This is a genomic window from Enterobacter asburiae (assembly GCF_001521715.1).
Lineage (GTDB): Bacteria > Pseudomonadota > Gammaproteobacteria > Enterobacterales > Enterobacteriaceae > Enterobacter > Enterobacter asburiae.
Window position 1 is genome coordinate 1477143 of record NZ_CP011863.1, and the last position, 55983, is coordinate 1533125.

Sequence of the window (55983 nt, forward strand, 5' to 3'; positions counted from 1 at the left end):
CATCACCGTGCTCGGGCTGGCGCTGGGCGATCTGCTTTACGGCGCCGTGCTGACCGAAACCGTCTTTGCCTGGCCGGGCATGGGCGCCTGGGTGGTGACGTCCATTCAGGCGCTCGATTTCCCTGCCGTGATGGGCTTTGCCGTCGTCGTTTCGCTGGCCTACGTGCTGGTTAATCTGGTGGTCGATCTGCTTTACCTGTGGATTGACCCGCGAATCGGGCGCGGAGGTGCCGAATGATGTTAACGCAGGAAACGCCCGTCCCGGTTAAAACCGCCGGACAACGCATCAACTGGGCAAAGCTGTTCTGGATGCTGCGTCAAAGCCCGCTCACGATCGTTGGCGGCGTCATTATGATTGCGATGCTCTTTCTGATGGTGGCCTCACCGTGGATTGTGCCGCATGACCCGAACGCGCTGGATCTGACCGCACGCCTGCAGGCGCCTTCTGGGCAACACTGGTTTGGTACCGATGAGGTGGGACGCGACCTGTTCAGCCGCGTGCTGACGGGCAGCCAGCAGTCGATTACCGCCGGGCTGGCGGTCGTGGCGATTGCGGGCGGCATCGGCTCGCTGCTGGGCTGTTTTTCCGGCGTACTGGGCGGGCGCGGCGACGCTATCATCATGCGGGTGATGGACATTATGCTCTCCATTCCCTCCCTGGTGCTGACCATGGCGCTGGCCGCCGCGCTCGGTCCGAGCCTGTTTAACGCCATGCTGGCGATTGCGATTGTCCGCATCCCGTTTTACGTCCGCCTGGCGCGCGGGCAAACCCTGGTGGTGCGCCAGTTTACCTACGTTCAGGCCGCCCGCACGTTTGGCGCGTCCCGCTGGCATTTGATCCGCTGGCATATCCTGCGCAACGCCCTGCCGCCGCTGATTGTGCAGGCTTCGCTGGATATCGGCAGCGCTATTCTGATGGCCGCCACGCTGGGGTATATTGGCCTGGGCGCGCAGCAGCCCACCGCCGAATGGGGCGCGATGGTGGCCGTTGGCCGTAACTACGTCCTGGACCAGTGGTGGTACTGCGCCTTTCCCGGTGCGGCGATTTTGATTACCGCCGTGGGCTTTAACCTGTTTGGCGACGGTATCCGCGATCTGCTGGATCCGAAGTCGGGAGGAAAACAGTAATGACCGAACCGGTATTATGTATTGAGGACCTGCACCTGAGCTTCCCGATTTTTCGCGGTGAGGTCCACGCGCTGAACCACGTCTCGCTGGAGATCGGCAGGGGAGAAATCGTCGGCGTCGTGGGCGAGTCGGGATCGGGTAAATCCGTGACCGCCATGCTCGCCATGCGGCTGCTGCCGGAAGGGAGTTACCGCATTCATCATGGTCAGGTGAAGTTACTCGGCGAAAACGTCCTGACGGCGTCCGAGAAGCAGCTTCGCCAGTGGCGCGGTGCCCGAGTGGCGATGATTTTTCAGGAGCCGATGACAGCCCTCAACCCGACGCGGCGGATTGGCAAACAGATGGTGGAGGTGATCCGCCAGCATCAGCCGCTTTCGCGGCGCGAGGCGCAGCAGAAGGCGATTACCCTGCTGGAAGAGATGCAAATCCCGGACGCGAAGCAGGTCATGGAGCGTTATCCGTTTGAACTCTCCGGCGGCATGCGCCAGCGGGTGATGATCGCCCTTGCCTTCTCCTGTGAGCCGGAGCTGATCGTCGCCGACGAACCGACCACCGCGCTGGACGTTACCGTCCAGCTGCAGGTGCTGCGCCTGCTGAAGCATAAGGCGCGGGCCAGCGGGACCTCGGTGCTGTTTATCAGCCATGATATGGCCGTGGTGTCGCAGCTCTGCGACAGAACGTACGTGATGTATGCGGGCAGCGTGATTGAGAGCGGCGCCACGCAAACGCTGATAGACCGCCCTGTACACCCCTATTCCATCGGCCTGCTGCAGTGCGCCCCGGAAAACGGCCAGCCGCGCGACCTGCTTCCCGCCATCCCCGGCACGGTGCCCAACCTCAGCCAGCTTCCGCAGGGTTGCGCTTTTCGCGAGCGCTGCTTTGCCGCCGGAGCGAAATGCAGCGAAACGCCGCGCTTACAGCCCAATGGCGCAGAAGGCCAACAGGCTGCCTGCTGGTATCCACAACGGGAGAAACACCATGTCTGATGTACTGCTGGAACTGGATAGCGTGCACGTGAACTTTGCGGCGCGCAAAAACTGGCTGGGGCGCGTAACGGAACAGGTCCATGCCCTCAACGGGCTCGATCTTCAGATCCGTCGGGGGGAAACGCTGGGTATTGTCGGGGAATCCGGCTGCGGGAAAAGCACGCTGGCCCAGCTGCTGATGGGCATGCTTAAGCCCAGCATCGGCGCGTGCCAGCGGGCGCACCACGCGGGCGGCATGCAGATGGTGTTTCAGGATCCGCTCTCGTCGCTCGACCCGCGATTGCCGGTCTGGCGAATCATCACCGAGCCGGTGTGGGTGCAAAAACGCAGCAGCGAGCGCGAACGCCGTCAGCTGGCGGAGGATCTTGCGCTGCAGGTGGGCATCCGCCCGGAATACCTCGACAGGCTTCCGCACGCCTTCTCCGGCGGGCAGCGCCAGCGCATCGCCATTGCCCGTGCGCTCTCGTCCGACCCCGATATTATCGTACTTGATGAACCTACCAGCGCGCTGGATATCTCCGTGCAGGCGCAAATCCTCAACCTGCTGGTGACGCTGCAACAGCAGCGTAATCTGACCTATGTGTTAATTTCGCATAACGTATCGGTGGTCAGACACATGAGCGACCGGGTGGCGGTGATGTACCTCGGGCAGATTGTGGAGCTGGGCAGCGCCGCGCAGGTGCTTGGCGAGCCGCGCCATCCCTATACCCGTCTGCTGCTCGACTCGGTTCCCCGCACCGGTGAACCGCTGGATGAAAATCTGGCGTTACGCAAAACGGAGCTTCCCGGCAACCGTCATCTGCCCGAAGGCTGTTTTTTCCGCGACCGTTGTCCGATGGCAACGCAGGGGTGTGAGCGTCCCCAGCCGTTACAGCCCTCACGCGAGGGCCGTAACGTCCGCTGCTGGCGCAGTCTGGATTAGATTTGGGCCATCCCGCCGTCCACAAACAGCTCGATGGCGTTAATAAAGCTGGCCGCGTCGGAGGCCAGAAACGCCACCGCTTTACCCACCTCGCCCGGCGCGCCTAAACGCCCCAGCGGTACCTGCGCCGCCAGCGCGTCGTACAGCCCCTGACGGTGTTCTTCCGGCACCAGATCGCCAAGCCCAGGCGTTTTGATCGGGCCCGGGCTCACCACGTTGACGCGGATCCCGCGGCCCTGCAAATCCAGCGCCCAGGAGCGGGCAAAGTTGCGCACTGCGGCCTTGCTGGCGCTGTAGACGCTGAAGTTGGCCGTCCCTTTAATGGACACCGTCGAGCCGGTAAGAATAATCGACGATCCGGCGGAGAGCAGCGGCAGCGCCTTCTGCACCGTAAACAGCACCCCGCGAACGTTAGTGCCGAAAATCCGGTCAAACTGCTCTTCGGTGATCGCGCCCAGCGGCAGCATATCGCCGCCACCGGCATTGGCGAACAGGATATCAAGACGGCCTTCATCTTTTGCTATCCGGGCATAAACCTCATCCAGATCGGCAAGCTTTGAGACATCCGCGCGAATGCCCACTGCGTCAGAAGCAATCTCTGCTACCGCGGCGTCTAGTTCGGCCTGACGACGACCGGTGATGTACACCTTCGCGCCCTGCGCCGCCAGCTCCTGCGCCGTGGCAAGACCAATACCGGTGCTGCCGCCGGTGACCAGTGCGATTTTTCCTGAGAGAGTCGTGTTCATGTCATTTACCTTTTGTTGGGTTTGCGGTGCGCGCTTTCGCTCGCGTTGAACAAACTTTAGCCCTTGCGGCATTAGTGAAAAACAGGCAAAAATGAAAATGACTATTCATACACAGAAATAATCAGAGGTCATCATGGACCAGCTCATGGCGATGCGCGCCTTTACGCGGGTCGTGGAGTCAGGCAGTTTTACCCGCGCGGCGGACTCGCTGAATATGCCGATCGCCACGCTGAGCAAGCTGGTCAAATCGCTTGAGGCGCACCTGGAGATACGCCTTCTGCACCGCACCACTCGCCGGGTGGTCGCGACGCCTGAAGGGATGGAATACTATGAAAAAGCGCTCAGGGTGCTGATTGATATCGAAGATATCGACACCTCGTTTCGCGTTTCCCGCGCGACGCCAAAAGGGCATTTGCGGGTTGACGTGGGCGGCTCCACCGCCCGGGACGTGCTCATCCCCCTGCTTCCGGAATTCATGCTGCGCTACCCGGATATCCGCATCGACCTTGGCGTGGCCGACCGGCCGGTCGATCTCATCAGCGGTAACGTAGACTGCGTGATCCGCGGCGGTCCGCTGGACGACTCGACCCTCATCGCCCGTCATCTCGGTAACGCCGAGATGGTCACCTGCGCGACGCCGGGTTACCTGAAAAATCACGGCGTCCCGGCCTATCCGCAGGAGCTGTGCAACGGCCACAAGCTGATTAGCTATCTCTCGCCCGTCACCGGACGGCCGTTTCCGTTTCGCTTCCGGCTGAACGGCGAGGCGCTGGAGATCAACATTCCGCACTATCTCGGCGTCAATGAAAGTAATGCCCATCTGGCGGCTGCCGCGGCGGGGCTGGGGATCGTTCAAACGTTTGAGTATTCGGCAAAGGCGTATTTGCATGCGGGGGCGCTGACGGCGATTCTGGGCGACTGGCGTCCTGCCGCGTATCCGTTCCATGTGGTTTACCCGCAGAACCGACATTTAACGCACCGTCTTAAGGTATTTATTGCCTGGCTGGCGGAGGTGTTCCCCGCCGCGCTGAAGGGATAGCCGGGCGCGAACCCGGCTGCGGCTTAGTTGAGCTTATAGTCCAGAGTAATCTCGGCCTTCAGGAGCTGCGAAACCGGGCAGCCCGCTTTTGCTTTCTGAATAATGCCGTCGAACTGCTGCGGGGCAATGCCTGGAACGGTCACCTTACTTTTCAGGGCAACCTTAGTGATGGCAAAGCCGCCGTCGGTTTTATCCAGAGAGACATCCGCGGTGGTATCAATGGAATCGGCAGTATAGCCCGCTTCCCCGAGCATCAGCGACAGCGCCATTGAGAAGCAGGCCGCATGTGCCGCGCCAATCAGCTCTTCGGGGTTGGTCCCCTTTTCACCCTCAAAGCGGGTATTGAAACCATAAGGCTGTTGATTGAGAACGCCGCTCTCGGTGGAAACCGTTCCTTTTCCGCGCTTAATGTCGCCAGACCAGTGTGCCGAACCGTGCTTATGAATAGTCATTCTTGCTCTCCTTTTGGCTTACAAAGGGTTAAGTATAGACTACGCATCTGCCCCACCCTGGAACACAGACAATTCCAGGACTTTCACCTGCTGTACCAACAAAAAGGATAATGATATGGCGCTAAAAATCAGGATGGCCGTTGCCGTAACCACGCTGGCTCTGTCGCTGACTTCACTGGCAAAAACGCCGGAAAACTTTATCTATACCAGCTCGGGCGATCTCGACGCGGCGTTTCCGCTTGTTGCGCGAAGCGATATCGGCGGCGTGCAGATCGTTTACAACTGGCGCCTGCTGGAACCCGAGAAGGACAGCTATGACTTCTCGCGGATTGAACAGGATCTGGCGCGCGTTAAGGCCGCCCGAAAAAAGCTCTTTATTCAAATCCAGGATCGTTTCTTTGAGCCGGACGCCCGCTACGTGCCGGACTATCTGATGCACGATAAGCGATACGGTGGCGGGATTGCGCTGCAGTTCGATAACCCCGGCGAAGGCAAGCCCGTCGGTTCAGGATGGGTGGCGCGTCAGTGGGATCCCGCCGTGCGCGAGCGCTATCAGGCGCTGCTGGCCGCCCTCGCGAAACGCTTTGATGGCGAGGTGTACGGGGTAAACCTGCCCGAAACCGCCATTGATATCGACGAAAAAAATCCGCCCGCCGGATTTACCTGCGACAGCTATTTTGCGGGTGAAATGGAAAACCTGACCTTTGCGCGAAAGGCTTTTCAGAAATCACACGTTGTGCAGTACGTGAACTTCTGGCCGTGCGAATGGGATAATGACCACAACTACATGGGGCGTCTGTTTGCGTATGCCAGCGCCAACAACGTCGGTCTGGGCGGGCCGGACATTGTTCCCAACCGCAAGGCGCACATGAAGAATGCCTATCCCTTCTTCCATAAAAATAAACAGACGCTGCCGCTCATCGCCATGGCGGTTCAGGAACCGACCCTGACCTATAAGGATCCTCAGACCGGAAAACCGTTCACTAAAGCGGAATTTGTCCGCTTTGGTGAAAGTTATCTCGGTGCCGATATTATTTTCTGGAGCACGGCGTCACCCTGGCTAAAGGCGAAGTAATCCCTTCTTATGCCAGGTAGCGCGACAGTTCGTCAAGAAACACGCGCAGCGCGGCAGGCTGGTATTCCCGGGACTGATAAATGCCATGGATGGCAAGCGGTTTCGGCTCAAGCGCCTCCAGCACCGGCACCAGTAATCCCTGTTCCAGAGCGGCAGACGCTTCGCGCTCCGGCAGCATGGCGATACCGCAGTGCTTAATCGCCGCGTCCATCAGCAGCGAAGAGATGCTGGCGCTCAGGTTGCCGCTGACGGCCACGCTCAGGCTTTCCCCTTCCGGCGTCAGAAAGTGCCAGGACTGCCCGGCGAAAAAGCTGTAGTGCAGGCAGTTGTGCTGCGCTAATTCTTCGGGGCTGACGGGGGTACCGTGCTGTGCCAGATACGCCGGCGAGGCGCAGAGCACCGAGCGACATTCCCCCAGCCGGCGGGCAATCATGCCGGGTTCGGGGTTGTCGGTAATGCGCACGGCGACGTCAATGCGCTCTCCCACCAGGCTGACCGGGTGGTTATTCACGTCCAGCTCGATGCGCAGCTGCGGGTAACGCGAGAGCAGGCCGGGCAGGACCGGTGCAATCAGGTGCATGGCGGTAAAATGAGCGCAGGCCACCCGCAGCGTGCCGGACGGCAGATCTTTCTCCGACTGGCCCTCGATTTCCTGCGAAATCTGCGAGAGCGTCCGCGTTTTTTGCAGCACCTTTTCCCCTGCTGCGGTCAGCGTCAGCTTGCGCGTGGAGCGGTTTACCAGCCGCGTTCCCGCCCACTTCTCCATTTGTTCAAGGTAGCGGCTCACCATCGGTCGGGAAATGCCCAACGCGCGGGCCGCCGCGCTCAAACTGCCCAGTTCGCATATCCGGTTGTAGACCTGAGCGGCGATAACGCGATCCATATAAGCTCCATTTGCTCGATTTATGAAACTAAGCATGTCTTGTTTCAGGAATTCTGGCAAATGCGAATATCCGTACAATAGACACATTCCTGAACAACAGAGACAACAGCATGAAACTCACTCACCTTGCCCTCCTTTCCACCCTTTTCACTCCGGCGGTTTTTGCCGCGCCGTTGACCATCGATACCTATAACCCGCAGGAAAAAGGCATTTTCCCGGTCTCCTCTACGCTGGTTTCCGGCCCGAAGGAAGCTGTGCTGTTTGACGCGCAGTTCAGCGTGAAGGATGGCGAAGCGCTGGTAGAAAAAATCCGCCGCAGCGGTAAAACCCTGAATAAGATTGTGATCACCTCCGGCGATCCGGATTTCTATTTTGGCCTGCAGCCGCTGGTCAAAGCCTTCCCGAATGCCAAAGTGGTGGCCACGCAGCATGTGGTTGACCATATTAAAGCCACCAAAGACGCCAAGCTCGCCTTCTGGGGCCCGCAGATGAAGGACGGCGCGCCAACGGAGCTGGTCGTCCCGCAGGTACTTGCCTCCACCACGTTCATGGTTGACGGGGAAAAGGTCGACATCGAACAGCCAGACAGCTATGCGGCCTATGTGTGGATCCCGTCAGCAAAAACGATCCTCGGCGGCACCGGGGTAGCCTGGGGTATTCACGTCTGGACGGCAGACACCCAGACGCCGGAAAGCCGCAAGCAGTGGCAGGAAACGCTGGAGAAGATGGCCGCGCACAAACCAGAACGTGTGATCCCGGGCCACTATCTGGGCACCCCACCAGCGGGTACTGGCGCGATTGATTTTACCCGCGACTATCTGCAGCGCTTTGAAAAGGCTTTAGCCGCGCATAAAGATTCCGCAGGCGTCATCGGCACCCTGAAAAAACAGTATCCAGGCCTGGCTGACGAAAGCTCGCTGGAATTAAGCGCCAAAGTGAACACTGGCGAAATGAAGTGGTAATTTAAAAACGGCTCCTGCTATATTTCCGCGATAGCAGGAGCCCCGCCAAAATATCCCCGCCGTTCCCCGTCGATATAGCCACACTTTTTAAAAGCGCATAAAAGCATGCACTTAGGTTATTTTTATTTCTAAGATGAATCTGAACCACAACCGGGAAAATATTTGCCATTCTGTTTATTAATTAAATTTTTTGCGAGCCGTACCATTAAACAGACAACGACACGGAGGCAGCATGTTTACTTATTACCCGGCTAATACTGCAGCAGCACAACCTGAACTCGTTAACGCGATTGCGCAGGGTCTTCACGCCGAGCACGGTGCTGTGACTGAAGATGACATTTTGATGGAACTGACCAAATGGGTGGAATCCACGGATAATGACATCCTCAGTGACATCTACCAGCAGACTATTAACTACGTCGTCAGCGGGCAAAACGCACCCTTGTAAAAACCTGCTAAGCTGGATCTGCAACCTAAGGGGTTACATTTCGTTTGCGTAAGCAAACTGGTCCTTAAAACTATCAACAGGATTGAGGAGTTAACATGAAATCGAACCGTCAGGCACGCCATATTCTGGGACTGAACTACAAGCTTTCAAATCAGCGTAAGGTGGTGATTGAAGGCGACCACGAAACGCAGGTCACGCACGCCACCGGCAGAAAACGCCACGCAGGCAAGTAAGTTCCAGACTGAGATCCAGAACACCATCGGTAATCCCGGTGGTGTTTTTGTTTATGTGTTGCGGTAATTAATATTTAGCTCCTTTATAATACCGCCTGACCGCACCCCATCGCACAGGCCAGAAAGATGACAAACAGCAGTGTCAGGGACGGATCTTCATAAAAAGAGTGAGTGACATGGACAACAAACTGAAAAAACATCGTTCATTATACATCCCATACGCTGGACCGGTTTTACTCGAATTCCCCCTGCTCAACAAAGGCAGCGCCTTCAGCATGGAAGAGCGCAGCAGCTTTAACCTGCTGGGTTTACTGCCCGAAGTGGTTGAAACCATTGAAGAACAGGCGGAGCGCGCGTGGATCCAGTATCAGGGTTTCAAAACCGAAATCGACAAGCACATTTACCTGCGCAACATTCAGGACACCAATGAAACCCTCTTCTACCGCCTGGTGCAAAACCATCTCGAAGAGATGATGCCGGTGATCTACACCCCGACGGTGGGTGCGGCCTGCGAGCGTTTCTCAGAGATCTACCGTCGTTCACGCGGGGTATTCATCTCCTATCAGAACCGTCACAACATGGACGATATTCTGCAGAACGTGCCGAACCACAATATCAAAGTGATTGTGGTGACCGACGGCGAACGTATTCTCGGCCTCGGCGACCAGGGCATTGGCGGGATGGGGATCCCAATCGGTAAACTCTCTCTTTACACCGCCTGCGGCGGCATCAGCCCGGCGTATACCCTGCCGGTGGTGCTGGACGTCGGGACCAACAACCAGCAGTTGCTCAACGATCCGCTCTATATGGGCTGGCGCCATCCGCGCATCACCGACGACGAGTACTATCAGTTTGTCGACGACTTCATCCAGGCGGTGAAGCACCGCTGGCCGGACGTTCTGCTGCAGTTTGAAGACTTTGCGCAGAAAAACGCGATGCCGCTGTTGAACCGCTATCGCGATGAGATCTGCTCCTTTAACGACGATATCCAGGGCACCGCAGCCGTGACCGTAGGTACGCTTATCGCCGCCAGCCGCGCAGCCGGCAGCCAGCTGAGCTACCAGAAAATCGTCTTCCTGGGCGCAGGCTCTGCGGGCTGTGGTATCGCCGAGCAGATTATTGCCCAGACGCAGCGTGAAGGCTTAAGCGAAGAGCTGGCCCGCTCCCGCGTCTTTATGGTTGACCGTTTCGGCCTGCTGACCGACGGTATGCCGAACCTGCTGCCGTTCCAGACCAAGCTGGTGCAGAAGCGCGATAACCTGAAAAACTGGGATACCGACAACGAAGTCCTTTCCCTGCTGGACGTGGTGCGCAACGTGAAGCCGGATATTCTGATCGGCGTTTCCGGGCAAACCGGCCTCTTCACCGAAGAGATCATTCGCGAGATGCACAAGCACTGCGAACGCCCTATCGTGATGCCGCTTTCCAACCCGACCTCCCGCGTGGAAGCGACGCCGCAGGACATCATCGCCTGGACCGAAGGTAACGCGCTGGTCGCGACCGGCAGCCCGTTCGACCCGGTGGTGTGGAAGGATAAAACCTATCCGATCGCCCAGTGCAACAACTCTTACATCTTCCCGGGCATTGGTCTGGGCGTGATCGCGTCCGGCGCGTCCCGCATTACCGATGAGATGCTGATGTCGGCGAGCGAAACCCTCGCGGGCTACTCGCCGCTGGTCAACAACGGTGAAGGGCTGGTGCTGCCGGAGCTGAAAGACATTCACAAGGTGTCGCGCGCCATCGCGTTTGCGGTAGGTAAAATGGCTCAGCAGCAGGGCGTGGCGGTGAAAACCTCTGCCGACGCGCTGCAGCAGGCCATCGACGACAACTTCTGGAAGCCTGAATACCGCAGCTATCGCCGTACCTCGATTTAATCCGCTCCGACCGGTCCCTCTCCCAAAGGGAGAGGGAATTAGATTCGCCCCCCTAGCCAAACCCCTTTTCCCCCGCTACACTCCCTTCATCCATTAACCTACTGAATATATAAGGAGGCCAATTATGCTGTATCGTGAAATTTTCAATGTTTCACATACATTTGGTGATCGCACCAGCTCAAGCGTTATCGGTATCGTGCTGCGATAACTTCTGCTTGAGCGAAGACACCAACCCCTGAAATCCCTTCTCTCGGGCTTACTGAGTTATCGTCAGCGATGTTTGACGAGGCATAAACATGCCTGTAACTCTTGGGTAAGCAACAATGAGCACTTTACTCACTGCACAATCTTTACGCGTTGATACGGCGTTTGGCACGCTCTTCGACTCGCTCTCCATTACGCTGAAAAAAGGCGACCGCATTGGCCTGCTGGGCGACAACGGCTGCGGCAAAAGCACGCTGCTGAAGGTGCTGGACGGCACTGACTCCCCCGCCGCCGGAACGGTAGCGCTGGCCGGACACTGCCTGATGGCGCGCGTGGAGCAACATCTCCCGGACGCCATTTTCCCGCTGACCATGCTGGATGCCGTACTCGCACGGCTGCCTTTAGCCGAGCGCGATAGCCTGCGCTGGAAAGCCGAAACGCTGCTGGCGAGCATGGGCTTCACGCCGCAGGATATGGCGCTGCAATCCGCCACGCTGAGCGGCGGACAGCACACCCGCCTGCTGCTGGCGCGGGCGCTGATTCACGACCCGGATCTGCTCCTGCTCGATGAACCCAGCAACCACCTGGACCTGCCGACCATGCTCTGGCTGGAACACTTTCTGCAGAACTGGTCAGGCAGCTTCGTGCTGGTCTCCCATGACAGACAGCTGCTGGATGCCGTCACCAACGGCAGCTGGATCCTGCGCGATAAAACGCTGCACTACTTCGCCCTTCCCTGCACGGCCGCCCGCAAGGCGCTTGAAGCAAAGGATGAAAGCGACGCGCAGCGCCACAAGGCGGAGCAAAAGGAGATCGACCGCGTGACCGCCAGCGCGAAGCGGCTGGCGACCTGGGGCAAGGTTTACGACAACGAAGACCTGGCCCGCAAAGCCAAACAGATGGAAAAACAGGTCGAACGGCTGAAGGATAGCCAGACGGCGCTCACGGCAGGCAGCCAGTGGACGTTAACCCTGCGCGGCGACGCGCTGCGGGCAGACCGTCTGCTGGAGATGGAAAACCTCAGCGTCCCGCCTGCGCCCGGGCTACCGCCGCTGTTTAACATCGAAACGGCGCGGCTAAAAAGCGGCGATCGCGTGGCGATTGTCGGTCGTAACGGCTGCGGCAAATCGTCGCTGATGAGGCTTATCTGGCAACAGTTTGCCGATGAGCCCGCAGACAGCGGGTTGAAAATCCATCCGCGCGTGTCGCCAGGCTATTACGACCAGACGCTTCACCAGCTTGCGGACAACGCCACGCTGCTCGACGCGCTGGAGCCTTTCGCGCCGGATCCGCAGAACCGCAAAATGGCGCTGATAAGCGCGGGTTTCCCGTGGGCGCGTCACGGGCAAACGGTCAGCACTCTCAGCGGTGGCGAACGCTCGCGCCTGCTGTTCGTTGGCCTGACGCTTGCCCGCTATAGCCTGCTGATGCTGGATGAGCCGACCAACCACCTCGACATGGAAGGCAAAGAGGCGCTGGCGCAAACCCTCCAGCAGTTCGAAGGCGGCGTTCTGCTGGTCAGCCATGACCGTCAGCTAATTAGTCAAAGCTGCAACCGTTTCTGGCTGATTGAAGAGGGAAAGCTGAGCGAGTGGCACGATGCAGAAGCGGTGTTTGAGCGCCTGCGTGAAAGCGCGGGGCTGGTGACCACCGCCGCGCCCGTCATCGACGCTGCGACGGTTCAACCCTCGCCGTATGACGATCTGCTCGAACGGCTGGTCGCGCTGGAAACGCTGCTGGAAGACGATCTGGCGCGTAAGGCGAAGCATCAAAAGCCGCAGCTGCAGGCGCAATGGCGTAAAGAGATAGAGGAGATAGAGGCACAGCTGTAAGTCTGCGCCCGGCGAGTCTCTCTCGTCGGGCCAGTATTTTCCCCCTAAATTATTAGAGGAACGCCGTATTCTTATTCTGAAATCGGATTAAATGATGACATTATGTTGCCATTGCCTTGCATTACAGCCCCAAAGCACTAATCCTTGAGGAGTATTACACCTGCTATGCAGATACTCATCATGAACAAGGAGATACACATGAAGGCTGCTGTTGTCACTCAGGATCATCAGGTTAATGTCACCGAAAAAACCTTACGCCCGCTAAAGCACGGGGAGGCCCTGCTGAAGATGGAATGCTGTGGCGTATGCCATACCGATCTCCACGTGAAGAACGGTGATTTCGGCGATAAAACCGGGGTTATCCTGGGCCACGAAGGGATTGGTATCGTAAAAGAAGTCGGCCCAGGCGTGAAGTCGCTGAAAGTCGGCGATCGCGCAAGCGTGGCCTGGTTTTTCGAAGGCTGCGGCCACTGCGAATACTGTAATACCGGCAACGAAACCCTGTGCCGCGATGTGAAAAACGCCGGTTACTCCGTTGACGGCGGCATGGCGGAAGAGTGCATCGTTACCGCGGACTACGCCGTAAAAGTGCCGGACGGTCTGGAATCCGCTGCGGCCAGCAGCATCACCTGCGCCGGCGTTACTACCTACAAAGCGGTGAAGATCTCTGGCATCAAACCGGGCCAGTGGATCGCAATTTATGGTCTGGGCGGGCTGGGAAACCTTGCGCTGCAGTACGCCAAAAACGTCTTTAATGCCAAAGTCATCGCTCTCGACGTTAACGACGAACAGCTGAAGCTGGCTGCCAGCATGGGTGCCGATTTAACCATCAACTCCCGCAGCGAAGACGCCGCAAAAATTGTGCAGGAGAAAACCGGCGGCGCGCATGCCGCAGTCGTGACTGCCGTCGCAAAAGCCGCATTCAACTCAGCCGTTGACGCCGTGCGTGCCGGTGGCCGCGTGGTCGCGGTTGGCCTGCCGCCGGAAGCGATGAGCCTCGACATTCCGCGTCTGGTGCTGGACGGCATTCAGGTAGTGGGTTCGCTGGTCGGCACCCGTCAGGATCTGCAGGAAGCCTTCCAGTTCGCCGCTGAAGGTAAGGTGGTACCGAAAGTCACGATGCGTCCAATCGAGGACATCAACGCCATCTTTAAAGAGATGGAACAGGGCCAGATCCGCGGCCGTATGGTGATCGACTTACGTTCATAATCGTTCATCTTTCATTACCGCTCCTCGCTGGGGCGGTTTTTTTATAGCCATTTTCCGGCAATCCTTATCTTAATTCCTTGGTTCCCTTGTTTTCCCCCGCGCCCGATGATGAATCCGACGCTAACAAGAAGATAACAAAGGAATTCACCATGCAAACCCCATTTCGTCTGCCGCTGCTGACGGCGCTGATTCTGGCGACAACCGCAGCCTGGGCAGCAGATGCGCCCGTCAAAGGCGGTACGCTGATTTATCTGGAGCAACAGGCGCACACCAACCTCTATCCGCCTGCCGGTGGCTTTTACCCGAACGGCGGCATTCTGAATCAAATCACCGACAAACTGACGTGGCAGAACCCAAAGACGCTGCAGGTGGAACCCTGGGTCGCCGAAAGCTGGACCACCAACGCCGATAAAACCGAATACACCTTTAAGCTTCATCCCGGCATCACCTTCTCCGACGGCACACCGCTGGACGCTAACGCCGTAGCGAAAAATTTTGATACCTACGGTTTAGGCAATAAGGCGCAGCGCCTGCCGGTGTCAGAAGTGATCAATAACTACGATCGCAGCGAAGTCATCGACCCGCTGACCGTGAAGTTCTACTTCAAAAAACCGTCGCCGGGATTCCTGCAGGGCACCGCCACCATTGGCTCGGGTCTGGTCTCGCTCAGCACGCTGAAGCGCAACTTCGAGGAGCTGGGTGATGCCCGCCACATCATTGGTTCCGGCCCGTTTGTGGTGAAGGACGAGAAGCTGGGCCGTGAAGTGACGCTCGAAGCGCGCAAAGACTATCAGTGGGGACCGAAAAACCTGGCGCAACAGGGGCCAGCCAATCTCGATGGCATCAAGTTTATCGTCACTCAGGAAGACAGCGTGCGCGTGGGCGCCCTGCTGGCCGGTCAGGCCGACTTTATCCGCCAGGTGCAGGCATATGACGAAAAGCAGGCTACAGACCAGGGCTATAAGATCTACGCCGCCCCGACGCGCGGGGTGAACGACAGCATCAGCTTCCGCCCGGGCAACCCGCTGGTCTCCGATATTCGCGTACGCCAGGCGCTGCTGCATGCCACCAATGCAAAACAGGTGGTCGAAACCCTCTTCTCTGCCAACTATCCGCAGGCGAAGTCCGTGATTGCCGGTTCCGCCGCAGGCTTTGTCGACCTCAGCGACAAATTGACCTTTGACCCGGCAAAAGCCAACCAGCTGCTGGACGACGCGGGCTGGAAAGCAGGCGGCGACGGGATCCGCGCCAAAGACGGCCAACGTCTGGCGCTGACGGTGTATGAATCCCTGCCGCAGCCGCAAAACAAAGAGGTGCTGCAGCTGGTTGCCCAGCAGTGGCGACAGGTGGGCGTGGCGCTGAGCGTCAAAGCCGGTGACGCAGGCAGCCGCACGCTGGATAACCTTGACCCGCTGAAAACCCCGTTAACCGTCTCCGAAGTGGGCCGCGCCGATCCTGACGTGGTGAAAAGCATGTTCTACCCGGCTAACCGCGACGCGCTGCTGCAAAAAGGCGGATCCAGCGACAAGGTCAAAAACTTCCGTGACGACAGGCTGAATGAACTGCTGGTGAACATTTCTGCTGAGGTCGATCCGCAAAAACGCCTGCAGCTGGCGGGGGACGCACAGCGCTACCTGCTGGATAACGCCTACGTCATTCCGATTTTCGAGGAGCCGCAGGTCTTTGCCGGTGCGCCGTGGCTGAAAGGCGTCAATTTTGAAGCGGTAGGCCGCCCGTCGTTCTACGGCGCGTGGATTGAGAAACACTGAGGAGCTGACGATGCGCCACGCACTTCTTCAACGCTTTGGGCACGGGCTGCTGGTACTGTGGGCCGCCTTTACCCTCTCGTTCGTGTTGCTCCAGGTGCTGCCGGGCGACGCGGTGCTGATTAAATTTCAGAACCCGGACCTGGGCTTAAGCCCGGCGCAAATCGAGGAGATGCGCGTGGCCTACGGCGCGGACAGCCCGCTGTGGCAGCAATACGGCCACACGCTGCTGGCGATGCTGCGCGGGGATTTCGGCTATTCGCTACAGGCCGGCGTCCCGGTCAGCGAGCTGATTGCCAGCAATCTGCCGGATACCCTGAGCCTCGCCCTGCCCGCGTTTGTGCTTGCGGTCCTGCTGGCGTTTGCGCTGGCCTTTGCATCGCGTCTGCCGGGTCTGCGCTGGCTGAGCAATACTCTCCAGTCTCTGCCGGTCCTGTTTATCTCCCTACCCACGTTCTGGCTGGGGATTGCCCTCATCCAGCTCTTTTCTTTTCAGCTGCGGCTGATCCCGGTGATTAACCCGACGCCGCTCCAGGGGCTGATCCTGCCGATCGTGACCGTCGCGATCCCGATATCCGCCCCGCTGGCACAAATTCTGATGCGCAGTCTGGACCAGGTGGCGACGCAGCCGTTTGTCGCCGTGGCCCGTGCCAAAGGGCTGAGTGAAACCGCCGTCCTGTGGCGTCACGTTACCGGCAACGCCCTGCTGCCGGTCCTGAACATTGCCGGGCTGCTGCTGGGGGAGCTGATTGCCGGGGCGCTGATCACGGAAACCGTTTTTGGCCGCAGCGGGCTCGGACAGCTGACCCAGCAGGCGGTGAATAACCAGGATATCGCCGTACTTCAGGCGGTAGTGATGATTTCCGCCCTCGGTTTTGTCCTGATCAATCTGCTGGTGGATCTGCTGATGCCGCTGCTGGATCCCCGTCTGCAAACCGTTACCGGAGGTGCATCATGAGTCTGGTCGATTACGCTGCCGCCGCGCGAAAACGCGTTCCAGCCTGGCAGGCCGTGGAATGGCAGCCGGGACTGTGGCTGGCATGGGGGGTGATTATTCTCGCCGCTTTTGCCGCCGTGGCGCCCGGCCTGTTAACCCACTACAGCCCGATTGAGGGCATCGCCGGAGCACAGCGCCTGGCGCCGCAGGCGGGACACTGGCTCGGCACCGATCAGCTTGGCCGCGATGTTTACACGCGTATTGTCTACGGTGCATCACACTCCCTGAGCGCGGCGCTGGCCGCCGTGACGATGGGTCTGGTGGTCGGTACCGGCTTAGGGGTGATTGCCGGGGCGTTCGCCGGACGCGTCGAGTCTCTGCTGATGCGCTTCGTCGACGTGCTGCTGTCCATCCCGTCTCTGCTGCTCTCGCTAACGGTGATTATTCTGCTCGGATTTGGCACCGTTAACGCCGCGATTGCCGTCGGCGTGGCCTCCATTGCCAGCTTCGCCCGCCTCGCGCGCGGTGAAGTCGTGCGTATCCGCCATACGGATTATGTCGAAGCGGCGTTCGGCAGCGGCGGGACGTTTTTCGCCGTGCTGTGGCGACACATTCTGCCCAACGCGTTAACCGCCGTTCTGGCCTTTGCCACGCTGCAGTTTGGTCAGGCCATCCTGGCGCTCTCCACGCTGAGCTTTCTCGGCTACGGCACCCCGCCGCCGGTGCCGGAATGGGGCTTGCTGATTGCCGAAGGTCGTAACTATCTCTCTACCGCCTGGTGGCTCACCACCTTCCCCGGCGTCGTCGTCATCGCCGTGGTGCTGGCCACCAACCGTATCAGCCAACAGTTCAGCGGAGGTCGCTAATGACCGTGCTCTCAGTGGAAAATTTGACGATCAGCTACCGTACCGCGCGCCAGTGGCGAGAGGTGGTGCATAACGTCAGCTTCACGCTCGGGCGAGGGGAAATGCTGGCGTTTGTCGGCGAATCCGGATCCGGCAAAACGACCACGGCGCAGGCGATCATTGGCCTGCTGGCCGATAACGCCCGGCGCGATGCGGGAAAAATATCGCTCAACGGCGAGGAGATTAGCCGATGGTCCGCGAAGCGTCTCGATACCCTTCGCGGGGCGCGAATTAGCCTGGTGCCGCAGGATCCGGGTAATTCGCTCAACCCGGTGAAAACCATCGGTGCGCAGGTCGGAGAAATCATTCAGCTCCACCAGAAGGTGACCCGCGCCGAGCGCGACGAGCAGGTGCTCGCCCTGCTGACAAAGGTCGGCCTGAGCCACCCCGAACAGCGCATGACGCAGTATCCCCACCAGCTCTCCGGCGGGATGAAACAGCGCGTGTTGATTGCCATTGCCATTGCCCTGCGCCCGGACGTGATCGTTGCCGATGAGCCCACCAGCGCGCTGGATGTGACGGTGCAAAAACGCATTCTCGATCTGCTGGATATCCTGCGCCGGGAATCGGGTACCGCCGTTCTGTTTGTCACCCACGATCTGGCGCTGGCCGCACAGCGCGCGGACAGGCTGCTGGTTTTTCGCGATGGCGAGGTTCAGGAACAGGGCAACACCGCCGATATCGTCCGCACGCCGCAGCACGCCTACACCCGCCAGCTGTTGAGCGATCTCCAGGGCCAGCGCCTGACCATCGCCCAGGTAGCCGGTCGCCCGCTCGCGTCCCCGGCCATTCGCGCCCGCGCCATCAGCAAACAATTCTCCCTGGGCAAAGGTCATCAGCTTCAGGCGCTGGATCGGGTGACGTTTGACGTCAGGCGCGGTAGTACGCATGCGCTGGTCGGTGAATCCGGCTCCGGGAAAACCACCCTCGCCCGTATTTTGCTGGGTTTTGAACAGGCCGACAGCGGACAGGTCATCATTGATGATATTGATGCCACCGCGCTCAGCCGCGAGGCCCGCCGTCAGCTGCGCCATAAGATCCAGTTTGTCTACCAGAACCCGTTTGCCTCTCTCGACCCGCGTCAGACGCTGTTTGACATCATCGAGGAGCCCCTGAAGAACTTTTCTCGCCTCGGTAAGGCGCAGCGAAAGCTCCGGGTGGAGACAGTGGCGCAGCGGGTTGCCCTGCCCGTCGAACTCCTGACCCGCACCGCCCGGGAGCTTTCGGGCGGACAGCGGCAGCGCGTTGCCATCGCCCGGGCGCTGATCCTGGAGCCGACCATTCTGGTGCTGGACGAAGCCACCTCCGCGCTGGACGTCACCGTGCAGGCGCAGATTCTGGCTCTGCTTCAGCAGCTGCAGCAGCAGCTGGGACTGACCTACTTCTTTATCACGCACGATCTGTCTACCGTCCGCCGGATCGCCCACAGCGTCACGGTGCTGCGCGGCGGTCAGGTGGTCGAACAGGGCGACGTCGGAACCTTATTCGCGTCTCCGCAGAACGACTATACCCGCGAGCTGATTGACGCCATTCCCCATTTTTCACCCGCTACGGAGGAGTTCGCATGACGCGAAAACGCCTGGGATTTTTCACCCGCCTGCTTGACGACGCTTCGCCGAAGGAGCGCTATCGTCTGGCAACTGAACAGATCCGCCACGCCGAACGCCACGGTTTTGACAGCGCCTGGATTGCCCAGCACCACTTCCACGAAAGTGAAGGCGGCCTGCCATCGCCGCTGCTGTTTCTGGCGCACGTCGCCGCGCATACCGAAACCATCCGACTGGGCACGGCTATCATCACCCTGCCGATGGAAAACCCGCTGCGCGTCGCGGAAGATGCCGCCGTGCTCGATTTACTCGCCGATGGCCGTCTTGAGGTCGGTTTTGGTTCGGGCGGCACACCGACCTGCTTTCTGCCGTTCGGCCTGACGTTTGAGGAGCGCGGCGCGGCGTTTGCTGACCATTTACATGTGATCCAGAGCGCCTGGCGCGGGGATTCGCTGACCCATCCGGATAACCACCTTTACCCGCCTGCGCCACAGCTTGCCGACCGTATCTGGATTGCCACCTTCTCTGTTGACGGAGCCGTTCGCGCCGCGCGGGCCGGACACGGTTTAATGCTCTCCCGCACGCAGCCGCGCCCGGCAGATCGGCTGGATTTAACGCTCGACGAGATCCAGAACCCGATTGTGGATGCCTACCTCGATGCGCTGCCTCCGGGCATCGCACCGCGCATTCTGGCCTCCCGTACGGCGTTCGTCGCCGACAGCGACGACTATGCGCTCAGGGTCGCGACGCCGGGCCTCACGAAACAGGCCCAGCAGCATCGCGCTGCCGGGCACGTGGTTAAAGGTGACAATGTCACCGACTATCGCCGCCAGTTTGACGCGCATATTGGTTCGCCCGATACGGTGCTGCATTCTCTGAATGCTGATTCCATTCTCAGGCGCGCCACGGATATTTCATTCCAGGTCCATTCGGTCGAACCCACGCATCGCGACACGCTGCGGTCCATCGAACTGATCGCCGAACGTATTGCCCCCCACATCCTTTGAGGAGACACCTATGTCATTAAGTCAGGACATTCTCGCCGAGCTGGCGGAAATTAAACCCGGTTCCCCTCTGGCAGAGGCGCGCGCCACGCGTGATGCCGCCACGCGCCACGCGCAGGGCAGCTACGAAATCCTCTTTAGCCAGCAGGATGCTGATTTTGCACTCGACGAGCGCTTCGCCGTGGCGGCAAAAGTCGCCAGGTGGCACAGCGCGGAGGCGCTGGCCGCACACTATGCAGGGTTTGGCCTGGCCGATCCCACCTCAGAACGCCTGACCCCGGCGCTGAACTTCGCGCGCCTGCTGACGTTCTCACCCGTCGAAGCGACGCCAGCAGCGTTAAAGGCGCTGACCCAGGCGGGATGGAGCAAGGAAGGCATTGTTACCCTGGCGCAGCTCGTCGCGTTTGTGAGCTTCCAGAGCCGACTCATCACCGGGCTGCGGCTGCTGAACGACAGGCCCGTCGCCAAAAGCGATGCGCCGGTGGCGGCAGGCATCTGGCACACGACCGCAACAACGGTCACCGGGAAGGCGGCCCCCGTCGCGTTTACCCAGCAGGAGCTGGGATGGGAACCGTGGATAGCGGCCAAACCGCTGGCGGATTTCCGTGACGATGAGGTTGCCATTCTGGCTAAATTTGGCCATACCGATTCCGACTACTTCCGCCTGCTGGGGCGCAACCTGCCGGTGCTTGAACAGCGCACGTTAACGGATAAAGGAATTTTTTATACATCGGGGGGATTGCCGCGCGCCGAGCGCGAGCTGGCCGCAACGGTAGCCAGTAAAATCAACGGCTGCATTTACTGCGCATCTGTCCATGCGCGTAAAGCCAGCCAGCTGTCAAAGGTTGACGCGGCGGTGGAAGCCCTGCTGGCCGTGAGGCCGGGGCGGTCCCTGAGCGAGGGGCAATCCGCACGCTGGCAGGCGGAAATCGATTTTGCGGCAGCGCTGTCGGTCACGCCGCCTGCCGCCACGCCGCTGCACCTTGCCGCGCTGGAAAAAGAGGGGCTGGATACCTTAGCGCAGCTTGATCTGGTGCAGTCCGCCGCGTTCTTCGCCTGGGCCAACCGTCTGATGCTGACCCTGGGTGAGCCCTGGCTTGCCTGAAATCTGTCAGGCTAGCGCGCGAGCGTTAGCCTGAGCCCGTCTGGCCCGCAGGTGGCCGTAGATCAGCAGTGCACTCATGGCCGAGAACGAAAGTATTGCCGCCGGCAGCGTGACGTAACGCCAGCTAAAGCCGAGGACAATCATCATCCCGCCAAAGTACGCGCCAATTGCACTGCCGAGATTAAACGCCATCTGTCCCCCTGCCGCCCCCAGCATCTCACCACCCTTCGCATTTTGCAGAAGCAGAATTTGTAGCGGCGCAGAGAGCGCGAACAGCCCGGCGCAGCAGATAAAGCCCATGACCAGCGAGGCCGTTTTCAGTTCACCAAAGGCGAAAAGCAGCAGCAGCGAGGCGACAATCACCATGTCGGTGGTGGCCGCAATGCGCAGCGGGCTAAAACGCCCCGAGAGCTTACCGCTCAGAAGATTGCCCAACACCATGCCAAGCCCCATCAGCATCATGATGGCCGTCATCATCCCTTCTGAATAACCGGAGACGATGACCATAAACGGCTTGACGAAGCTGAACCATGCGAACACCCCGGCGTTGCCAAACATGGTGGCGGCAAAAATCAGCCAGGGTTCTGGTTTTTTCAGAAAGTGGAACTGATCGGTCAATTTGATTTCTGACGTGTCGCGGATGTCCGGCACCCAGAGCAGAACCGAGAGGATCACCAGCGCATCGAACACGGCAATCAGAAAAAAGGTATAACGCCAGCTGAACTGGTGCCCGAGCCAGGTCCCCAGCGGAACGCCCATCAGGTTGGCCACGGTCATGCCGGCGATCATCCCTGCCACCGCGACCGTCACCCTACCCGGTGGCGCAATTTTAGACAGGATAATCGCCCCGACGCCAAAAATAGCCCCGTGCGGAAAGCCGGAAATCAGCCGCCCCACCGCCAGCCAGAAATAGGATGTGGAAAACGTGAACAGGGCATTTCCGACAGCGGACATCGCCACCAGAAACAGCAGCGTGGTCTTTAACGAAAACTTGCCTGAGAACAGCGCCACAATCGGGGCGCCAATCACCACGCCGAACGCATAAAACGAGATCATATTCCCGGCGGAGGGAATCGAAATACCGGTGTCATGTGCCAGCTCGGTTAACACGCCCATAATGCCAAATTCGGCCATTCCCAGGCCAAATGTGCCAAGCGCCAACGAAAAAATTGTCTTTTTCATACCTCAACCACTGGTTAATCACTCGCGACGGGCATTATTGAATAATCCTGTATGGTGAGCCAGCTCAAATCCGTTGGCTGGCAGGTTAATCCATTAATTCAGGAGTTTTCTCCCATTGCTACGCGGCGGGAATGGGAAACAAAAAGCCCCGACTGGTGTCAGGGCCAAAGGGTTTAAGGTTTAGCTTTTACAGTTCGCTTTCTGCCGCTGATTTAGCGCGTGTAATAGCGCCAGCATTGAAAATTGGGTGCTCGTGATTGTTCGTTATGTCACGAACGCGGTAGATTTTCCATGCATCTCCTTCACGACGAAGAAAGACTTCAAGATGTATGCTTCTTCCATCACCCGCCCCCTCAATGACCTGGACTACTTCACCGTTTAAAAATGGCCTTGCGTTTCCCACTCGTAACGCAGGTATCCAATCGCGAGAGTAATCCTGGGTATACGTAAAATAATCAGATTCGATTAACTCTTGTTCAGAGATTTCCTGAATGGTGCTAATGCGAGCAATAGTATCAGCAGAAACATATTTACGCAGTGCGTCGGCAGGATAAGGTCTGGCTTCATCGCTGCCGAATGCGGAAAGATAGGATTTATAAAATGATTCGGTAGCGTCTTGCGCGCTCTGATCTTGACGGGCAGCCGAACTACATCCCACCAGCAGCATAACGAATGATAAAAATATCCTTTTCATCAGTGCATCCTGTAAATTTTAAAGGATGGTTGCATTTTGCGGTACCCAGGCCCCGGATACATGCTTTTTTGAACAAAGTCAGAAATCCACTGCGTACCGTCATACATAGTCATGTGACCTATGCCATTTCCTCCAGGATACGGCTGTATCACAGCCACATCGCCAGAAATTAAAGTAGAACCGGGCGGCAGCTCACTGAACCCAGCACGTAATAACTCCGCCCCATAATCTTTTGCATAATCTGTGTTCGGCACCTTAACGCCTCCAGCCAGAATGGCCAGGCGGGTAAACTTAGCACATTCACTATGAGAGTGCCCCAGAGCGTGTGAACGGAGATACGAAACTGCAGCTTCTTTATTCCAACTCATTCTTAGTTCCTTTAAGTAAATAAGAATGAAATTATCACGCTAACCACATATAGCGTGTGGGTTTAAAAGTGCTGATTTTATTGCATCTACATAGGGGAATGGGTGCTAAACACCTTCGCGAATACCTCAGTATCTGCTTAAAAAAAGTGTTGTGAAATTAATTACCTAAAAACATTACGCATAATATCAGGTGGATTACACTTCATAGTGCGGCCTCGCTTTTTTCCGCGCCGGACAATCTGAGGATGACCATCATGGGAAACAAAAAGAAAACCAGTGTCGCTGTCGCTGTTGATGTCGTAAAGAATGCACCGTTAAAGACCAAAGAGTATGAAAAAGAGCTACGTCGCCTCCACGTTGACCTGGTTAAGCTCCAGCAGTGGGTCGTCGCCAAAGGGCTAAAAGTGTGTATTGTTTTTGAAGGACGCGATGGTGCCGGCAAAGGCGGCACCATTAAAGCGATCACCGAGCGCGTCAGCCCTCGCGTGTTTCGCGTTGTTGCCCTTCCTGCACCCACCGAGAAAGAGAAAACCCAGCTCTATTTTCAACGTTATGTTCCCCATCTGCCTGCCGCCGGGGAGATCGTCATTTTCGACCGAAGCTGGTACAACCGCGCGGGCGTCGAGCGGGTAATGGGATTCTGCACCCCCGAGCAGGTTGAAAAGTTTCTAGATGGTGCGCCGGTGATGGAAAAAGCGATGGTTGATGCCGGGATTATCCTGCTGAAGTACTGGCTGGAGGTCACGCCTAAAGAGCAGGAGCGCCGCCTGCGCGATCGTATTAACGATGGTCGTAAAATCTGGAAGCTATCGCCGATGGATATTAAATCCTTTAACCTGTGGGACGAGTATACCCTCGCGCGCGACGCCATGTTTGAAGCGACAGATACCGCATGGGCGCCGTGGTTTGTGGCACGTTCAGAAGATAAAAAACGCGTGCGCCTGAATATTATTTCGCACCTGCTCACCCAAATTCCCTATAAAGAAATTCACGTCGAAAAAGTGGATTTACCGAAACGTAAAATTGGTAAAGTCAAACCCACAAAATACCCGTTCCGGTATGTGGAGGAGCGGTTCTGAAATTACTGGAATACGCCTCGCAGAATGTAGATTACCAGGGGATACGGTATTGTTTTTTGTTGGCTGCGGTTGATAATGACCGCACCAACAAAGGAGATACTGATGACATACCCAGCAGAGCACACCCCCTCCCAACGCATCAAATCGACAAAACCGTCGAGCAACACCGCGCCAGACTCAGCTGACCCGCGTAAGGCATCAGAAGCAGATCGTTCATTTATTCGGTCAATGAATGAGTTTGTCGAAAAACATGGAACCATTACCGATGATGAGTTTTTCAGGGTGCTTTAATGCTGAGACAATTTAATGTTTACCGTAATACATCTGCGGCAACCCGAGACAAGCTTCCCTATTATATGCTCATTCAGGATGATTATTATGATGATCTTGCCACACGCGTCATTGTACCGCTCGCGAGAAATAATAAATTACCGTTATGGCAGAGCCATCTGGCTCCAGGCGTAAATATCGATTTTGAAACATTTCTGATTTATTCGCCAATGATAACCAACCTTAACAACAACAAAATAAACCCTAAAGACTTTGTTTGTAATTTACGCAACGCACGTCATGACGTTATAGCGGCAGTTGATCGTTTATTGACTAACACATGACGCCAGCCGGTCAGGCATTTGCCCTGGCCGCGCAAGCGCAGCGCCGCCGGGCAAAGCCGACGGCGCAGGTCTTACTTCATTCCTTCCGTGCTTTCCCGTTTCGCTTCCAGTCGCTCCACATCACGATACCAGCGCGGATGGTGTTTCTGCGCCCAGCGGCGGCTCACCTTCCCTTCAATCATCCCTTTAATCGATCCTTTGACCCAGAACGCCATATACATATGGATCAGGATGGCGTGGATGAGAATGATGGCCGACGTGGCGTGGATCAGCAGCGCGTAGCGAATCACCTGAATCGGGAAGTAGTGTGCAAAATAGGGACGCCAGATAATCACGCCGGTCACCAGCAGCACAAAAATCATACTCATGATGGTCCAGAACATCATCTTCTGCCCGGCGTTGTATTTCCCCACCTTCGCGACCTTATGCTCGTTGCCCTTCAGGACTTCGACGATCCCTTTCACCCACGGAATATCCTGCTTGTCCGGGATGTTGTGGTGGACAAAGCGCACGAACATAAACATCAGCACCACGAAAATCAGCACGCCGAAGAACGGATGCAGAATGCGCCCCATCTGCGGCGTGCCGAAGGTTTCGGTCAGCCACTGCAGCGTCGGGAAGAAGAACGAAATCCCCGACACCGCTACCAGGAAGAAGCAGATCACCACCGTCCAGTGACAGGCGCGGTCAACAAACTTCGTGCGCACGATCGTTTTCGACTTACTCATGATGCTCCTCCTCGTCGTCATCCACCTCTTTGTTTGGCCCGATACCGATGTAGTGATAAATCAGCCCCGCAAAGGTGGCGATAAAGCCCGCCGCGGAGAGCGGCTTAAGCGCCCCTTTCCAGAGGTTGATGGAGGTATCGATCGCCGGATCCTTCGGCAGATTGTGGTACAGCTCAGGCTGGTCGTTATGGTGCAGCACATACATCACGTGCGTACCTCCCACGCCCTGCGGGTTATAAACACCCGCATTCTGGTAGCCGCGCGCTTTCAGCTTGTCCACGCGCGCCTGCGCCACGTCCAGCATCTCTTTTTTAGTGCCGAAGTGGATAGCCCCGGTCGGACAGGTTTTCACACAGGCAGGCTCCTGCCCTACGCTGACGCGGTCCACGCACAGGGTGCATTTGTATACCCGGTTATCCTCTTTATTGAGGCGCGGGATATTAAACGGACAGCCCGCGATGCAGTACCCGCAGCCGATACAGTTGTCCTGCTGGAAGTCGACGATCCCGTTGGCGTACTGAATAATCGCGCCGGCAGACGGGCACGCCTTCAGGCAGCCCGGATCTTCACAGTGCATGCAGCCGTCTTTGCGGATGAGCCACTCCAGCCTGCCGTTCTGGTCGGTTTCGCTAAAGCGCATCACCGTCCAGGATTTGGCGCTCAGATCCGCCGGATTGTCGTAGACCCCCACGCAGTGCCCCACCTCGTCGCGGATATCGTTCCACTCCGAACACGCCACCTGGCAGGCCTTACAGCCCACGCAGGAGGAGACGTCGATAAGCTTAGCAACCTCTGCCTTGTAGTCCCGCGCGCGGGGCGCGGGCGTTATCGGGTTAGTCGCGGAGCGTTTGATAACGTCTTGTGTTTCCATCGCCATTGAATCGCTCCTTACGCTTTCTCGATGTTGACCAGAAACGCCTTGTACTCCGGCGTTTGCGAGTTGGAATCGCCGACGTTTGGCGTCAGGGTGTTGGCGATGTAGCCTTTCTGCGCCACGCCCTCAAAGCCCCAGTGCAGCGGGATCCCAACGGTTTCCACCTGCTGGCCATGCACGTTCAGGCTTTGAAGACGACGCGTCACCACCGCCACCGCGCGAATAAACCCGCGTTTGCTGCTCACCTTCACGCGGTCGCCGTTGGCGATCCCTTTCGCCTTCGCCAGGGTTTCGCTGATCTCCACAAACTGTTCCGGCTGCGCGATGGCGTTAAGCCGCGCGTGCTTGGTCCAGGTATGGAAATGCTCGGTCAGGCGGTAGGTCGTCCCGACGTACGGGAACTTGTCCTTTTTGCCTAAGCGCAGGACGTCCTCTTCGTAGATACGCACCACCGGGCTGGAGATCACGTTCGGGTGCAGCGGGTTGGTGCCCAGCGGCGTTTCCATCGGCTCGTAGTGTTCCGGGAACGGCCCTTCCGCCAGCTTGTTGAGGGCAAACAGGCGTCCCAGCCCTTCCGGCTGCATGATAAACGGCCCGGTGCTGCTGCCCGGCGCGGCGGTGTTGTAGTCCGGGATATCGTTCCCCGTCCATTTCGCCCCGTTCCACTGGATCAGCATGCGTTTGGGATCCCACGGCCTGCCGTTAACGTCAGCAGACGCGCGGTTGTACAGCACGCGACGGTTCAGCGGCCACGCCCATGCCCAGCCCAGCGTGTTGCCCAGCCCGGAGGGATCGGCGTTGTCGCGGTTGGCCATCTGGTTGCCCTGCTCCGTCCAGCTGCCGGTGTAGATCCAGCAGGACGACGCCGTCGTGCCGTCGTCGCGCAGCAGCGCGAAGCTGTTCAGCAGCTGGCCTTTCTTCGCCACCAGGTTGCCGTTAGCGTCATAGAGATCCGCCAGCGCCACGCCGTTGTTCTCTTTGGCGACCTCTTCAGACTCAGGACGATCCGGCTGCTTGTAGTGCCAGCCCATTTTTAACAGCGGCTCAGCGCCCTTGCCGCCTTCGGTGCGGTACATCTCGCGCAGACGATGGTAAATCCCCGCCAGGATTTCGCCGTCGTTACGCGCTTCGCCCGGCGCATCCTGGCCTTTCCAGTGCCACTGCAGCCAGCGGCCGGAGTTAGCGATGGAACCGTCCTCTTCCGCAAAGCAGGTGGACGGCAGGCGGAACACTTCGGTCTGAATCGACGCCGGATCAACATCGTTCGATTCCCCGTGGTTCTGCCAGAAGGTGGACGTTTCGGTCACCAGCGGATCGATAACCACCATGTACTTCAGCTTGCTCAGGCTGCGAACGACTTTGTTTTTGTCCGGGAAGGAGGCTACCGGGTTAAAGCCCTGGCAGATATACCCCGTGACGTTGCCTTTATCCATCATGTTGAAGTACTTGATGACGTCGTACGCCTGGTCCCACTTCGGCAGCCACTCAAAGCCCCAGTCGTTCTCCTTCTGGGCCGCATCGCCGTAGAAGGATTTCATCAGGCTGACGTAGAACTTCGGATAGTTGCTCCAGTAGTTCACCTGGTCCGGCAGCGTCGCTTTCGGCGTATTGGCCTCAAGATACGTTTGCAGATCCGCCTGCTTTTCCGACGGCAGCGTCAGGTAGCCCGGCAGGCTGGTTGACAGCAGGCCAAGGTCGGTGAGGCCCTGAATATTGGAGTGACCGCGCAGCGCGTTCACGCCGCCGCCCGCCATCCCCATGTTGCCGAGCAGCAGCTGGATCATCGCCATCGTGCGGATGTTCTGCGCGCCGACGGTGTGCTGCGTCCAGCCCAGCGCGTACAGGAACGTCGCGGTTCTGTCTGCGGCGCTGGTTGAGGCCAGCACTTCACACACCTTCAGGAAGTCCGCTTTCGGCGTACCGCAGATGTTCTCTACCACGTCCGGCGTGTAGCGGGAAACGTGCTGCTTAAGCAGGTTCCACACGCAGCGCGGGTGCGTCAGGGTTTCATCACGCAGCGCATAGCCGTTTTCATCGAACTGATAGTTCCAGGACGTTTTATCGTACTGGCGCTTTTCGGCGTCATAGCCGCTAAACAGCCCGTCATCGAAGGCAAAATCATCCCGCACCAGCAGGTTTGCGTTGGTGTAGTGCTTAACGTATTCGGCGTTAATTTTGTTGTTTTCGATCAGGTACAGCAGCACGCCGGACAGGAACGTAATATCCGTGCCGGAACGGATTGGCGCATAGATATCGGCCACCGATGCCGTACGCGTAAAGCGCGGATCGACGACGATAAGCGTCGCATCGTTGTTGTTTTTCGCTTCCATCGCCCAGCGGAACCCCACCGGATGGGCTTCAGCAGCGTTACCGCCCATCACCACCACGACGTTAGCGTTTTTGATATCAACCCAGTGGTTGGTCATCGCACCACGACCAAATGTTGGAGCAAGACTTGCTACCGTTGGTCCGTGTCAGACGCGCGCCTGGTTGTCTACCGCCAGCATGCCGAGAGAGCGCACAAATTTTTGCGTCAGCATGCCGGTTTCATTACTCGCCGCAGACGCGCAAAGCATCCCGGTGGAAAGCCAGCGGTTAACCGTTACGCCCTGCGCGTTCTTTTCAATAAAGTTGGCGTCACGGTCGGCTTTCATTAATTTGGCAATACGGGAGAAGGCCTCATCCCAGGAGATTCGCTGCCACTTGTCGGAACCCGGCGCGCGGTATTCCGGGTAGCGCAGGCGGTTTTCACTGTGAACGTAGTCCAGCAGCCCCGCCCCTTTCGGGCAAAGTGCGCCGCGGCTCACCGGATGATCCGGATCCCCTTCAATATGGTAAATCGCTTCTCTGGCGTTCTTCGCGCCATCGCCCAGGCTATACATCAAAAGCCCACAACCTACGGAGCAGTATGTGCAGGTGTTACGGATCTCTTTCGCGCGCAGCAGCTTATAGTTGCGTGCCTGAGCCAGCGCCATTTTGGGAGCAAATCCCAGCATGGCTGCCGTTGTTCCGGCCATACCGCCCGCGCAGATTTTAAAAAATTGTCTGCGGCTGACGTCCATTGTTGTCCTCGTTTTCGAATAAGACTTCGCGCCGCAAACTAGCAGTTACTCCCCTGATTTTTTTGCGTCAAATCAAGGTCATCTGTCTTCCCCCCCCTAATAGTCACCCCCGATATATTTAAATACCCCTTTTTGATTAACGGTTTAAGAGAATAATGGGCGACAGCGTCAGGATGAATGCGATACATTTTTCCTTTGATTTTTATTGCAATGGCGAAGTAATGGACAGAAAAAGAGCAACGCTTATTGGGCTGGCGGCAATACTGTTATGGAGCACCATGGTCGGCCTTATTCGCAGCGTGAGTGAGGGACTGGGTCCTGTAGGCGGTGCGGCGATGATCTACACCCTCAGCGGATTACTGTGCCTGGTGACGGTAGGATTTCCTGATATCAGGCGGTTTTCACCCCGCTATCTTATTGCCGGCAGCGTTTTATTTGTCAGCTACGAAATATGCCTGGCGCTGTCGTTGGGCTATGCCGCAACGCGTTCGCAGGCTATTGAAGTGGGCATGGTCAATTATCTTTGGCCAAGCCTGACCATTGTGTTTGCCATCTTGTTCAACGGACAGAAATCAACCCTGTGGGTGATCCCCGGCTTAGCCGTCTCATTGCTGGGCGTCTGCTGGGTATTGGGCGGTGAACAGGGTTTACATCTTGATGAAATAACCCGCAATATCGTTTCCAGCCCGCTGAGCTACGCGCTGGCGTTTGCCGGGGCATTTATCTGGGCCGCCTACTGCACGGTCACCAGCAAATTTGCGAAAGGACAAAACGGCATCACGCTGTTTGTTTTGCTGACCGCGCTGAGCCTGTGGGTGAAATATTTCCTGAGCGATCAGCCCGAGATGGTGTTCACGCTTCCGTTGGTAGTGAAACTCGTCATGTGCGGTATTGCGCTTGGGTTTGGTTACGCCGCATGGAATATTGGCATCCTTCACGGTAACGTCACGGTACTTGCCGCCGTATCCTATTTTACCCCTGTCCTCTCCGCCGCGCTTGCCGCCGCAGTGCTGAGTTCCCCCCTCTCATTCTCGTTCTGGCAAGGCGCGCTGATGGTTTGCGCCGGGTCGTTGCTCTGCTGGTACGCAGCAAGACAATAATGCCGGTTTTGCTGTCGAGAAATATTTATCCCGACAGCAAATAATTAACATAAATTTAATATGTGAGCGCACGCCAAAATATTCATCTGAGCACTAGAGCACGTGTTTAGATTCTGTTTATATTCCACCCCCTTTCGTAAATCCCGCCCCTCTCGAATTGACATAAATTGACACCAGAAGGTTATTAATGTGCTTCAAATACTCACAAGGTTAATAGCACAAAGTGCAATAGTATGTTTCTGTTTATTTCAGTTACCAGAACGGAAATTCCGTGCATTACGAGTCCAAAGCAAGGCATTACGGCTATAATGACCATTCATCGCTCCCAAATGAACGGAAATACCGATAATTACCACTTTTTATAAAACCCTTAGGAAACTATATTCACAGCAATCAACCCGACAATTAATTGATTAAATACTAATCATTTGACGCTATTTCATCGTCATATACCCGATCTCGATCACACTAAATGAAATTATTGCTAATAATTTGAAACTTATTATTGAAATAGGACTACAAGATTTTTAAAAATAGCATGCCATTGACGATTGGCCTCGTTTAGAAATCGTTCAAAGTGGCTCAGGAAATACCAAAGAAAATTATAAGGAACATTTAAGATGAAACTTAAATTAGTTGCAGTGGCAGTGACTTCCATGTTGGCAGCAGGCGTTGTAAACGCGGCTGAAATTTATAACAAAGACGGTAACAAGCTGGATCTGTACGGTAAAGTAACAGGTCTGCACTATTTCTCTGATGATACTGATAACGACGGCGACAAAACTTACGTTCGTCTGGGCTTCAAAGGCGAAACTCAGATCAACGATCAGCTTTCCGGTTACGGCCAGTGGGAATATGAGTTCAAAGGCAACCGTTCTGAATCACAGGGCTCTGACGGCAGCAAAACTCGTCTGGCATTCGCGGGCCTGAAATTCAACGAATTCGGTTCTTTCGACTACGGTCGCAACTACGGTGTTGCTTACGACATCGGCGCATGGACTGACGTTCTGCCAGAGTTCGGTGGCGATACCTGGACCCAGACCGATGGCTTTATGACTGGCCGTACGACTGGCGTTGCAACCTACCGTAACACCGACTTCTTCGGTCTGGTTGACGGTCTGAACGTTGCCGCTCAGTACCAGGGTAAAAACGACCGTAACGACATAACCGAAGCGAACGGTGACGGCTGGGGTCTGTCTTCTACCTATGAAATGGACGGCTTCGGTGTCGGTGCAACCTACGCGAAATCTGACCGTACTGACCGTCAGGTTGCTGCAGGTCGCGTCGCTAACACCGTTAACGCTGGCGGTGAGAACGCAGAAGTATGGGCTGCTGGCCTGAAATACGATGCGAACAACATCTATCTGGCAACCACCTACTCTGAAACCCGCAACATGACCAACTTTGGTAGCGGTTATATCGCGAATAAAGCTCAGAACTTCGAAGTTGTTGCTCAGTACCAGTTCGACTTCGGCCTGCGTCCGTCCATCGCTTACCTGAAATCCAAAGGTAAAGACCTGGGTTCATACGGCGACCAGGATCTGGTTGAATACGTTGACGTTGGTGCGAGCTACTACTTCAACAAAAACATGTCTACCTATGTTGATTACAAAATCAACCTGGTTGACGACAACAGCTTCACCAAAGCAACTGGCGTTGCTACCGACAACATCGTAGCTGTAGGCCTGACCTACCAGTTCTAAGATTTGTCACGATAAAAGGCCAGCCCATGCGGCTGGCTTTTTTTATACGGAATTCTGGCGTCAAAAAGGAGTACGCCATGCACATATTCAAAGGACGCTGCTTGTGCGGAATGAGTCAGTTCAGCGTGAGCCTCAACAATTTTGACGTATACGCATGTCACTGCACCCAATGCCAGAAGTGGTCGGGCGGCATTGCCATGTATCTTGAGCCGCAGGGCGAACCGCTTCTTGAGCAAGGCTCCATCGCCCCTTCTCATTTTGCATCATCGGCGCGCGGCGAACGCTGGTTCTGTCCCGGCTGCGGCTGCCCGCTGTGGTTCAAACTGACCTCCACGTCGCGCTATTTCATTCCCTGGACGCTGCTTGAGATGGGCGAAGATGAGCGACGCCGGCTGGTGCTCGCTGCGGAAATCTACACCGAAACCCAACCCGCGTTTTTTGGCCTGACCGGGCAATACGCACGCTACAGCGGTTCGGAAATTGAAGCGCTTGATAAGCACTGCCTGCTTACGCCGTAAGCGGTTCGACGCCTGCAGCCCGACGAAGCCAGTTTTGCAGCAGCTTACCGTCCTCGGTCATCTCTGAATCGGCACGCGTGCAGAGGTAATAGTCGCGCCCGTCGTCAATGGGTAAGTCAAATATCTTCACCAGCTCGCCGCTCTCAAGATAAGGCGCGATCAGCGGCTCGCGCATCAGCGCGCAGCCCAGACCAGCCTGTACGCCCGCCAGCGTCAACAGCCCGTCTTCAAACAGGGGGCCGCTGCGCCGCAGAGATCGTTTTACCCCCTGCAACTGAAACCACTGCGGCCAGCTGGTGCGCTCCTCATCATGCAGCAGCGGCATTTGCAGCAGTTGCTCAGGCGTATCGATATGCCCATGAATGCGCAAAAACGCGCAGCTACACACCGGAACCATCTGTCCGGAAATCAGCTTTTCGCTCTGATAGCCCGCCCACTGGCCGTTACCAAAACGAATCGACATATCCGAGGCATCGCTCAGATAGTTACGATGGTTGGCATACACAACGTTGATCTCGGTCTGCGGATTAGCGCGCATGAAATCAGGCAGACGCGGGATAAACCACCCCATGCCAAAAAGCGGGATCAGGCTGATGGTGACCTGACGCGTTTGCGCCTGCTCTGCCAGATGCTCCGTTGCCTGTCGCAACACGTTAAACGCCGCACGGATCGAGCGGTAATATTCACGTCCGTGCTGGCTCAGCACCAGCCTGCGCCCCTGACGTTCCGTCAGCGGCATTTGCAGATAGCCTTCGAGCACCTTGAGCTGATGACTGACCGCCGACGGTGAGATATCCAACTCCTGCGCGGCTAGCGTGACGCTGCCCAGCCGGGCGATGGCCTCGAAGGCACGGACAGCCCGAAGCGGCGGATCGTTTGCCAGGCGACTGTCTGCATACGCGGACAAACCCGACGATTGTTCTGTTTTATTCATATGTTGATTTCTTTAGGCTTTACACCTTAAAACTCAATTACATTATCTTTATATAAATCATTAAGATAAAGCAATAGCGGTTTATCATAAGAAATAATATATGTGTATTTTACAATTTAATTCATTTATCGGATGGTAGCCGCAGAAAGAAGACTTTGCGGGAACAGACGTTGGATACACTCATACAACAACTGATCAACGGCGTGATGCTGGGAAGCATTTACGCGCTGATCGCGCTGGGCTATACCATGGTGTATGGCATCTTGCGCATTATTAACTTTGCTCACGGCGATATTCTGATGGTCGGTGCGCTCACCACCCTTTCCGCCATTAACGCCCTGAACGCCACCTTTCCGCACATGCCGCTGCTGTTGCAGCTTGGCGTTGCCCTGGTGATTGCCATGGCCGTTTGCGCCCTGCTGGCAATGGCCGTGGAGCGCTTTGCCTACCGTCGACTGCGCAACGCCCCGCGCCTGGCGCCGCTGATCTCGGCATCGGCGTCTCGGTCCTGCTGCAAACCGTGGCGATGATTATCTGGACGCGCAACCCGCTGATGTTCCCGCAGATCCTGCCCATGGAGCCGATCGCCGTGACGTCAGGAAGCGAACTGCATCCCCCCGCCATTGTGACCGTCACCGGCATTGTTACCGTGGCGCTGGCGCTTGCGGTGATGACCGGGCTATGGCTGCTGGTTGAATACACCCGCCTGGGGCGCGGCATGCGCGCCGTAGCGGAAAACCCGCGCGTTGCCACGCTGATGGGGGTTAACCCCAATGCCATTATTACCCTGACGTTCGCCGTTGGCGGCGTATTTGCCGCGCTGGCAGGCGTGATGATGGCCAGCAACTACGGCAACGCCAGCTTCTCAATGGGCTTTTTGCCCGGGATCAAAGCCTTTACCGCCGCCGTGCTGGGGGGCATTGGCAACATTCGTGGCGCAATGATTGGCGGGATCCTGCTCGGCATTATCGAAGCGCTGGGCGCAGGTTACCTGGGTGAACTGACCCACGGCGTCTTCGGCAGCAACTATCAGGACGTTTTTGCCTTCATGGTCCTGATTCTGGTGCTGGTCTTCCGTCCGGCAGGCCTGCTGGGCGAGCGCGTAGCGCACAGGGCGTAAGGAAAAAGATGACTACTCTTCAACTACAAACCCCTGCGGCGACGCGCAAATTCTGGTCAGGCATGGCTCTGTTCTGCCTCGCGCTGCTAGTTGCGCCCGTGGTGTCCACGCAGCTTGGCGGCAACTACTGGGTGCGCGTTATCGACTTCGCCCTGCTCTACATCATGCTGGCGCTGGGGCTAAATATTGTGGTGGGCTATACCGGCCTGCTGGATATGGGGTTTATCGCCTTTTACGCGGTCGGCGCCTATCTCGCTGCACTGATGGCCTCGCCACACCTGCTGGAGGTGTTTCCACTCCTTGGCGTCTGGTTCCCGGACGGGCTGCACACGTCATATCTGCTGATTATTCCGCTGGCTGCGCTCGTCGCTGCGGTCTGCGGCATTTTACTGGGTGCTCCCACGCTGAAGCTGCGCGGGGACTACCTGGCGATAGTGACCCTCGGCTTTGGCGAAATCATCCGCATCCTGATGCGCAACCTCGACCGTCCGGTGAACATCACCAACGGTGCGAAGGGCATTACCGGGGTGGATACGCTGAATCTGTTCGGCCTGAAGTTCAGCGGCGTATACCACTGGTTTGGTTTCAAAGTGCCCGCCCTGTGGCTGTGGTACTACCTGCTGATGCTGGTGATTGTGGCGATTATTTTTGTCTGCCTGCGCCTGCAGCATTCCCGTATTGGTCGCGCCTGGCACGCCATCCGTGAAGATGAAGATGTGGCCCGCGCGATGGGCATCAACGTGCGTAACTACAAGCTGCTGGCCTTTGCGATGGGTGCCTCTTTTGGCGGCGTGGCGGGTGCCCTCTTCGGCGCGTTTCAGGGCTTTGTCTCCCCGGAATCCTTCACGTTACAGGAATCCATTGCCGTGCTGGCGATGGTGGTGCTGGGCGGGATGGGACACATTCCGGGCGTGATCCTCGGCGCGATTCTGCTTACCGCCCTGCCGGAACTGCTGCGCAGTCAGGCAGCCCCGGTTCAGCAGGCGCTGTTCGGTACGGTACTGATTGACCCGGAAGTGTTGCGTCAGCTGTTCTACGGCCTGGCGCTGGTGCTGGTCATGCTGGTGCGTCCTGCCGGGATTTGGCCGGTACGCCACAAGGAGGTGAATACATGAGTCTGTTAACCGTACGCAACATGTCAAAACGCTTCGGCGGGCTTACCGCCGTGGACGACGTTTCGATCGCCGTGAACAAGGGCGAGATCTACGGCCTGATTGGTCCTAACGGGGCGGGAAAAACCACCTGTTTTAACCTGATCACCGGGCTTTATCCGGCGGACAGCGGTGAATTTTCAATTGCCGATAGGCCCTATTTTCCAAAGCACATTGAGAAAGTCACCGCCGCCGGGATCGCGCGCACCTTCCAGAACGTGCGCCTCTTTAACCACATGTCGGTGCTGGAAAACGTGATGGTGGGTCGCCACGTGCGCACCCGCAACGGCCTGTGGGCCGCGCTGAGCCGTCACAAACGCGCTCGCGAAGAAGAGAAACAGACCCGGGAGCTGGCCTGGCACTGGCTGGAGTACACCGGCATTGCGAAGTTCGCCCACTACCGCGCCTGCGATCTGGCCTATGGCCATCAGCGCCGTCTGGAGATTGCCCGCGCGCTGGCAACGGATCCGCTGCTGCTGGCGCTGGACGAACCCGCCGCCGGGATGAACGCAGCGGAAAAAGTAGCGCTCGGCGAGCTGCTAATCCGCCTTCGCGATGACGGCAAAACCCTGCTGATGATTGAACATGACGTCAAGCTGGTGATGGGCATCTGCGATCGCCTGACGGTGCTTGATTACGGTAAAACGCTCGCCAGCGGCACGCCGGAGAGCGTGCGCCGCGACCCGGCAGTGATCGCCGCCTGGCTTGGAGGCAACGCCCATGTCTGAATTACTGAAGGTGGAACGCGTGGACGTGCATTACGGCGGCATTCAGGCCGTACGCGATGTCTCTTTTACCCTGCACGAGGGCGAACAGGCTACGCTGATCGGCGCTAACGGCGCGGGGAAAAGCTCCACCGTGCGCGCCATTACCGGGCTGGAAAGCTTTAGCGGCCGTATTGAATTCAACGGTAAAACGGTGCGTAAGCACAGGCCCGAAACCCTGCTCCGTGACGGACTGGTGATGGTCCCGGAAGGACGCGGGATCTTCTCCCGAATGACGGTGCTGGAAAACCTGCAGATGGGCGCCTGGCTCAGACGTGACGCTGTCACCGTTAAGCGCGAGATGAACGAGATCTTCGAACGCTTCCCGCGCCTGGGAGAACGCCAGCATCAGCTCGCAGGCCTGCTTTCCGGCGGAGAACAACAGCTGCTGGCCCTTAACCGCGCCCTGCTCAGCCGCCCGCGCCTGCTGATCCTCGACGAACCCTCGATGGGCCTTGCACCGAAGATGGTCGAAAACATTTTTGCCGTCATTGCCGGCCTGCGCGAGCGCGGCGTTGCCCTGCTGCTCATCGAACAAAACGCTCGTCTCGCGCTGGAAGTCACCGACAGCGCGTGGGTGATGGACAGCGGCAGCATCGTTCATCATGGCGAATCGAAAGCGCTGCTCAATGACGACCGGATTGCACAGATTTATTTGGGCGAAATGCCCGTTTAACAACACCAGCCAACATCAGGGAAAAACAATGAAAACAGTAAAAATCAGTGCGCTCAGCGCCGCTATCCTCCTCGGCAGTTTTGCCTCGACGGCCGCGTGGGCAGCCGACGGTGAAACCGTGGTTATTGGTCTGGCAGGCCCGCTCACCGGCCCGTCCGCCCGTATCGGTAAAGATCTGGAGAACGGCGCGCAGCTGGCCATTGACGACATTAACAAACAGCACCCGACCATCGGCGGCAAAGCGGTGACCTTCAAACTGCAGTCCGAAGACGATCAGTCCGACCCGCGCACCGCCGTGGCCGTGGCGCAGCGTCTGGTGGATAGCGGCGTGGCGGGCGTGGTCGGTCACTGGAACACCGGTACCAGCATTCCTGCCGCACGTATCTATCACGATGCGGGCATCGCACAGGTGGCACCGGTCGCGACCGGTCACGCCTATACCAAACAGGGTTTTGATACCAGCTTCCGCGTGATGGGCCACGACGACGACGGCGGTCAGCTAGCCGGCCAGTACGCGGTCAATACCCTGAAAGCCAAACGTATTGCGGTGATCGACGACCGTACCGCCTTTGGTCAGGGACTGGCGGACCAGTTTATTAAATCGCTTGAAGCGCAGGGCGTGAAGGTTGTCGATCGTCAGTACGTTGATGACAAAACGGTGGACTTCAGCGCCGTGCTGACCGCTATCCGGAGTAAAAACGCCGATCTGATCTTCTTCGGCGGCGTCGACAGCCAGGCCGCACCGCTGGCGCGTCGTATCAAACAGCTGGGCATGAACGCCACGCTGATGGGTGCAGGCGGTTTTGTCAGCCAGACGTTCCTGCAGCTGGCGCAGAAAGAAGGCGAAGGCGTGGTTGCCCTCGAACCAGGTCTGCCCGTTGACCAGATGCCGGGCGGTAAAGCGTTCGAGCAGGCGTACCAGTCCCGCTACCACACCCATATCGAACTGCACGCTCCGTTCGCCTATGACGCCACCCGCGTGCTGGTTGCGGCGATGGAAAAAGCAGGCTCCGTTGAGCCGTCCGACTATCTGCCGGCCCTGCGCGCCATCAGCTACTCCGGCGTCACTGGACAGATCGCGTTTGATAAAGAAGGTAACCTGAAATCGCCGTCTTTCACCGTTTACAAAGTTGTCGACGGCAAATGGCAGCCGCAGACCGTGCTGGGTGGCGCAAAAGCGAAGTAACGCAGCGAGGGCAATGTGATGAGTGTTAATAACGAGCTGGGCATTCTCGCCCGCCGCAAAATTGAAGCAGAAATTATTAAGCCAATTTATGAAATCCTGGTGCGCGAGATAGGGAAAACCCGCGCCCAGGCGGTCATTGGCGAGGCTATCGAGCAGGCCGCGATTGACGCAGGCAAAGCGTTTGCCAGCAAAGAACCCAACGGCGCGGACGTCAGGAGCTTCATCGCTCTGCAGTATCTGTGGGAAAAAGATAACGCGCTTGACGTGAAGGTGATCGACGCCGACGACCAGCAGTACAACTACAACGTGACCCGCTGCCGCTACGCAGAGATGTATCACGAAATGGGGCTGGGCGAGATCGGTCATCTGCTTTCCTGCGCGCGCGATGAAAAATTCATCGTTGGCTATGCGCCGGACGTGAAGCTGACCCGCACGACCACCATCATGCAGGGCGGTTCGTGCTGTGATTTCCGCTACCGCAGCAGTAAGGACAAGACATGATCCGCGTCAACGCCGAACGGCTGTGGTCAACGCTTGAGATGATGGCGCAGATCGGCGGCACGCCCGCCGGCGGCGTGACCCGTCTGGCGCTGAGCGAGGAAGATCGTATTGCGCGTAACCTGCTGCGCGACTGGGCGCTGGATGCGGGTTTCACCTGCGACGTCGACAGCATGGGCAATATGTTTATCCGTCGCGCGGGGAAAAAACCGCAGCTTGCCCCGGTCATGACGGGTTCACATGTGGATACCCAGCCGCTGGGCGGTAACTACGACGGGGTTTACGGCGTGCTGGCCGGGCTGGAGCTGCTGCGAACCCTTAACGACCATAACGTTGAGACTGAACGTGACGTTGTGCTGGTGAACTGGACCAACGAAGAAGGCGCGCGCTTTGCGCCGGCCATGCTCTCTTCAGGGGTCTGGACGGGACAGTTTAGCGAAGCGTACGCGCATGCCCGCACGGATAACGAAGGCACTACCGTGGGCGAAGCGCTGGAGAGCATTGGCTACCGGGGTGAAGCCTCTGCCCGCGCGTTTCCCGTTCACGCCTGCTACGAACTGCACATCGAACAGGGTCCGATCCTGGAAGATGAAGCCATCGATATCGGGTTAGTCCGCGCGGCAATGGGCCAGCGTTGGTTTACCCTGACGCTGGATGGATTCGCCGCCCACGCGGGCACGACGCCGATGCACAGCCGCCGCGACGCGCTGACCGCCTTCGCAGAGCTGGCGCTGAAGGTGGAAGAAATTGGCTACCGGCATGCGCCGGACGGACGCGCGACGATCGGTATGGCGAAGGTTACGCCAAACTCGCGCAACGTTGTGCCGTCTCGCGTGGAATGCAGCGTTGAGTTTCGCCATCCTATGCAGCAGGCGCTGGAAGCCATGGAAGCGGCGCTGCATAAGGTGGCTGAAAGCCTCAGCCTGCGCGGCGTCACTGCTGCCGTTGAGCGCATTTTTGACTACGCGCCCATCGCGTTTGATGCCGAATGCCTGGCGCGTTCGGAGAAGGCCGTGGCAGAACTGGGCTATTCGTCGAAACCGATGGTCTCCGGTGCGGGACATGACGCCTGCTATGTCAGCAAAATTGCGCCCGCCAGCATGATCTTTATCCCCTGCGTGAAAGGCATCAGCCATAACGAAGCGGAAAGGATCCTGCCGGAGTGGTCGGAGAAAGGGGCGAATGTGTTATTGCATAGCGTCCTGTCTGCGGCCCTTGAGAGATAGAACGGTGTGAAAGCAGACGAGCTCTGCTTTCGCCAGAATCTACACGGCAACGCGTCGGCTGATTTCGACAACCCGATCGCTGGGAAGGTGATAGTGGTTGATGACGTGCGTGCAGTTGCGCTTCATGAACGCAAAGATGTGCCGCTGCCAGGCCGCCATACCTGCCTCACCCTCGCCTGCTACAATGGTTTCATGCCCGACATACCAGGTGGCGTCATCCGTGGCGAAAAGCGCGTTAATCTCGCTGACACCCTGCAGCAAACGCGGGATGTCCGGGTGTTCCATAAAGCCATACTGCGCCACGCCGTGCCAGTAGCCCGGCGCGCGCTGCTCTACCCTGATCCGTTGTTCTTCCCCCACGTAGGGCACATTCAGAATATCAATGGTAAGCGACAACACGTCCTGCTGTAGCGCCCGGTTTCGCGCGACGTGCCAGCGCATGACCGGCGGGATATTGTTCTGCGTACGGGTCAAAAAGACGGCGGAGCCCGCCACTCTTGGCACCGTCTTTTGCTGAAGCTGGGCAAAGAACGCATCCACTCTGACGCCCTTCTCGCCCACCGATGCGGATACCGCCTTAACGCCGCGGTGCCAGATCAGCATCACCGTACAAATAGCGGCGGCCATCAGCAGCGGAATATAGCCGCCCTCCAGGACCTTAATCAGATTGGCAAACAAGAAGGTGGCATCAATCACCAGGAAGCAGAGGGCAATCACCGCGCTGCTGGCCAGGCTCCAGCGCCACACTTCGCGCATTGCCACAAACAGCAGCCCCGTGGTCATCAGCATGGTTAACGACACGGCGATGCCGTACGCGGCGGCGAGCTTATCGGAGGATTTAAAGAACACCACCAGCCCGATGGTCACCCCCATCAGCAGCCAGTTGATTATCCCGATATAAATCTGGCCGTAGCTTTCTGCCGCCGTCTGTTTGATGCGTAATCGGGGTAACCAGCCAAGCTGAATGGCCTGGCGCGTCATGGAAAAAGCGCCAGTGATAATCGCCTGACTGGCGATGATCGTCGCCAGCGCGGCAAGAACGATGAGCGGAACCTGCAGCACAGGCGGACAGAGCGTGTAGAAAAGGTTTTGTTTGCTGTCGGCACCGGCCAGAATCAGCGCTGACTGGCCAGCATAGTTGAGCAGCAGCGAAGGAAAGACGATGCCGTACCAGGCAAGCCAGATCGGCTTTTTACCAAAATGCCCCATGTCTGCATACAGGGCCTCGGCCCCCGTCACGCAGAGAAAAACGCCGCCCAGGACCAGGAAACTGGTGTACCCGTTCGAAAACAAAAACGCGATGCCGTACGCAGGGTTGAGGGCCAGCAGTACCGAGGGATGTTGGATGATGCCTCGCACACCCAGCGCAGCAATCGCCAAAAACCACAGCGCCATGACCGGGCCAAATATTTTCCCTATTCGCGCAGTGCCAAAAGGCTGAAGAAGAAACAGCGCCAGCAGAACCGCCACCGTCAGGGGCAATATGTACGGCTGAGATTCAGGAATGACCATCTCCAGCCCTTCAAGGGCAGAAAGCACGGAGATAGCCGGGGTTATCGCGCCGTCACCGTAAATCAGCGCTGCGCCAATGAGGGCGGAAAAAATGACCCAGCGCCCGCCTTTGCCTTTCTCCACCAGAAGCGACATCAAGGCCATGATGCCTCCCTCGCCATGATTATCAATTCGCATGGCGAAGGCGGCATATTTTATGGACGTTACCAGGATGAGTGTCCAGGTAATCAGGGAGAGCAGGCCCAGGATGACGCCGGGCGTAGGGTCATGCTCAGAGAGCGACAGCACCGTGCGGAAGGTATAGAGCGGGCTGGTGCCGATATCACCAAAAACGACGCCCAGCGCGCCTCCTGCAAGCAGGGTTAACCGGGAGAGCGGTTGAGACGGTTCACTGCTGTGGCGAGGGCTCATATTTTCCAGCAAGAGTCAGATAATCCTATAAAAAACATAGTCCATCTGCCCCGCCCGCGCCAACCGCGCGCCCTGTATTACTGCGGCTTGACCTTCGCCAGGCTGAACCAGATCCCCACTGCCAACAGCAGCAGCATTCCGCCCGCGCTGCCCAGCGCCACGCTGTGTGAGGTGATAAACGCGCTTTTCGCCGCCTCAATCACCGACTCCGCCAGCGTCGGGGTCAGATCCTGCGCCACCTTCATCGCCTCACCAATGGATGACGAGGCTTTATCGACGAGCGAGGCGTTCAGCCCGGGCGGCAGGTCAATTGACGCCGAGAAGCTGCGGGTCAACAGCAGACCAAAGATGGCGATCCCCAGCCCGGCGCCCAGTTCATAGGACATGGTTTCAATCGCCCCTGCGGCGGCGGCCTTCTCTTTCGGCGCGGCCGCCATAATTGCCGAGGTCGAGGCCAGCAGCGCGCTGGCGGCACTGAAGCCGAGCAGCACCATCAGGGCAGAAGCCAGCAGCTGCTGCGTGCTGAAGTCGAGCATCGACAGGCCGATAAAGCTGACGGCGCTGAGCCCCATTCCGCCGGCCGCGACGATGCGTAGCCCTAATCGTCCGACCAGCACACCCGCGATCGGACCGCTAAACCCGCTCGCCACCATCAGCGGCAGCATGAACATTCCCGCTTCAAACGGCGTAAAGCCATGAACAAACTGCAGCTCCTGAGCCATCAGCAGCTCAAACCCGACCAGGGCAATCATGGCGGTCATCGCCATCACCACGCCGCTCAAAATGATGCGATGGCAGAACAGACGCATGTCGATCATCGGTACGCGAGCGCGGAGCTGAATACGCACGAAGATAAACAGCAGCACCGAGCCGGTCACCAGCGCGGACGCGACTATCCACGGTGACAGGACGCCTTTTAGGGCGGTTTTCGCGCTGTAGACCAGCAGCAAAATCGCCACAATCAGCATAATGGCATGGCTAATATTCAGCGGCTGCTCCGGGCGGCCCTGCTGAGGAGGCACAAAACGCGCGGCCAGTGAAACCACCACCAGCACGATCGGCACGTTGATTAAAAACACCGAGCCCCAGTAGAAATGCTCGAGCAGCATACCGCCAATCAGCGGGCCAAACGCCGCGCCACCTGACCCCACCGCGGCCCAGACGCCGAGCGCAATATTACGATCCCGCGCGTCGATAAACAGCGTGCGGATCCCAGCCAGCGTAGCCGGAATAATCATCGCCGCGCCGATTGCCAGCGAGGCGCGCGCCGCAATCAGCCACCCTGCTGACGGGGCAAACGCTGCCGCCAGCGACGACAGGCCAAACAGCGTGCTGCCAATCATCAGCAATCGTTTAAAACCAATGCGGTCACCCAGGGCGCCCATCGGCAGCACCATTCCCGCCATCACCAGCGAGTAAATATCGATGATCCACAGCAATTCATTGCCGCTGGCGCCCAGCGTCATGCTCAATGTCGGCGCCGCCACGTGCAGCACCGTCGCGTCGATCGCCACCGGGATATACACCAGCACGATAATCACTAACGCTAACCACTGACGAAACATAAATTTCCTTTTCTTTTAAAACATGGACACATGTCCAGGATGCGATCCTACGCAAAGTTGAACACACGTCCAGCTTTTTGTTACACTCGTTTCATTCCCATTGAGAGTGAGTAAACATGCGATATCTGAGCAAGGATGAACGGCGGGAAGCCATCTTACAGGCCGCCATGCGCGTGGCGCTGGCTGAAGGACTGGCTGCTATGACGGTACGCCGTATTGCTGCCGAGGCCGGAGTCGCCACCGGCCAGGTACATCATCATTTTACGTCCGGCGGCGAACTAAAATCGCTGGCCTTCGTACGGTTGATTCGCGAGCTGCTGGATGCGGACGTCGCGGGTAAACAGGCCGGATGGCGGGAGCAGCTTCATGGCATGCTCGGCAGCGATGACGGGAGGTTTGAGCCCTATATTCGCCTGTGGCGTGAGGCGCAAATCCTGGCCAGCCGCGATGCCGACATCAAAGGCGCCTATGTGATGACCATGGAGATGTGGCACCAGGAAACGGTGGCGCTTATCAAAGCGGGAACGGAGGCCGGAGAATTGAATCCGGGCGATCGGGCGGAAAATATTGCCTGGCGCTTGATTGGTCTGGTGTGCGGCCTTGACGGAATGTATATCTTAAACATGCCCGAAATGGACGAAGCCGCCTTTAACAATCATCTTGATAAACTCATCACGCTCGAGTTGTTTTCTAGCCCGCTTCATCAGTGATGTTGCCGGGTGGCGGAGACGCCTTATCCGGCCTACGGTACGGCAAAGGGGGCCAGCCCCTTTGCGCATTATTTCCCGGCCTGAGGATGTGTATCAAACCCCGCCATTACCGCCGTCAGCTCCGCCAGTGAAAAGCCGTGTTTTGCATCGTCAACCCCAAGACCAAAGCGTTCCTGCATCAGCTGATATAGCGCCTCAGCATCCGGCAGATGGATCTGTTCTTCTACGTGACCGTTCTGCCAGTGGGTAAAGTTGAAGTTGGTTAGCGTCAGCTTGCCGCCGTCCGGCAGATGGCGACACATCAACAGATGATGACGGAAATGCGACTGCGGCCAGTGCGCCGACCAGAAATTCCCCATCACGTAATCGCTGAAATACTGCGTCGTCAGGTCAAACTGGTACATCGACTGCCAGTGCTCGTGGTGACGGAACTGCAGCACCCAGTCGTTCCCCTCGCTCAGCAGACGATACAGCCCGTGCGGCGTCTCCTGTTCTTCATTAGCGAGCAGTCGAATCGGCGCCGTCAGCGTCTGGCCGCCAAACCCCACATCGGCAATCCAGCGCTCACCGTTAAGCTCAACCAGCAGCAGGCGGTGCGTGCGCGGCGGCATTTGCGGCGGATTCGCTAATACCACGCGCCCCAGCACGCTACGCACCGTAAACCCGACTTCACGCAGGACGCGCTCGAACAGGCCGTTTTGCTCAAAGCAGTACCCTCCACGACGTGCGGTGACCAGTTTGTCGACCAGACACCGATCGTCAAGCTGGATTTCGCGCGGCAGAACAACATCAATATTCTCAAAAGGGATCGTACAGTTGTGATGTAAATGCAGCGCGCGCAGGGTATCGATATCCACCCGCGTCGGTTGCGCCCAGCCGATGCGGGCAAAATAGGCGGTCAGAAATGGGGACATACATCAGTTTCCTTTGATTGAGATGTTCTGTTTATAAACTAATTTTACGCACCCACTTTGATTTACGTGCTTTTTCGTCATACTCATCGGTGTAGATGAGGAGATCCTATGAGCCACTTTCGCCCTGTTGAATTACGTCACGCCAGCCGTCTGCTGAACCACGGCCCAACTGTACTTATCACCAGTCGGGATGAAAGCCTCGACAGACGCAACGTGATGGCCGCCGCATGGTCAATGCCCGTTGAGTTTGAACCGCCGCGCATCGCGATCGTCGTGGATAAAAGCACCTGGTCACGTGAGCTGATTGAACGCAGCGGAAAATTTGGCATCGTCATCCCCGGCGTGGCGGCGGCCAACTGGACATACGCGGTCGGTAGCGTCAGCGGGCGCGATGAGGACAAATTCAACTGCTACGGGATCCCGGTCGTGAACGGTCCTGAACTTGGCCTGCCGGTGATTGAAGAAAAATGTCTGGCGTGGATGGAGTGTCGGTTATTACCCGTCACCTCAGCGGCAGAAAAATACGATACGCTGTTTGGTGAAGTGGTTTCAGCGGCAGCCGATGAACGCGCGTTTATCGCCGGGCGCTGGCAGTTTGACGGGGATAAGCTGAATACCCTGCATCATCTTGGGGCCGGGACGTTTGTCGCGAGCGGGAAGATGGTGAAGGCGCCGGATTGAGGAAACCCTCCCCCTATTGGGAGAGGGTGACCGTATTACTTCGCACGTCGTGAAATAATCTCATCCGCAACATTCCGCGGGGCTTCCGCAAAATGATGGAACTCCATCGTATACGTCGCGCGCCCCTGGGACATCGAGCGCAGTGTTGTGGCATAACCAAACATCTCTGCCAGCGGCACGTCAGCGCGAATAATCTGGCTTCCGTACTGCTCTGCCATCCCCTGCACCATGCCGCGGCGGGAGGAGAGATCGCCCATAATGTTACCGGCGTACTCTTCCGGCGTTTCCACCTCTACGTGCATGATCGGCTCAAGAATCACCGGATCCGCCCTGCGGGCGCCCTCTTTGAAGCCGAGGATCGCCGCCATGCGGAACGCCATCTCCGAGGAGTCGACATCGTGATACGAGCCAAACGTCAGCGTCGCTTTGACATCAACGACCGGATAGCCCGCCAGCACGCCGCTGTTCATCGCTTCCCGCAGCCCTTTCTCAACGGACGGGATGTACTCGCGCGGCACAACGCCGCCCTTGGTGGCATCTTCAAATTTAAAGCCACTTCCAGGCTCCAGCGGCTCCAGGCTCAGCACCACATGACCGTACTGCCCTTTACCGCCGGACTGACGAACAAATTTACCTTCGATATCCTTCACCGTTTTACGCAGGGTTTCACGGTAGGTCACCTGTGGGCGGCCAATGTTCGCCTCGACGCCAAACTCGCGCTTCATGCGGTCGACGATAATCTCAAGATGTAGTTCACCCATCCCGGAGATAATGGTCTGGCCGGACTCTTCGTCAGTATGCAGGCGGAAAGACGGATCTTCCGCCGCCAGACGCTGCAGCGCGATCCCCATTTTCTCCTGGTCGCCTTTGGTTTTCGGCTCGATCGCCAGCGAGATAACCGGGTCCGGGAACTCCATGCGTTCAAGCGTGATCACTGCATTCGGATCGGTGAGCGTGTCGCCGGTGGTCACATCCTTCAGCCCAACGCAGGCTGCGATGTCTCCCGCACGCAGTTCGTCCACCTCGTGGCGATCGTTGGCATGCATCAGCACGATTCTTCCAATGCGCTCTTTCTTCCCTTTCACCGGGTTATACACCGCGTCACCTTTGCGCAGCACGCCAGAGTACACGCGGATAAAGGTCAGTTGACCGACGTACGGGTCGCTCATCAGCTTGAACGCCAGGGCCGAGAACGGCTCATCATCGCTCGGATGACGCTCCGCGTGCTGCCCTTTTTCATCCACGCCATCAATGGCCGGCACGTCCAGCGGCGACGGCATGAGCTCAATGACCGCATCGAGCATGCGCTGCACGCCTTTATTCTTGAACGCGCTGCCGCACAGCATCGGCTGAATTTCACCCGAGATGGTGCGAATACGCAGCCCTTTGATAATTTCCGCTTCCGTCAGGTCGCCGGTTTCCAGGTATTTGTCCATCAGTTCATCGCTGGCTTCCGCCGCCGCAGAGACCATTTTTTCCCGCCATTCCTGGGCGGTACTGACCAAATCATCCGGCACGGGCGCATAGGTAAACACCATGCCCTGCGTCGCGTCGTCCCACAGAATGGTGCGCATCTTGATGAGATCCACCACGCCGGTGAAATGATCTTCGGCACCCACCGGAATGACAATCGGCACCGGATTGGCCTTCAGGCGCTCCTGCATCATGCGTACGACGCGGAAGAAATCAGCGCCCGGACGGTCCATTTTGTTGACGAAGGCCAGACGCGGAACGTGATATTTATTGGCCTGGCGCCAGACGGTTTCCGACTGCGGCTGCACGCCGCCCACGGAGTCATACACCATCACGGCGCCGTCGAGTACGCGCATGGAACGTTCCACCTCAATGGTGAAATCCACGTGCCCCGGGGTGTCGATGATGTTAATCCGGTGCGGCTCATAGCCTCTGTCCATACCGGGCCAGAAGCAGCTGACCGCCGCGGAGGTAATCGTGATCCCGCGCTCTTGCTCCTGCGCCATCCAGTCAGTGGTTGCCGCGCCATCGTGTACTTCACCCAGCTTGTGGCTCATTCCGGTATAAAACAGAATGCGCTCAGTGGTGGTGGTTTTACCGGCATCGATATGCGCGGAGATACCGATGTTGCGATAACGTTCGAGAGGGATGGGTCGGGGCATGATATTTCCTTAGTCACTATGACTTGTCTGTGACGACCAGGATGGTCGTGCATTCGTTCGTTTGCTATAATAGTCCTATTGTACGAGTATTATCGAACTATTTTTTAACGGTTGACCTATTGTTGATATAGCTCAATCTGACGCCAAACGCAGGAAAACGATGATCCCAAACCACCCTGAAACTGAACAAATACTGCTGGAAAATGTGCTGTTTGCCCTCGGCAATCCGCTCCGGCTGTCGATCATTCGCCGGCTGGCCGATGGCAGCGAACTCAGCTGTAACGCGCTGCGCCCGGAAGATGTTGTGAAATCGACAATGACACACCACTGGCGCGTACTGCGCGACAGCGGCGTTATCTGGCAGCGCCCGCAGGGGCGGGAGAACATGATTTCGTTACGCCGAGACGATCTGGATGCCCGTTTTCCAGGGCTGATGGAGATACTGCTGCAGGTTAAATAATTTCAGTCCCTTCCAGGCGATAGACCGGGATCCGCCGGGTTGTTTTGGTGAGCGTATCAAACACCTCGGCGTCGGACGTCACGATCCTCATCCCTGACTTGCGTAATCTCTGCACATCGGCCGCAATGCGCTGAATACCAAACCAGAAAAGCCCGTCGAGTGCCGTTACCGCTAACCCATTTTCCAGCGCCAGCTTAAGTCGTTCGCGGGGGGCTTTAACCTGCTGAGCAATTTGCCTGTAAGGTAATTCATTACATCCCGTCGCGTCACTGCGCTGGATCCGCGTTTTCAGCTGATAGGTAAACTCGTCGGGTATTCCGTCCAGATCTTTTTTCAGGCTATAGACGCAGCCAAAGCGCTTGCCGTTAAACAGAACATTTTTCTGACTGAGCTGAAGCTCTTTTCTGACAACGTCTATGAGCTGGGGCGCACGGGTAAGGAGCAGCCTGAAGGGCAGCTCGAAGCTGCTGACGTAATCCACATTAAGCAACGCGAGGCGCAGCCGCTCCTCTGCACCGGACGTTTGCTCACGACACTCCTCCATCACCTCTGCCCACTGGCGCGTCAGGCGCTCCGGCTCGGCGGCTTCGGTAAGGAGATATTTTTCAATCTGATAATCAACTCTTCCGGTCATCGTGTGGTATCCCGTCACTGTGGGTGCGGTAATTCTATACAGCGCGGTGAGTTTTATAAAGGACTGAACCGCAGCGACATCCTGAAAATGTCGTTGCGATTCAGCATCCTGACGTATCGGATCAGCGCGCCATAACCCAGCCCATCAGCAGCGTGGCGAAAATCACCGTCGACGCGCCGCCGATGCGGGTGGCGATCTGCGCGAACGGCATGAGCGACATCCGGTTAGACGCGGACAAAATGGCCACGTCCCCCGTTCCGCCCAGCCCGCTGTGGCAGCAGGTTACAATGGCCGCTTCCACAGGATACATATTCAGACGCGACGCGATAAAGTAGCCGCTCAGCGCCATCGCCATCACAACCGAACCGCATACCACCACGTATCCCACCGAGAAGACCGACACCACGCTCTCAAGCGGCACGTATAACATTCCGAGGCCGATCATCAGCGGCCAGACCAGCGCAGCCGAGACGAATTTATAGCAACTGTGCGCGCCCTGCTCCATTGAGGCCGGGATCACCCTGAAGTATTTACACAGGACGGCAATCAGGATCATCAGCACCGGGCCGGGAATGTGTACCAGTTTTTCAAACAATCCGCCGACGATGAAAAACGCGCACACCATCAGCAATCCGCCCCCCATCAGATGAAAATCCGTCTGCTGCGTGCTCTGCGCCCCGGCAAACAGGCTGGCGTCGTCTTTACTCCGCGTGAGCATGCCGTTTCCCGAAAGCGCAGGACGTTTCGCGCCGAGACGCGCCAGCGAGCCCGCACAAATAATGGCGAAGATATTCCCGACGACCGCAGCGGGTGCCAGCTGCGCAACGTAAACGTCCGGCGTCTGCCCCAGTATTGCCGAATAGGCCAGGGAAAGCGGCAAAATCCCCTCGCCAATCCCGCCGCCAATGATGGGCACAATGATGAAGAAGAAGGTGTGGTAAGGCGTAAAACCAAACAGTGAGCCCACAATGAGGCCGCTCAGCACGGCCATGCATGTCCCCGCCACCAGCGGAACAAACATGCGCATCATCCCCTGGATCAGCAGCACCCGGTTCATCCCCAGAATACTGCCGACCACCAGGCAGGCGATGACGAAATAGAGCAGATTCGCCTCTTTCATCAGCAGATGCACGGTATCAAGGGTATGTTTCCCGAATACGCCAAAATAGACCAGCACGGAGGGGACCATCAGGCACAGGATCGCCGGGCCGCCGATATCTTTCAGCACCGGGATTTGACGCCCGACTTTGGCAAACGCGAAGCCGAGTGTCATGATGACCGCAAGTCCACCAATCATATTTTTTGGCAGCAGCCCTGCCCAGGCGGACGTCGCCACAATCGCGGCAATCCCGACGAACAGCATCAACGGGACCGTGCCCACCTCGGTATTGTTGAGCCCAAAGGCAAAACGCGAGGTCGACAGCTCAGAAGTCGGTACAGGATTATCTTTCATATAATCACCTGAATTTGTGTTCGGATAAACAGAGAAAGGAATAACTGAAACTATTCCTGATACGAATAAATGTTCTTAAATATAAATAAAGACTTAGATGGCCTTTTCTAAAAACAGGCTCACGATGAAATTATCACGGGCCTGCGGGTAGAAATGTGAACAATCTGGCTCTTTGCTTTTAAATAACTTAATTCAGCGTTAAGTAACTAAAGTTATTTATAACAGCTAATGTTGCTTTCTTGCGTCTTATCAATATTTGACGAAAGTATTACTTATCCAACTAATGCAATCTTTTTGAAATTAATAAAACCAGAGAGAGTGTGACTCTTGTCACTCCTGCCCTGCTTTCTAAGCGCTAGATTAGCGCTGCAATAAAACACATAAAATACCCTACAGGAAATACTATGCCTTCATTACTATTACAGTCACTGTTTCCGCTCGTCTTTATAATGTTACTTGGATGGCTAAGTGGAAAGCTGGGATATTCCCGGCGTGAAGATGCAAACGTCATGGCAACCGTGGTGATTCGTTTCGCCCTTCCTTTCCATCTTTTTATCGGTGCATTGCATACCGATCCCAATAAAATTAAGAACCTGACCTTTATGGCCGTTTTAGTTGTCGGTTTAATGGGGTCGTATTTACTGACGCTATTTATTTCGCGCTACGTTTTTCGCCACGATATCAAAACCAGCGCCATTCAGTCTCTGGTTTACGCCTTTCCCGATATGGCCTACTTTGGCGCACCGGTCCTGGCGGTATTGATTGGGCCGGAAGGATTTATCGGCGTGCTGATTGGCAATATTATTACCAGCGTTATCATGATCCCTCTGACTATCGTCCTGATTCGTATGGGTGATAAAAATGGTCATGACGGCCTGGAGGCGCTGCACCCGGGCGCGATGATCGTGCAAAACCTCATCAAAGCGGCGCGCAATCCTATCGTCTGGATCCCGGTCTCCGGCGTCTTGCTCAGTCTGGCCGGCGTGCAAATCCCTTCTATTCTCAGCATGCCTATTGAGATGGTCGGAAAGGTTTCAGGCGGGCTGTCCCTGTTTGCCCTCGGCCTGCTGTTTTACGGTGAACGTCCAAAACTGAACGTGCAGACGTTTACTAATATCAGTATTAAAAACCTTATTCAGCCGGCAATGATGGCCGCCGCTGGACTCGCCTTTGGCCTGAGCCACACCTTACTGCAGCAGGTCGTCATTATTGGCGCAACGCCTTCCGCGATTGCCGCAGGGATGTTTGCCTTACGCAGCGATACCTATATTGATACCGCATCCTCTTCCATATTAATTGGCACTGCCGTCGGGGTCGTGACCGAAGGCATTATGATCTATTTTATTTCTTAATCTGCTTTATATAAAAAATTCAGGAGTTAACCATGTCCCGGAAAGAAGTTCTGTACACCCCCTATAACGGGGCCGTATTGCTGGAAAATCCGCTGCTAAATAAAGGACTCGCATTTATTAAAGAAGAGCGTGACAATTTTAACCTGCATGGATTATTGCCGCACAACGTTGAAACTATTGAAGAACAAACCGAGCGCGCCTGGGTGCAGTTCTGCCATTTTAAAAGCGATATTTCGCGTCATGTTTACCTGCGAAATATTCAGGATACCAACGAAACGCTCTTTTATAACCTCCTGCGTTCGCATCTGAAAGAGACGTTACCGATTATCTATACCCCGACGGTCGGTGAAGCCTGCGAGCATTTCTCCACGATTTATCGACGCGCGCGCGGCCTGTTTATTTCATGGCCGAATCGACATCGTATTGATGAGATGCTGCAAAGTTTTTCGCGCAACGACGTTCGCGTGATTGTGGTGACGGACGGGGAACGTATTTTAGGGCTGGGCGATCAGGGTATTGGCGGCATGGGCATTCCAATTGGCAAGCTGTCGCTGTATACCGCCTGCGGAGGGATCCATCCTGCTTCTACCCTGCCGATAATGCTGGATGTCGGCACCAATAATCAGCACCACCTCGACGACCCGATGTACATGGGCTGGCGCCACCCGCGCATCAGCGACGATCAGTACGCTGAGTTTATGGATATGTTTGTCAGCACCGTTAAAGCGCGCTGGCCCAATGTGCTCCTGCAATTTGAAGACTTCGCGCAGAAAAACGCCACCAGGCTGCTCCGGCGCTACCGCGACCAGCTGTGCTGCTTCAATGATGATATCCAGGGCACGGCGGCCGTCACCGCCGGTACGCTGATGGCGGCGGCGCATGCGGCGGGCACGCGCATTCGCGACCAGCGCGTGGTCTTCCTGGGCAGCGGTTCTGCCGGATGCGGGATAGCTGAAAAAATTGTGGCGCTGATGATGGATGACGGCCTGACCGAGTCCGAAGCGCGCAGCCGGATCTTTATGGTCGATCGCTTCGGCCTGCTGACCGACGACATGACCAATGTGCTCGATTTCCAGAAAAACCTGCTTACCGCGCGCGACGCCGTTTGCAGCTGGCAGGTAGACTCGCAAAATATTTCCCTGCTGGACGTGGTGAAGAACGCGCATCCTACGGTGATGATCGGCGTTTCAGGCCAGCCGGGGCTGTTCAGCGAAGAGATTGTCAAAGAGATGCATCGCCACTGTCCGCGCCCGATCATCATGCCGCTTTCTAACCCGACCTCGCGGGCGGAAGCCCAGCCGCAGGATCTTATCGCCTGGACCCAGGGTGCCGCACTGGTGGCCACCGGCAGCCCGTTCGCCCCGGTATTCTGGGAGAATGAACACTACGAGATCGCCCAGTGTAACAACGCCTATATTTTCCCGGGTCTGGGGTTGGGCGTGCTGGCCTGTAACGCGCGCCGGGTGACTGAAGAGATGCTGATGGCAGCAAGCCGCAGCCTGGCCGCGCAGTCTCCGCTGGTCACCACGGAAAAAGGTGGATTGCTGCCGCCGGTAGATCAGATTGAAACGGTATCACGCCAGATTGCCGTCGCCGTCGCCCGGGCCGCGATTGAACAGGGCGTGGCTCCGGCGATAGATGATGAGACGCTGATGGCGCGTATTGAGAAGACCTGGTGGCAGGCGGACTATGCGCCGTACCGCAGGTCTGCGCTGTAAGCCTCGATCCTGCCCTCACTGCACGGTGAGGGCAGGATTGCTGCCTTAGTGCTGGATGCCCGACCGTTCGGAAAGATCGGCGGCAGACAGGATATCAGCCCGTGGTGCCATGTTCTTGCGGCGGGCATACCGGTCAGGCTGACCTTCAGGACGCGTTTTGAAGCGCCGGTGCAGCCACATATACTGTTCTGGCGCCATCCGTACCGCCTGTTCAATCGCCCTGTTCATCTGCGTCGCAACAGATTCTTTATCTCCTCCCTGCAGCGACTCGCTGATATCCTCCAGAATAATCAGTTCGTAGCCGGTGCCGTCCGCCCTGCGGCGCGGCACAAAGGGAATGACGGCAGGCTTAGCGCTTTTGACCAGCATGTAGCTACCCGCGGTCGTGGCGGCATCCGGAACCGCAAAGAACGGCACAAAGACGCTATTGGTTTTGCCATAGTCATGGTCCGGGGCGTACCACAAAATCTCATTCTGCTTCAGCGAGCGGATCATGCCCTTTAAATCATGACGATCGAGCATGGTTTTATTGGAGCGCAGGCGTCCGCGCGTCTGAAGCCAGTCCAGCAGCGCGTTATTATTCGGACGATACACCCCAATGCCGGGATTAAGCATGCCAAAGATCCTCGCGCCCAGCTCGAGGGTGAGAAAATGCATGCCAACGAGCACCACGCCATTGCCCTTTGCCCGCGCCTTTTCCATGTGCTCATACCCCTGCACGGTAAAGCATTTCTTCACCCGCCACGAGGGCCAGAACCATGCCATCCCGGTTTCGATTACCCCCATTCCTACCGATTCAAAATTACGCTGCAGCAGCGACTCTCGCTCCGCCTTTTTCATCTCCGGAAAACAGAGCTCCAGGTTGCGGCGGGCAATCTCGACGCGGCGCGGAAGCAGGCGCATCGCCAGCCGTCCAAGGCCGTGGCCGATTCGGAACAGCAGCGGATAAGGGAGCAGCATGATGAGCCACAGCGCGGCGATGCCAGCCCAGCTTAGCCAGTAACGAGGGTGAAGAAAGGCGAGTGAAAAACGGGGTAATTTTGTCATGAGAAAATTATCCTTTAACGTGTCTGTCCTTAACTGATTCTGTTTGAGATCTTTCCTAAGGATTGATGGGCTGTCAGCCAGAAACGTAAAGTGTAACGGATAAGATAAAACGCATTTTTATCGATTTTTGCGAAAAAGCGGGAAGACGAGACGGGAAAACCGGGGAGGAGAGTTCCCCCCGGCAGTTGCGCTTACATTGAATAGCCTGGCTTTTTGATTAATTCGTCCAGCTTCGGTCCTATTTCGGTATCCCAGACCTGCGCTTTCCAGTCCTCCTGGTTCACCTGATTCAACGCAACGGACACCGAACTGTCTTTGCTGTTGAAATAGCGAATAATGACCTCAGCAATATCCTCGGCCAGTGCGGTTTTTTGTTCGTCGTTCAAATCGCGGGGAAAACATTTGATATCTACGTGTGGCATATGCAGGCTTCCAGTTGTGAGTCAGGGCTCCACGTTATCAGATAATACCGTTGGCCTTTAACACCTTGTGCAGTTCCGGCAGCTGGCATACGGTGTTCGCAATAGCCGTAAACCTCGGCGTATTGGTCGCAAACCAGTCATGGCGTGGCCCCCAGGTGCGCGCCACCGCGATATACACGTCCAGCAGCGTCAGCCGTTCACCCAACGCAAACGGGGCGGCCTTGAGCTGAGTGTC

Annotated in this window: 54 protein-coding genes and 1 pseudogene (2 of these 55 running past the window's edge); 36 read left to right on the top strand and 19 right to left on the bottom strand. The window is 57.2% G+C overall.

What is annotated here, in order from left to right; all coding sequences use genetic code 11:
* The 4 genes in view from ACJ69_RS07305 to ACJ69_RS07320 are tightly spaced (each overlapping or abutting the next) and all read left to right on the top strand, a layout consistent with a single transcriptional unit that may run on beyond the window.
* Positions 1-238, top strand: the end of a protein-coding gene (locus tag ACJ69_RS07305; protein ID WP_032656950.1) for an ABC transporter permease. It extends 785 nt beyond the left edge of the window; the window shows 238 of its 1023 coding nt (coding positions 786-1023); its start codon lies off the left edge, out of view; it ends in the stop codon at positions 236-238.
* The gene (gene ddpC, locus ACJ69_RS07310; protein WP_059346795.1) at positions 235-1128 is read left to right on the top strand and encodes a D,D-dipeptide ABC transporter permease; all 894 of its coding nucleotides are present in this window, start codon (positions 235-237) and stop codon (positions 1126-1128) included. Before ACJ69_RS07305 ends, ddpC begins: the two co-directional genes overlap by 4 nt.
* Positions 1128-2114, top strand: coding sequence for an ABC transporter ATP-binding protein (locus ACJ69_RS07315; RefSeq protein WP_059346796.1), 987 nt, complete (start codon positions 1128-1130; stop codon positions 2112-2114). Before ddpC ends, ACJ69_RS07315 begins: the two co-directional genes overlap by 1 nt.
* Complete coding sequence (locus tag ACJ69_RS07320) at positions 2107-3036, top strand: oligopeptide/dipeptide ABC transporter ATP-binding protein (protein ID WP_059346797.1); 930 nt, start codon at positions 2107-2109, stop codon at positions 3034-3036. The genes ACJ69_RS07315 and ACJ69_RS07320 overlap by 8 nt, the downstream gene beginning before the upstream one ends.
* Here the strand turns inward: ACJ69_RS07320 and ACJ69_RS07325 are convergent.
* Positions 3033-3782 (bottom strand): SDR family NAD(P)-dependent oxidoreductase, encoded by a 750-nt coding sequence (locus ACJ69_RS07325; RefSeq protein ID WP_047647659.1) that lies wholly within the window; start codon positions 3780-3782, stop codon positions 3033-3035. The two genes, ACJ69_RS07320 and ACJ69_RS07325, sit on opposite strands and share 4 nt — an antisense overlap.
* A gap of 133 nt (positions 3783-3915) precedes the next feature.
* Between ACJ69_RS07325 and ACJ69_RS07330 the strand changes: the two genes are divergently transcribed.
* Positions 3916-4821, top strand: a complete 906-nt coding sequence (locus ACJ69_RS07330) for a LysR family transcriptional regulator (protein WP_059346798.1) — start codon at positions 3916-3918, stop codon at positions 4819-4821.
* Between the two features lie 23 nt (positions 4822-4844).
* Here the strand turns inward: ACJ69_RS07330 and ACJ69_RS07335 are convergent, their stop codons facing one another.
* Positions 4845-5273 (bottom strand): OsmC family protein, encoded by a 429-nt coding sequence (locus ACJ69_RS07335; RefSeq protein WP_023311893.1) that lies wholly within the window; start codon positions 5271-5273, stop codon positions 4845-4847.
* 115 nt (positions 5274-5388) lie between these two features.
* Here ACJ69_RS07335 and ACJ69_RS07340 point away from each other — a divergent pair, with 115 nt between their 5' ends.
* A complete protein-coding gene (locus tag ACJ69_RS07340; RefSeq protein ID WP_059346799.1) occupies positions 5389-6348 on the top strand; it encodes a hypothetical protein in 960 nt (319 codons plus the stop codon).
* Positions 6349-6355: 7 nt separating this feature from the next.
* On the opposite strand, the gene ACJ69_RS07345 is transcribed toward ACJ69_RS07340, so the two are convergent.
* On the bottom strand, positions 6356-7231 hold the full coding sequence (locus tag ACJ69_RS07345) for a LysR family transcriptional regulator (RefSeq protein WP_029740896.1): 876 nt from the start codon (positions 7229-7231) through the stop codon (positions 6356-6358).
* Positions 7232-7341: 110 nt separating this feature from the next.
* Here ACJ69_RS07345 and ACJ69_RS07350 point away from each other — a divergent pair, with 110 nt between their 5' ends.
* The 12 genes from ACJ69_RS07350 to ACJ69_RS07405 all read left to right on the top strand — a co-directional run bounded on the left by ACJ69_RS07350 (position 7342) and on the right by ACJ69_RS07405 (position 21257).
* Positions 7342-8193, top strand: a complete 852-nt coding sequence (locus ACJ69_RS07350) for a Vmh family MBL fold metallo-hydrolase (RefSeq protein WP_059346800.1) — start codon at positions 7342-7344, stop codon at positions 8191-8193.
* A 232-nt stretch (positions 8194-8425) separates the two neighbouring features.
* Positions 8426-8641, top strand: coding sequence for a biofilm-dependent modulation protein (gene bdm, locus ACJ69_RS07355; protein WP_013096534.1), 216 nt, complete (start codon positions 8426-8428; stop codon positions 8639-8641).
* 95 nt (positions 8642-8736) lie between these two features.
* Positions 8737-8874, top strand: coding sequence for a stationary-phase-induced ribosome-associated protein (gene sra, locus ACJ69_RS07360; protein WP_008501714.1), 138 nt, complete (start codon positions 8737-8739; stop codon positions 8872-8874).
* A gap of 176 nt (positions 8875-9050) precedes the next feature.
* The gene (locus tag ACJ69_RS07365) at positions 9051-10748 is read left to right on the top strand and encodes an NAD-dependent malic enzyme (RefSeq protein ID WP_029740894.1); all 1698 of its coding nucleotides are present in this window, start codon (positions 9051-9053) and stop codon (positions 10746-10748) included.
* 323 nt (positions 10749-11071) lie between these two features.
* Positions 11072-12784 (top strand): ABC-F family ATP-binding cassette domain-containing protein, encoded by a 1713-nt coding sequence (locus ACJ69_RS07370; RefSeq protein WP_059346801.1) that lies wholly within the window; start codon positions 11072-11074, stop codon positions 12782-12784.
* Between the two features lie 198 nt (positions 12785-12982).
* Positions 12983-13993 carry an alcohol dehydrogenase AdhP gene (gene adhP / locus ACJ69_RS07375; RefSeq protein ID WP_047348428.1) on the top strand — a complete coding sequence of 337 codons (1011 nt, stop codon included), beginning with the start codon at positions 12983-12985 and terminating at the stop codon, positions 13991-13993.
* A gap of 149 nt (positions 13994-14142) precedes the next feature.
* Positions 14143-15762, top strand: a complete 1620-nt coding sequence (locus tag ACJ69_RS07380) for a TIGR04028 family ABC transporter substrate-binding protein (protein ID WP_059346802.1) — start codon at positions 14143-14145, stop codon at positions 15760-15762.
* Between the two features lie 10 nt (positions 15763-15772).
* Positions 15773-16717: an ABC transporter permease gene (locus tag ACJ69_RS07385; RefSeq protein ID WP_024909556.1), complete on the top strand. Its 945-nt coding sequence runs from the start codon at positions 15773-15775 to the stop codon at positions 16715-16717.
* Positions 16714-17562 (top strand): ABC transporter permease, encoded by an 849-nt coding sequence (locus ACJ69_RS07390; protein ID WP_039262825.1) that lies wholly within the window; start codon positions 16714-16716, stop codon positions 17560-17562. Before ACJ69_RS07385 ends, ACJ69_RS07390 begins: the two co-directional genes overlap by 4 nt.
* Positions 17562-19169: a dipeptide ABC transporter ATP-binding protein gene (locus tag ACJ69_RS07395; RefSeq protein ID WP_059346803.1), complete on the top strand. Its 1608-nt coding sequence runs from the start codon at positions 17562-17564 to the stop codon at positions 19167-19169. The genes ACJ69_RS07390 and ACJ69_RS07395 overlap by 1 nt, the downstream gene beginning before the upstream one ends.
* Positions 19166-20155, top strand: a complete 990-nt coding sequence (locus ACJ69_RS07400) for a putative FMN-dependent luciferase-like monooxygenase (protein WP_059346804.1) — start codon at positions 19166-19168, stop codon at positions 20153-20155. The genes ACJ69_RS07395 and ACJ69_RS07400 overlap by 4 nt, the downstream gene beginning before the upstream one ends.
* Positions 20156-20165: 10 nt before the next feature.
* Positions 20166-21257: an alkylhydroperoxidase domain protein gene (locus ACJ69_RS07405; protein WP_059346805.1), complete on the top strand. Its 1092-nt coding sequence runs from the start codon at positions 20166-20168 to the stop codon at positions 21255-21257.
* A 6-nt stretch (positions 21258-21263) separates the two neighbouring features.
* On the opposite strand, the gene araJ is transcribed toward ACJ69_RS07405, so the two are convergent.
* The 3 genes from araJ to ACJ69_RS07420 form a co-directional block, all read right to left on the bottom strand.
* Entirely contained in the window at positions 21264-22439 is a 1176-nt protein-coding gene (araJ, locus tag ACJ69_RS07410; protein WP_059346806.1) for an MFS transporter AraJ, read from the bottom strand.
* 187 nt (positions 22440-22626) lie between these two features.
* A complete protein-coding gene (locus ACJ69_RS07415; protein ID WP_054829652.1) occupies positions 22627-23133 on the bottom strand; it encodes a YqhG/Tai3 family protein in 507 nt (168 codons plus the stop codon).
* Positions 23133-23501: a hypothetical protein gene (locus tag ACJ69_RS07420; protein ID WP_032656922.1), complete on the bottom strand. Its 369-nt coding sequence runs from the start codon at positions 23499-23501 to the stop codon at positions 23133-23135. The genes ACJ69_RS07415 and ACJ69_RS07420 overlap by 1 nt, the downstream gene beginning before the upstream one ends.
* 254 nt (positions 23502-23755) lie before the next feature.
* Here ACJ69_RS07420 and ppk2 point away from each other — a divergent pair, with 254 nt between their 5' ends.
* The 3 genes from ppk2 to ACJ69_RS07435 all read left to right on the top strand — a co-directional run bounded on the left by ppk2 (position 23756) and on the right by ACJ69_RS07435 (position 25194).
* Positions 23756-24580: a polyphosphate kinase 2 gene (gene ppk2, locus ACJ69_RS07425; RefSeq protein ID WP_059346807.1), complete on the top strand. Its 825-nt coding sequence runs from the start codon at positions 23756-23758 to the stop codon at positions 24578-24580.
* A gap of 102 nt (positions 24581-24682) precedes the next feature.
* The gene (locus ACJ69_RS07430) at positions 24683-24871 is read left to right on the top strand and encodes a hypothetical protein (protein WP_059346808.1); all 189 of its coding nucleotides are present in this window, start codon (positions 24683-24685) and stop codon (positions 24869-24871) included.
* Positions 24871-25194 carry a CcdB family protein gene (locus ACJ69_RS07435; RefSeq protein ID WP_054829651.1) on the top strand — a complete coding sequence of 108 codons (324 nt, stop codon included), beginning with the start codon at positions 24871-24873 and terminating at the stop codon, positions 25192-25194. The genes ACJ69_RS07430 and ACJ69_RS07435 overlap by 1 nt, the downstream gene beginning before the upstream one ends.
* A 71-nt stretch (positions 25195-25265) precedes the next feature.
* Here the strand turns inward: ACJ69_RS07435 and fdnI are convergent, their stop codons facing one another.
* Genes fdnI through fdnG form a run of 3 tightly spaced genes read right to left on the bottom strand, consistent with a single transcriptional unit; the run spans position 25266 to position 29858 of the window.
* Positions 25266-25922 (bottom strand): formate dehydrogenase-N subunit gamma, encoded by a 657-nt coding sequence (gene fdnI, locus ACJ69_RS07440; protein WP_054829650.1) that lies wholly within the window; start codon positions 25920-25922, stop codon positions 25266-25268.
* On the bottom strand, positions 25915-26799 hold the full coding sequence (fdxH, locus tag ACJ69_RS07445; protein ID WP_047647644.1) for a formate dehydrogenase subunit beta: 885 nt from the start codon (positions 26797-26799) through the stop codon (positions 25915-25917). The genes fdnI and fdxH overlap by 8 nt, the downstream gene beginning before the upstream one ends.
* Positions 26800-26810: 11 nt before the next feature.
* Positions 26811-29858: a formate dehydrogenase-N subunit alpha gene (fdnG, locus tag ACJ69_RS07450; RefSeq protein WP_155616771.1), complete on the bottom strand. Its 3048-nt coding sequence runs from the start codon at positions 29856-29858 to the stop codon at positions 26811-26813.
* A 221-nt stretch (positions 29859-30079) separates the two neighbouring features.
* Here fdnG and yddG point away from each other — a divergent pair, with 221 nt between their 5' ends.
* The 3 genes from yddG to ACJ69_RS07470 all read left to right on the top strand — a co-directional run bounded on the left by yddG (position 30080) and on the right by ACJ69_RS07470 (position 33179).
* Positions 30080-30958 carry an aromatic amino acid DMT transporter YddG gene (yddG, locus tag ACJ69_RS07460; protein WP_054829648.1) on the top strand — a complete coding sequence of 293 codons (879 nt, stop codon included), beginning with the start codon at positions 30080-30082 and terminating at the stop codon, positions 30956-30958.
* A gap of 620 nt (positions 30959-31578) precedes the next feature.
* Positions 31579-32661, top strand: coding sequence for a porin OmpC (gene ompC, locus ACJ69_RS07465; protein ID WP_029741107.1), 1083 nt, complete (start codon positions 31579-31581; stop codon positions 32659-32661).
* 77 nt (positions 32662-32738) lie between these two features.
* Positions 32739-33179 (top strand): GFA family protein, encoded by a 441-nt coding sequence (locus ACJ69_RS07470; protein ID WP_029741106.1) that lies wholly within the window; start codon positions 32739-32741, stop codon positions 33177-33179.
* Here the strand turns inward: ACJ69_RS07470 and ACJ69_RS07475 are convergent.
* Positions 33169-34113: a LysR substrate-binding domain-containing protein gene (locus ACJ69_RS07475; RefSeq protein WP_054829647.1), complete on the bottom strand. Its 945-nt coding sequence runs from the start codon at positions 34111-34113 to the stop codon at positions 33169-33171. The genes ACJ69_RS07470 and ACJ69_RS07475 overlap by 11 nt on opposite strands.
* Positions 34114-34283: 170 nt before the next feature.
* On the opposite strand from ACJ69_RS07475, the pseudogene ACJ69_RS07480 reads away from it, so the two are divergent.
* The 7 genes and pseudogenes from ACJ69_RS07480 (at position 34284) to ACJ69_RS07510 (ending at position 40734) form a co-directional block, all read left to right on the top strand.
* Positions 34284-35233 (top strand): annotated as a pseudogene (locus ACJ69_RS07480) (branched-chain amino acid ABC transporter permease).
* 8 nt (positions 35234-35241) lie between these two features.
* On the top strand, positions 35242-36348 hold the full coding sequence (locus ACJ69_RS07485) for a branched-chain amino acid ABC transporter permease (RefSeq protein WP_059346810.1): 1107 nt from the start codon (positions 35242-35244) through the stop codon (positions 36346-36348).
* Entirely contained in the window at positions 36345-37112 is a 768-nt protein-coding gene (locus tag ACJ69_RS07490; RefSeq protein WP_059346811.1) for an ABC transporter ATP-binding protein, read from the top strand. The genes ACJ69_RS07485 and ACJ69_RS07490 overlap by 4 nt, the downstream gene beginning before the upstream one ends.
* Positions 37105-37824 carry an ABC transporter ATP-binding protein gene (locus ACJ69_RS07495; RefSeq protein WP_059346812.1) on the top strand — a complete coding sequence of 240 codons (720 nt, stop codon included), beginning with the start codon at positions 37105-37107 and terminating at the stop codon, positions 37822-37824. The genes ACJ69_RS07490 and ACJ69_RS07495 overlap by 8 nt, the downstream gene beginning before the upstream one ends.
* A 28-nt stretch (positions 37825-37852) precedes the next feature.
* Complete coding sequence (locus tag ACJ69_RS07500; RefSeq protein WP_059346813.1) at positions 37853-39010, top strand: branched-chain amino acid ABC transporter substrate-binding protein; 1158 nt, start codon at positions 37853-37855, stop codon at positions 39008-39010.
* Positions 39011-39028: 18 nt separating this feature from the next.
* A complete protein-coding gene (locus tag ACJ69_RS07505) occupies positions 39029-39511 on the top strand; it encodes an L-2-amino-thiazoline-4-carboxylic acid hydrolase (RefSeq protein WP_054829654.1) in 483 nt (160 codons plus the stop codon).
* Entirely contained in the window at positions 39508-40734 is a 1227-nt protein-coding gene (locus ACJ69_RS07510; protein WP_059346814.1) for a Zn-dependent hydrolase, read from the top strand. The genes ACJ69_RS07505 and ACJ69_RS07510 overlap by 4 nt, the downstream gene beginning before the upstream one ends.
* 39 nt (positions 40735-40773) lie before the next feature.
* Here ACJ69_RS07510 and ACJ69_RS07515 read toward each other — a convergent pair whose 3' ends face one another.
* Entirely contained in the window at positions 40774-42657 is a 1884-nt protein-coding gene (locus ACJ69_RS07515) for a potassium transporter Kup (RefSeq protein WP_059346815.1), read from the bottom strand.
* A gap of 77 nt (positions 42658-42734) precedes the next feature.
* Positions 42735-44222, bottom strand: a complete 1488-nt coding sequence (locus tag ACJ69_RS07520) for an MFS transporter (protein ID WP_059346816.1) — start codon at positions 44220-44222, stop codon at positions 42735-42737.
* Positions 44223-44338: 116 nt separating this feature from the next.
* On the opposite strand from ACJ69_RS07520, the gene ACJ69_RS07525 reads away from it, so the two are divergent.
* Positions 44339-44932 (top strand): TetR family transcriptional regulator, encoded by a 594-nt coding sequence (locus ACJ69_RS07525; RefSeq protein ID WP_059346817.1) that lies wholly within the window; start codon positions 44339-44341, stop codon positions 44930-44932.
* A gap of 68 nt (positions 44933-45000) precedes the next feature.
* Here ACJ69_RS07525 and nhoA read toward each other — a convergent pair whose 3' ends face one another.
* The gene (nhoA, locus tag ACJ69_RS07530) at positions 45001-45846 is read right to left on the bottom strand and encodes an N-hydroxyarylamine O-acetyltransferase (protein WP_054829645.1); all 846 of its coding nucleotides are present in this window, start codon (positions 45844-45846) and stop codon (positions 45001-45003) included.
* A 108-nt stretch (positions 45847-45954) separates the two neighbouring features.
* Between nhoA and ACJ69_RS07535 the strand changes: the two genes are divergently transcribed.
* Entirely contained in the window at positions 45955-46527 is a 573-nt protein-coding gene (locus ACJ69_RS07535; RefSeq protein ID WP_029741093.1) for a flavin reductase family protein, read from the top strand.
* A 35-nt stretch (positions 46528-46562) separates the two neighbouring features.
* Here ACJ69_RS07535 and fusA read toward each other — a convergent pair whose 3' ends face one another.
* Positions 46563-48662, bottom strand: coding sequence for an elongation factor G (fusA, locus tag ACJ69_RS07540; protein ID WP_039262847.1), 2100 nt, complete (start codon positions 48660-48662; stop codon positions 46563-46565).
* A 160-nt stretch (positions 48663-48822) separates the two neighbouring features.
* Here fusA and ACJ69_RS07545 point away from each other — a divergent pair, with 160 nt between their 5' ends.
* Positions 48823-49122, top strand: a complete 300-nt coding sequence (locus ACJ69_RS07545; RefSeq protein ID WP_029741089.1) for an ArsR/SmtB family transcription factor — start codon at positions 48823-48825, stop codon at positions 49120-49122.
* On the opposite strand, the gene ACJ69_RS07550 is transcribed toward ACJ69_RS07545, so the two are convergent.
* Complete coding sequence (locus ACJ69_RS07550; protein WP_059346818.1) at positions 49115-49756, bottom strand: ECs1377 family protein; 642 nt, start codon at positions 49754-49756, stop codon at positions 49115-49117. The two genes, ACJ69_RS07545 and ACJ69_RS07550, sit on opposite strands and share 8 nt — an antisense overlap.
* A 121-nt stretch (positions 49757-49877) precedes the next feature.
* Positions 49878-51209: a 2-hydroxycarboxylate transporter family protein gene (locus tag ACJ69_RS07555; protein ID WP_059346819.1), complete on the bottom strand. Its 1332-nt coding sequence runs from the start codon at positions 51207-51209 to the stop codon at positions 49878-49880.
* A 404-nt stretch (positions 51210-51613) separates the two neighbouring features.
* On the opposite strand from ACJ69_RS07555, the gene ACJ69_RS07560 reads away from it, so the two are divergent.
* Entirely contained in the window at positions 51614-52561 is a 948-nt protein-coding gene (locus ACJ69_RS07560) for an AEC family transporter (protein ID WP_059346820.1), read from the top strand.
* Positions 52562-52593: 32 nt separating this feature from the next.
* Complete coding sequence (locus ACJ69_RS07565) at positions 52594-54279, top strand: NAD-dependent malic enzyme (protein ID WP_059346821.1); 1686 nt, start codon at positions 52594-52596, stop codon at positions 54277-54279.
* A 45-nt stretch (positions 54280-54324) separates the two neighbouring features.
* Here ACJ69_RS07565 and ACJ69_RS07570 read toward each other — a convergent pair whose 3' ends face one another.
* From ACJ69_RS07570 to ACJ69_RS07580, 3 genes are all read right to left on the bottom strand, one after another.
* The gene (locus ACJ69_RS07570; RefSeq protein WP_059346822.1) at positions 54325-55326 is read right to left on the bottom strand and encodes a Kdo(2)-lipid IV(A) acyltransferase; all 1002 of its coding nucleotides are present in this window, start codon (positions 55324-55326) and stop codon (positions 54325-54327) included.
* 191 nt (positions 55327-55517) lie between these two features.
* The gene (gene pptA, locus ACJ69_RS07575) at positions 55518-55748 is read right to left on the bottom strand and encodes a tautomerase PptA (RefSeq protein ID WP_059346823.1); all 231 of its coding nucleotides are present in this window, start codon (positions 55746-55748) and stop codon (positions 55518-55520) included.
* Between the two features lie 37 nt (positions 55749-55785).
* Positions 55786-55983: the 3' portion of a glutathione S-transferase family protein gene (locus ACJ69_RS07580; RefSeq protein ID WP_054829642.1), read on the bottom strand. Its footprint extends 420 nt past the window's final position; 198 of the gene's 618 nt are visible here — the last part of the coding sequence; the start codon falls outside the window, past its right edge — the gene reads right to left on this strand; the stop codon is at positions 55786-55788.

Excerpts from the sequence above, each read along its gene's own strand:
- ACJ69_RS07330 (WP_059346798.1), top strand. The coding sequence starts at position 3,916 with ATGGACCAGCTCATGGCGATGCGCGCCTTTACGCGGGTCGTGGAGTCA.
- ACJ69_RS07390 (WP_039262825.1), top strand. The coding sequence starts at position 16,714 with ATGAGTCTGGTCGATTACGCTGCCGCCGCGCGAAAACGCGTTCCAGCC.
- ACJ69_RS07435 (WP_054829651.1), top strand. The coding sequence starts at position 24,871 with ATGCTGAGACAATTTAATGTTTACCGTAATACATCTGCGGCAACCCGA.
- ACJ69_RS07470 (WP_029741106.1), top strand. The coding sequence starts at position 32,739 with ATGCACATATTCAAAGGACGCTGCTTGTGCGGAATGAGTCAGTTCAGC.
- ACJ69_RS07315 (WP_059346796.1), top strand. The coding sequence starts at position 1,128 with ATGACCGAACCGGTATTATGTATTGAGGACCTGCACCTGAGCTTCCCG.
- ACJ69_RS07415 (WP_054829652.1), bottom strand. The coding sequence starts at position 23,133 with ATGAAAAGGATATTTTTATCATTCGTTATGCTGCTGGTGGGATGTAGT.
- ACJ69_RS07335 (WP_023311893.1), bottom strand. The coding sequence starts at position 5,273 with ATGACTATTCATAAGCACGGTTCGGCACACTGGTCTGGCGACATTAAG.
- fusA (WP_039262847.1), bottom strand. The coding sequence starts at position 48,662 with ATGCCCCGACCCATCCCTCTCGAACGTTATCGCAACATCGGTATCTCC.
- ACJ69_RS07525 (WP_059346817.1), top strand. The coding sequence starts at position 44,339 with ATGCGATATCTGAGCAAGGATGAACGGCGGGAAGCCATCTTACAGGCC.
- ACJ69_RS07420 (WP_032656922.1), bottom strand. The coding sequence starts at position 23,501 with ATGAGTTGGAATAAAGAAGCTGCAGTTTCGTATCTCCGTTCACACGCT.
- ACJ69_RS07545 (WP_029741089.1), top strand. The coding sequence starts at position 48,823 with ATGATCCCAAACCACCCTGAAACTGAACAAATACTGCTGGAAAATGTG.
- ACJ69_RS07510 (WP_059346814.1), top strand. The coding sequence starts at position 39,508 with ATGATCCGCGTCAACGCCGAACGGCTGTGGTCAACGCTTGAGATGATG.
- adhP (WP_047348428.1), top strand. The coding sequence starts at position 12,983 with ATGAAGGCTGCTGTTGTCACTCAGGATCATCAGGTTAATGTCACCGAA.
- ACJ69_RS07500 (WP_059346813.1), top strand. The coding sequence starts at position 37,853 with ATGAAAACAGTAAAAATCAGTGCGCTCAGCGCCGCTATCCTCCTCGGC.
- bdm (WP_013096534.1), top strand. The coding sequence starts at position 8,426 with ATGTTTACTTATTACCCGGCTAATACTGCAGCAGCACAACCTGAACTC.
- ACJ69_RS07520 (WP_059346816.1), bottom strand. The coding sequence starts at position 44,222 with ATGTTTCGTCAGTGGTTAGCGTTAGTGATTATCGTGCTGGTGTATATC.
- ACJ69_RS07535 (WP_029741093.1), top strand. The coding sequence starts at position 45,955 with ATGAGCCACTTTCGCCCTGTTGAATTACGTCACGCCAGCCGTCTGCTG.
- ACJ69_RS07405 (WP_059346805.1), top strand. The coding sequence starts at position 20,166 with ATGTCATTAAGTCAGGACATTCTCGCCGAGCTGGCGGAAATTAAACCC.
- ACJ69_RS07400 (WP_059346804.1), top strand. The coding sequence starts at position 19,166 with ATGACGCGAAAACGCCTGGGATTTTTCACCCGCCTGCTTGACGACGCT.
- araJ (WP_059346806.1), bottom strand. The coding sequence starts at position 22,439 with ATGAAAAAGACAATTTTTTCGTTGGCGCTTGGCACATTTGGCCTGGGA.
- ACJ69_RS07340 (WP_059346799.1), top strand. The coding sequence starts at position 5,389 with ATGGCGCTAAAAATCAGGATGGCCGTTGCCGTAACCACGCTGGCTCTG.
- ACJ69_RS07555 (WP_059346819.1), bottom strand. The coding sequence starts at position 51,209 with ATGAAAGATAATCCTGTACCGACTTCTGAGCTGTCGACCTCGCGTTTT.
- ACJ69_RS07345 (WP_029740896.1), bottom strand. The coding sequence starts at position 7,231 with ATGGATCGCGTTATCGCCGCTCAGGTCTACAACCGGATATGCGAACTG.
- ACJ69_RS07515 (WP_059346815.1), bottom strand. The coding sequence starts at position 42,657 with ATGAGCCCTCGCCACAGCAGTGAACCGTCTCAACCGCTCTCCCGGTTA.
- ACJ69_RS07475 (WP_054829647.1), bottom strand. The coding sequence starts at position 34,113 with ATGAATAAAACAGAACAATCGTCGGGTTTGTCCGCGTATGCAGACAGT.
- ACJ69_RS07385 (WP_024909556.1), top strand. The coding sequence starts at position 15,773 with ATGCGCCACGCACTTCTTCAACGCTTTGGGCACGGGCTGCTGGTACTG.
- ACJ69_RS07365 (WP_029740894.1), top strand. The coding sequence starts at position 9,051 with ATGGACAACAAACTGAAAAAACATCGTTCATTATACATCCCATACGCT.
- fdxH (WP_047647644.1), bottom strand. The coding sequence starts at position 26,799 with ATGGCGATGGAAACACAAGACGTTATCAAACGCTCCGCGACTAACCCG.
- pptA (WP_059346823.1), bottom strand. The coding sequence starts at position 55,748 with ATGCCACACGTAGATATCAAATGTTTTCCCCGCGATTTGAACGACGAA.
- nhoA (WP_054829645.1), bottom strand. The coding sequence starts at position 45,846 with ATGTCCCCATTTCTGACCGCCTATTTTGCCCGCATCGGCTGGGCGCAA.
- ACJ69_RS07490 (WP_059346811.1), top strand. The coding sequence starts at position 36,345 with ATGAGTCTGTTAACCGTACGCAACATGTCAAAACGCTTCGGCGGGCTT.
- ACJ69_RS07430 (WP_059346808.1), top strand. The coding sequence starts at position 24,683 with ATGACATACCCAGCAGAGCACACCCCCTCCCAACGCATCAAATCGACA.
- ddpC (WP_059346795.1), top strand. The coding sequence starts at position 235 with ATGATGTTAACGCAGGAAACGCCCGTCCCGGTTAAAACCGCCGGACAA.
- ompC (WP_029741107.1), top strand. The coding sequence starts at position 31,579 with ATGAAACTTAAATTAGTTGCAGTGGCAGTGACTTCCATGTTGGCAGCA.
- ACJ69_RS07565 (WP_059346821.1), top strand. The coding sequence starts at position 52,594 with ATGTCCCGGAAAGAAGTTCTGTACACCCCCTATAACGGGGCCGTATTG.
- ACJ69_RS07320 (WP_059346797.1), top strand. The coding sequence starts at position 2,107 with ATGTCTGATGTACTGCTGGAACTGGATAGCGTGCACGTGAACTTTGCG.
- ACJ69_RS07485 (WP_059346810.1), top strand. The coding sequence starts at position 35,242 with ATGACTACTCTTCAACTACAAACCCCTGCGGCGACGCGCAAATTCTGG.
- ACJ69_RS07350 (WP_059346800.1), top strand. The coding sequence starts at position 7,342 with ATGAAACTCACTCACCTTGCCCTCCTTTCCACCCTTTTCACTCCGGCG.
- sra (WP_008501714.1), top strand. The coding sequence starts at position 8,737 with ATGAAATCGAACCGTCAGGCACGCCATATTCTGGGACTGAACTACAAG.
- ACJ69_RS07505 (WP_054829654.1), top strand. The coding sequence starts at position 39,029 with ATGAGTGTTAATAACGAGCTGGGCATTCTCGCCCGCCGCAAAATTGAA.
- ACJ69_RS07550 (WP_059346818.1), bottom strand. The coding sequence starts at position 49,756 with ATGACCGGAAGAGTTGATTATCAGATTGAAAAATATCTCCTTACCGAA.
- ACJ69_RS07395 (WP_059346803.1), top strand. The coding sequence starts at position 17,562 with ATGACCGTGCTCTCAGTGGAAAATTTGACGATCAGCTACCGTACCGCG.
- ACJ69_RS07560 (WP_059346820.1), top strand. The coding sequence starts at position 51,614 with ATGCCTTCATTACTATTACAGTCACTGTTTCCGCTCGTCTTTATAATG.
- ACJ69_RS07570 (WP_059346822.1), bottom strand. The coding sequence starts at position 55,326 with ATGACAAAATTACCCCGTTTTTCACTCGCCTTTCTTCACCCTCGTTAC.
- yddG (WP_054829648.1), top strand. The coding sequence starts at position 30,080 with ATGGACAGAAAAAGAGCAACGCTTATTGGGCTGGCGGCAATACTGTTA.
- ACJ69_RS07370 (WP_059346801.1), top strand. The coding sequence starts at position 11,072 with ATGAGCACTTTACTCACTGCACAATCTTTACGCGTTGATACGGCGTTT.
- ACJ69_RS07325 (WP_047647659.1), bottom strand. The coding sequence starts at position 3,782 with ATGAACACGACTCTCTCAGGAAAAATCGCACTGGTCACCGGCGGCAGC.
- fdnI (WP_054829650.1), bottom strand. The coding sequence starts at position 25,922 with ATGAGTAAGTCGAAAACGATCGTGCGCACGAAGTTTGTTGACCGCGCC.
- ACJ69_RS07380 (WP_059346802.1), top strand. The coding sequence starts at position 14,143 with ATGCAAACCCCATTTCGTCTGCCGCTGCTGACGGCGCTGATTCTGGCG.
- ppk2 (WP_059346807.1), top strand. The coding sequence starts at position 23,756 with ATGGGAAACAAAAAGAAAACCAGTGTCGCTGTCGCTGTTGATGTCGTA.
- ACJ69_RS07495 (WP_059346812.1), top strand. The coding sequence starts at position 37,105 with ATGTCTGAATTACTGAAGGTGGAACGCGTGGACGTGCATTACGGCGGC.